Below are 55,618 nucleotides of genomic sequence, written 5' to 3'. Positions count from 1 at the left end.
TGGACGCCGACACCGGCAAGCAGCTGTGGAAGAACGCCATCAACGCCCAGTCCAAGGTCTGGCAGCGTTGCCGTGGCATGGCCTACTTCGACGCCACCACGCCGATCGCCCAACCGAGCCGGCCGAACAGTTCACCGATCACTCTGGCCAGCGTGCCGGCCGGCGCCAACTGCCAGCGCCGCCTGCTGACCAACACCATCGATGGCCGCCTGATCGCCGTCGACGCCGACACCGGCGCGTTCTGCCAGGGCTTCGGCGAAAACGGCCAGGTCGACCTCAAGGCCGGCCTGGGCGATGTCCCGGATTCCTACTACCAGCTGTCCTCGGCACCGCTGATGGCCGGTACTACCGTGGTGGTCGGCGGGCGCGTGGCCGACAACGTGCAGACCGACATGCCCGGCGGCGTCATCCGTGGCTTCGACGTGATCAGCGGGGCCCAGCGCTGGGCCTTCGACCCCGGCAACCCGCAAGACCGCGCTGCCCCGCAAGGCGACGGCACCTACGTGCGCAGCACTCCCAACAGCTGGGCGCCGATGTCGTACGATCCGGCGATGAACACCGTGTTCTTGCCGATGGGCTCCTCGTCCACCGATATCTACGGCGTGGAGCGCAGCAGGCTTGACCACACCTACGGCGCCTCGGTGCTGGCCCTGGACGCCACCACCGGCAACCAGAAGTGGGTCTACCAGACCGTGCACAACGACCTCTGGGACTTCGACCTGCCGATGCAGCCAAGCCTGATCGACTTCACCAAGGATGACGGCAGCAGCGTGCCGGCCGTGGTGATCGGCACCAAGGCCGGGCAGATCTACGTGCTCGATCGCGCCACCGGCAAGCCGCTCACGCAAGTCGATGAAGTGCCGGTCAAGCCAAGCAACATCCCCAACGAGCCATACTCGCCAACCCAGCCGAAATCGGTAGGCATGCCGCAGATCGGCGCGCAGACCCTGACCGAGTCGGACATGTGGGGCGCCACGCCCTATGACCAGCTGCTGTGCCGCATCGACTTCAAGAAGATGCGCTACGACGGCCTCTACACCGCGCCCGGCACCGACCTGTCGCTGAGCTTCCCGGGCTCGCTGGGCGGGATGAACTGGGGCAGCATTTCCACCGACCCGGTGCATGGTTTCATCTTCGTCAACGACATGCGCCTGGGCCTGTGGATCCAGATGATCCCGTCGCAGAACAAGGGTGATGCCGCCGCCGGTGGCGAGGCGTTGAATACCGGCATGGGCGCGGTGCCGCTCAAGGGCACCCCGTATGCGGTGAACAAGAACCGCTTCCTGTCGGTGGCTGGCATCCCGTGCCAGGCACCGCCGTTCGGTACCCTGACCGCCATCGACATGAAGACCCGCCAGGTCGCCTGGCAGGTGCCGGTGGGCACCGTCGAGGACACCGGCCCCCTGGGCATCCGCATGCACCTGCCGATCAAGATCGGCCTGCCGACGCTCGGCGGCACCCTGTCCACCCAGGGAGGCCTGGTGTTCATCGCCGGCACCCAGGATTTCTACCTGCGCGCCTACGACAGCAGCAACGGCAGCGAGATCTGGAAAGCCCGCCTGCCGGTCGGCAGCCAGGGCGGCCCGATGACCTATGTGTCGCCCAGGACCGGCAAGCAGTACGTGGTGGTCACTGCCGGCGGTGCGCGCCAGTCGACCGACCGCGGCGACTATGTGATGGCGTACGCATTGCCATAAATCGCGTCGCCTGTATCGCCGGCAAGCCGGCTCCCACAGGGTGCGCGCACTCACTGTGGGAGCCGGCTTGCCGGCGATGAGGCCCTTTCAGACCACCCGAGACTTCGCAATGTCATCCGTTTCACGCCTCACCCCCACCCTGCTCCTTGCCCTCGCCAGCACCACTGCATTCGCCGCCGACAACACCCTGACCGGCGACTGGGGCGGCCTGCGCCACCAGCTCGCGGCAGACGGCATCACCTTCACCGGCGACTACAGCGGCGAGACCGCCTACAACGCCCACGGCGGCCTGCACCGTTCGGCCCGCTACTCGCAGAACCTCAAGCTGGGCGCGCAGTTCGACCTGTCGAAACTGTACGGCCTCGACAACGGCGGCAAGGTCCAGCTGACCATCAACGACCGCCGCGGCAACAGCGCCTCGGAGGACCTGGTGGGCAACCGCCTGCCGATCCAGGAAAACTACGGTGGCCTCTACACCCGCCTCACCGAACTGAGCTACGAGCGCAACCTGTCGCCTTCGCTCAACCTCAAGCTCGGCTACATGGCCATGGGCAACGACCTCGGCGGGCTGGACAGCGGCATCCTGTGCAACTTCATGAACGCCGGCTTCTGCGGCCACCCGCTGAACATGTCCGGCGGCAGCGGCTGGACCAACTACCCCAACGCTCACCTCGGCGCGCGGCTCAAGTACGACCTGGCGCCGGACTGGCAACTGCGCGTTGCGGCGTTCAACGTCGACCCCGAGAGCAACGGCAATTCCAGCCGTGCCTGGCACCTGGGGCCCAAGCACAGCACCGGCACCGTGCTCCCGCTGGAACTGGTGTACAAGCTGCGTGGCGAGCTGCCGGGCGAATACAAGGTCGGCTACTACTACGACAGCTCGAACGTGAAACGCATCGGCAGCAGCGAGGAAGTCGCCGGTCGCGGTGGCCATTACCTGCTGGTCGACCAGGCCGTGTGGAACGACCCGGCATTACCAGGGCGCAGCCTGCACGCCTTCGGCCAGTACTCGGCGTCGAGCAAGGCCGCCTCGCCATTCACCAAGTGGTACGGTGCCGGCGTGGTGCTGTACCAGCCGTTCGTGGGCCGGCCTCGGGATACCGTGGCGCTGGGTTACGGGCGCGCAGTGCCGAACCCGCGCAGCCGCGACGTGCTCGAGGATGCCGCATTCAATGCCGGCCAGCCATTCCCCGACATCGACAGCGCCGAGCAACTGATTGAGCTGAGCTACGGCTACCAGGCCACGCCGTGGCTGAACCTGCGCCCGGACGTGCAGTACATCGTCGAGCCGGGGGCGTTTTCCGGGAAGGACATCGACAACGCGCTGGTGCTCGGCTTGCAGGTCAAGGCGACATTCTGAGCACCAGGGCCGCCCTGCGGCCCTTTCGCCGGCAAGCCGGCTCCCACACCGACCGCGCAAACCTCAAGCCTTGCGCTGTCCCTGCGGGAGCCAGCTTGTCGTGGCGACGAACCACGGCGAAAGGAATGCGCAACAACCCCCGGCCAACCCAGCTTTTTCCTCTGCACCAACCACATATTTACTAATTTCCCCGCCTGCCACCCTGTCCCAGTATCTGCGCACTAAAACAACAAAGAGCGGGGAACTGTCATGAGTGCAAGTGCGTCCGTGCCTGCCAGCGTGCAGCACGATCAAGCCGGCTTTCGCCGGGTCCTGGGGCTGGGCTCGCTGCTGGCGGTAGCCGTCGGCCTGGTGGTGTCGCAAGGGGTGATGGTGATGATGCTGCAGGGGGTCGGCGCCGCCGGCCTGGGCTTCATCGTGCCGTTGGGGCTGGCCTACCTGCTGGCCCTGAGCTATGCGTTCTCCTTCTCCGAGTTGGCCCTGCTGGTGCCGCGCGCCGGCAGCCTGTCGAGCTACACCGAGGTGGCGCTGGGGCACTTCCCGGCAATCCTCGCGACCTTCTCCGGCTACGTGGTGGTGGCCATGTTCGCCCTGTCGGCCGAGTTGCTGCTGCTCGACCTGATCGTCGGCAAGGTCTACCCCGGGGTGTTCCCGCAGTATTCGGTGGCCTTCGGCGTACTTGCCCTGTTCACCGCCCTCAACCTCATGGGCATCGACATCTTCGCCAAGCTGCAGAGCGCCATGGCCGTGGTCATGGTGATCGTGCTGCTGATCCTCGGCGTTGCCGCGATCAGCGAAGGGCATGCCGACGGTGTCACCACCACCCTGCTGCAGGGCGACTGGAACCCCATGGGCGCCGGGGTGCTGGCCCTGACCGCCATGGCCGTGTGGGGCTTCGTCGGCGCCGAGTTCGTCTGCTCGCTGGTGGAGGAAACCCGCAAGCCCGAGCGCAACATCCCGCGCGCGATGATCATCGGCCTGACCGTGATCTTCGCCACCATCGGTCTGTACGGCCTCGGCGCGCTGTTCCTGGTGCCACGCGAGGCGCTGGGCAGCGATGCCCTGCCCCACTACCTGTTCGCCACCACGGTGTTCGGCAAGACCGGCGAAGTGTTCCTGGTGATCGCCGCAGTCACCGCCACCTGCAGCACCCTCAACACCTCGCTGGCGGCCATCCCGCGCATGCTCTACGGCATGGCCTGCAATGGCCAGGCGTTCCCCCAGTTCAAGCAGCTCAGCCCGCGCGCCCGTACACCTTGGGTCGCCGTGCTGTTCGTGGCGGCGATCACCGGGCTGCCGATCCTGCTGATGGGCCAGGACGCTGCGGCGATCAACCTGTTGCTGCTGGCCGCCGCGCTGGCCTGGCTGCTGGCCTACATCATCGTGCACCTGGACGTGATCGCCCTGCGCCATCGTTACCCGCACCTGGCGCGGCCGTTCCGCACGCCGTTCTATCCGCTGCCGCAACTGTTCGGCATCGGCGGCATGCTGTATGCGATCTGGAACGCATCGCCCAGCCCCGAGATGAGCCTGAAGATCTACGGCACCGCCGGGCTGGTGCTGGCGGTGGTTTCACTGATCGCGGTGGTGTGGATCAAAGCGGTGATGAAGAAACCGTTGTTCAAGCCCGAGCCCTTGCGGCACTGACTGCCATCAAGCCGATGCGGCGCGCCTGGCCCGGTAGCTGCCCGGGCTTTGCCCGGTCCACTTCTTGAACGCCCGGTGAAACGCGCTGGGCTCCTGGAAGCCGGTGTGCTCGGCGATCTCGGCGATGCTCAGATGGCCTTCGCGCAGCAGCTCGAAGGCCATTGCCCGGCGCACCTCGTCCTTGATCTGCTGGTAGGAGCGCCCCTCGCGCTCCAGCTGGCGGCGAAAGCTGCTGGCGCTGAGCTTCTGCCGTGCGGCCATGGCGTCGAGCGTCGGCCACTGTCCGTAATGCAGGGCGCGCAAATGCCGATAGACCTCCGCCACCCGGCCATTCTGGTTGCGAAAGCGGATCACCAGCCCCTGCGGCGCGCTGCGCAGAAAGCCCTTCAACCCCGCCAGATCCTGCACCACCGGCAGGCGCAGCCAAGCGCTGTCGAACTCCACCTCGGTGCGCCCGCTGCCCAGGCGCAGGTCCGGCCCCCAGAGCAATGCGTCATCCTCCTGCGCCGGGCGCGCCAGGGCCAGCTCGGTACGGTCTATGGCGATGCGTCGGCCGGCCAGCCAGCACAGCAGGCCGATCACCAGCACCAGGTAGGTTTCCTCGGCGTAGACCCGGGTCAGCGGATCGGCGATGCTCGACTGCACACTGATCACGGTGCGCGCGCCACGCACTGTGACATTGCCGTTCAGGTCACGCAGGAACAGGGCGAAACTGCCCAGGCACTGGCGCAGCGCCTTGCCCAGGGTCGGTTCCTGGATCAACCCGCGGCAGATCAGGGCGAAGCTGCCCAGGGGCATGCCGTGGCTGTCGAGCTGGAAGAACTCATCGTGCAGCTCGTCGATCAGCGCCAGCCACAGCTGGGCGAAGGCCTTGGCCGGCACCCGCGCCAGCGGCTGGGCCAGTACCTGCGGGTCGATGCCCACCGCCCGCAGATGGGCGTCCCGCGCCTGGGGCCGGTCGCGCAGGGCGTGGACCATGGCATTGAGGAAGTACACCGCGACCGTGTCGCTATCGCGCATGGCAAATGTCCGCTGTCTATGCTGAGTGGCAAAAAATGCCAGGTTGTCTGAACAGATCCGGCATAGGCCGCCCGCGGGCCTTTGCCTAGACTCGATCCACCCCGCAGGGTGTGGGCGCCATTCTCGCAGAGCCTCCCGCGCCCCGCCACGCCTTCGAATACGGAGCCCTCATGAGCAGCACAGAAATCTTCGTCGTCAGCGCGGTACGTTCGGCCATCGGCAGCTTCGGCGGTTCGCTCAAGGACCTGCCCCTGGCCGACCTCGCCACCCAGGTCACCCGCGCCGCCATCGAGCGTTCGGGCGTGTCCGCCGAGCAGATCGGCCACGTGGTGATGGGCAACGTGATCCCCACCGAACCACGCGATGCCTACCTGGGCCGGGTCGCGGCAATGAACGCCGGCATCCCCAAGGAAACCCCGGCCTTCAGCGTCAACCGCCTGTGTGGCTCGGGCCTGCAGGCCATCGTCTCGGCTGCCCAGGGCCTGCTGCTGGGTGACAGCGACATCGCCCTGGCCGCCGGCGCCGAAGCCATGAGCCGCGGCCCCTACCTGCTGCCGCAGGCGCGCTGGGGCGCACGCATGGGCGACCTGCAGGGCATCGACTACATGGTCGGCATTCTTCAGGACCCGTTCGAGCACTTCCACATGGGCATCACCGCCGAGAACGTCGCGGCGGCCCATGGCATCAGCCGCCAGATGCAGGATGAAGTCGCCCTGACCAGCCAGCACCGCGCCGCCCGCGCCATCGCCGAAGGCCGCTTCGACGGCCAGATCGTGCCGATCGAGATCAAGACCCGCAAAGGCAGCGTGCAGTTCGCCGTGGACGAGAACGTGCGCACCGATGCCAGCGCCGAACAACTGGCCGGCATGAAGCCGGTGTTCAAGAAGGACGGCACCGTCACCGCCGGCAACGCCAGCAGCATCAACGACGGCGCCGCCGGCCTGGTCCTGGCCAGCGGCGACGCCGTGCGCCGCCAGGGCCTCAAGCCGCTGGCGCGGATCGTCGCCTACGCCCACGCCGGCGTGGAGCCGGCGCTGATGGGCCTGGGCCCGATCCCGGCGACGCAGAAGGTGCTGGAGAAAGCCGGCCTGAAGGTCAGCGACCTGGACGTGATCGAGTCCAACGAAGCTTTCGCCTCACAGGCCTGCGCCGTGGCTCGCGCCCTGGGCTTCGACCCGGAAAAGGTCAACCCCAACGGCTCCGGCATTTCCCTCGGCCACCCGGTCGGCGCCACCGGCGCGATCATCGCCACCAAGGCCATCCATGAACTGCACCGCGTGCAGGGCCGCTACGCCCTGGCCACCATGTGCATCGGTGGCGGTCAAGGCATCGCCATCGTCTTCGAACGCGTTTGACAGGAGTCAGCAGCATGAACATCGAACACATCGCCGTGATCGGCGCAGGCACCATGGGCAACGGCATCGCCCAGGTGTGCGCGCTGGCCGGCTACCAGGTCCTGCTGGTGGACGTTTCCGACGCCGCGCTGGAGCGTGGCGTGGCGACCCTGGGCAAGAACCTCGAGCGCCAGGTCGGCAAGGGTACCATCGACGCCGACAAGGCCAGCGCGGCCAAGGCGCGCATCCGCACCAGCACCGACTACGCCCAGCTGGCCAACGCGCAACTGGTGATTGAGGCGGCCACCGAGAACCTCGCCCTCAAACAGCGCATCCTGCAGCAGGTGGCGGCCAATGTCGGCGCCGAGTGCCTGATCGCCACCAACACCTCGTCGCTGTCGGTGACCCAGCTGGCGGCCAGCATCGAGCAGCCGCAACGCTTCATCGGCGTGCACTTCTTCAACCCGGTGCCGATGATGGCGCTGGTCGAGATCATCCGTGGCCTGCAGACCAGCGACGCGACCTATGCCCAGGCATTGCTGGTCACCGAGCGGCTCGGCAAGACCCCGATCACCGCCGGCAACCGCCCGGGCTTCGTGGTCAACCGCATCCTGGTGCCGATGATCAACGAAGCGATCTTCGTGTTCCAGGAAGGCCTGGCCAGCGCCGAGGACATCGACATCGGCATGCGCCTGGGCTGCAACCAGCCGATCGGCCCGCTGGCGCTGGCCGACCTGGTGGGCCTGGACACGCTGCTGGCGATCATGGAGGCCTTCCACGACGGTTTCAACGACAGCAAGTACCGCCCCGCGCCGCTGCTCAAGGAGATGGTTGCGGCCGGCTACCTGGGGCGCAAGAGCGGCCGTGGCTTCTTCACCTACTAGAGGAACCGCGCCATGGCCCCGGTCACTGCGGCGCTGCGCTGCGCCAACTTCGAGGAGCGGCGTGACCGGGCCATGGCCCTGTTCGCCGAGAAAGGCTTCGGCCAGGTCAGCATGCGTGAGCTGGCGGCACACGTGGGCTTGACTGCGGGCTCGCTGTACCACCATTTCCCCAGCAAGCAGGACCTTTTGTACGACCTTATCGAGGAGTTGTACGAGGAGCTGCAGGCCACCCTCGACCAGGGGCGCCGGGCGCGGGCCCAGGGCAAGCCGGTGCTGGCCTGCCTGATCGCCGCGCATTGGCAGTTGCATGGCGAGCGGCCCTTGCAGTTCCGCCTGGCCGAGCGGGATTTCTGCTGCCTGAGCGAGGATCAACAGGCGCGCCTTGCGGGGTTGCGCGAACGCTACGAAACCGGGCTGCTGCGCCTGATTGCGCCACAGGCGCGGTTGGCCGGGGAAACCCTGGCGGCCACCGGGCATGTGCTGGCGACGCTGTTGAACCAGTTGCCCGGGATGTTGCGCGGCAAGGGCCTGGGTGAAGCCGAGGGCATGAGCTTGATGGAGGGTCTGGTGGTGGGCGCCATGGAAAGGACACTCGGTTAGCGCCTTGATCACGCCCTACAGACTGACCCCCAACGCCCGCCGCAGCTGCTCGCCACGGGCATCGTCCACCGCGCTGACCAGGGCAAAGTTGTAATCGCCATGGGACCAATAACGAGCCTCCAGCTGGCCATCGGTGCGCTGGCCGGTAGGCATGCGCTCGAAATGCTCGCCGGGAGAGCGCAGGAACAGGCTGATGCGCTGCCCCTGGCGATCCTCGAATACCAGCAAGGCCGCCGGCCCCGCCTCGTTGCTCAGCAGGCGCGCGCCCACGGGCTGGAAGCCATAGCCGGCCAGGTCCGGTAAGCGGCCGACACGGTTGAAGTGGGTTCTTAGCCAAGCCTGCAGGCGTGCCGGCTCGCGGGCCTCGATGTCCAGTGTGCTGGCCTCGGCGAACAACCTGTGGGCCTGCACCGCGTCGGCCATGGGCAGCATGCCAGCGAACAGCGTCGCCTCACGCGCCTGCCAGCCGCCCAGCCCGCCCAGGCCTACCGCCAGCATCAGCACCGCCGCTGCTGCCAGGCGGCGCTGCCGGCGTTGACGCAGGCGGCGACGCAGCGGCGCCAGGTCAAGCTCCGGATCGCTCGGCCGCTCGCCAAAGCCGGCCAAGGCCGCACGCAGGCGCCGGGCATCGGCACGCCAGGCCTCGATGCGCACGGCCTCCTGCGGATTGGCGGCCAGCCAGGCCTCCACCACGGCCCGGCGCGCCGGCTCCAGGCGCTCGTCGACATAGGCGTGCAGTTCGTGCTCGGTGGGGATCAGGCGTGTCATTTGAGTCTCCGCAAGGCCGGGGGCTTAGGGCTGCCCTCGGTCAGTTCACGCAGGGCGGCACGGGCACGCGACAGGCGCGACATCACCGTGCCGATGGGGATGCCAAGCGTCTCGGCCGCCTCCTTGTAGCTCAAGCCTTCGACACTGACCAGCAACAGCAATGCCCGCTGCTCGGGCGACAAGCGGGCGAAAGCCTGCAAGTCGGCCTGGGCCAGCACGATGCTCTCGATCTCGCCGCCCGCCGCTTCCTCGGCCTGGCCCCGGCCGAACCAGGCCAGCCAGCGCGCATGCAGGCGCTCGCGGCGCTTGCCGTCGAGGAACAACCGGTAAAGGATGGTGAACAGCCAGGGGCGCAGGCTGTCGGCATCACGCTGCTGGCCGCGACGGCTCAAGGCGCGCTCGACCGTGGCCTGGACCAGGTCGTCGGCGGTACCGGGCTCGCGGGTCAGCCACAGGGCAAAGCGGCGCAGGCGCTGCAGCAGCTCGCGCCATTGTTGGTCGTCCAGATCGTGCATGGTCGGGTTCCGGGGCCCTGCGGGCTGTCAGTGTACAAGGCAGACGCGCGGGCACGGAATCTATTCCCCAGCCGGGAATAAATCGTTTGCCCCTGCGTCGTACCGGTTCATTCCACATGACCGGACCGTTCCCATGACTACTCCCCTGCACGGCCCCGCCAAGGCCCTGCGCCTGGCCGCCATCGCTGCCACGCTGGCCGCCGTGGGCGCAGGCTTCGCCTACGCCGCCGGCTGGATCGACGCGCCAAGGCTGACCCCGCAGCGCATCATCGACACCTTCGAAGCCCAGGCCGGCCACCACCCCGGCTACCGGAAGAACCATGCCAAGGGCCTGTGTGTCAGCGGTTACTTCCAGGCCAGCGGCCAGGCCGCCTCGCTGTCCAGCGCCCGGGTGTTCAGCCAGCAGAAAGTGCCGGTGATCGGCCGCTTCGCCATCGGCGGCGCCAATCCGTTCGCGCCGGACACCGCCATACCGGTGCGCAGCCTGGCGGTGCAGTTGACCAGCGACGACGGCCAGGTCTGGCGCACCGGCATGAACAACCCGCCGGTACTGGCTGTGAGCACGGTCGAAGGTTTCTATGAACAGGTCCTGGCCGGCGCCCCGGACCCGGCCACAGGCAAACCCGACCCGGCCAGGCTGCAAGCCTTCTTCGCCGCCCACCCGGAGAGCGCGGCGTTTCGCCAGTGGGCGGCCAGCTACAAGCCCAGCGACAGCTTCGCCAGCACCGCCTACAACAGCATCAACGCCTTCCGCCTGATCGATGCCAACGGCCAGGCGCACCCGGTGCGCTGGGCACTGGAGCCGCAGGCGCCTTACGCCGCCTTGCCCGCGCAGGTCGACGACAAGCAGTTCCTGCAGCACGACCTGCAGCAACGCCTGGCCCAGGGCCCGCTGCGCTGGACCCTGCGCCTGACCCTGGCCGAGCCCGGCGATCCGGTGGACGACCCTACCCGTCCGTGGCCCGCCGAACGCCGCAGCCTCGATGCTGGCACCCTGGTCCTGGAGCAGGTCGACGGCCCCGAGCAAGGCGCCTGCCGCGACCTGAACTTCGACCCGCTGATCCTGCCCCACGGCATCGAACCTTCCGCCGACCCGATCCTCGCCGCCCGCTCGGCCGCCTATTCGGTGTCGTTCAACCGCCGCAGCCACGAGTCGCTGACCGAAGGAGCCCGCCCATGAGCGCCACTGCCTTTCACCCCCTGGCCCGGCTGCTGCATTGGCTGATGGCCGTGCTGATCCTGGCCATGCTGTTCATCGGCGTGAGCATGGTCGCCGACCTGTCGCCCCGCCACCCTTGGCTGGTCGAGCTGCACAAGGCCACGGGCCTGGCCTTGCTGGTGCTGGTGATCCTGCGCATCGTCCTGCGCCTGAGCCTGGCGCACCCGCCACTGCCTCGCGACCTGCCCGCCCTGCAGCGCCTGGCCGCCGGCGCCTCGCACCTGCTGCTGTATGGGCTGATGCTGGCCATGCCGCTGCTCGGCTGGGCGATGCTCTCCGCAGGCGGTTACCCCCGCCCGCTGCAACTGCCCGCCATCGCCCCCCACGACCTGCAGCTCTACGCCCTGCTACGCCAGGCCCACGGCTGGGCCGGCTACCTGCTGTTCGCCACGGTGCTGGCGCACCTGGGCGCGGCCCTGGTGCATGGCCTGGTGCGTCGCGACGGCGTCTTGCGTAGCATGTGGCCAGGCCCATTGCGTCGCGGTGAGTGAGCACCGCCGGGGCTCGACAAACATAAATAATAATCACTAACATCGGCGCTCATTTCGTCGAACTGCCCTGGACTGCCTTATGAACGCCGCAAAGGACCCTGCCACGCTTGCCCCAGTGAGCAGCCCGCCCAGTACGTTGGACCTGCGCCCGCTGATGCTGGCCAACATGGCCTGCACCATGTCGATGATGGCCTTCGTCGCCCTGATCGGCCCGATCGCCCGCTTGCTGGGCATGGCCACCTGGCAGGCCGGCGCGGCGGTGACCGTGGCCGGCGTGGTCTGGGTGCTGCTGGCCCGGCCCTGGGGCCGCTTGGCCGATCGGCTTGGCCGGCGCCGGGTGCTGCTGCTGGGCAGCGGCGGCTTCACCCTGGCCTACTGGGTGCTGTGCCTGTTTATCGACGGCGCGCTACGCTGGCTGCCGGGCGCGACCCTGGCCTTCTTCGGCCTGATGCTGGCGCGGGGCATGATCGGCGCTTTCTATGCCGCGCTGCCGGTGGGCGGCAACGCGCTGATCGCCGATCACGTCGAGCCGCAACGCCGGGCCCGGGCCATGGCCTCGCTGGGTGCGGCCAATGCGGTCGGCCTGGTGCTGGGCCCGGCCCTGGCCGCGCTGCTGTCACGCTACAGCCTGAGCATGCCGTTCTATGTGCTGTCGCTGCTGCCGGCCACGGCGTTCGTCGTGCTGCTGTTCAAGCTCAAGCCGCAGCCCTTGGCCCAGGCCCATGCGCCCAACCCGGTGCGACTGTCCGACCCACGCCTGCGCAGGCCTTTGCTGGTGGCCTTCAGCGCCATGCTGAGCATCACCGTGTCGCAGATCGCCGTCGGTTTCTTCGCCCTTGACCGCCTGCAGCTCGAGGCCGGCGCCGCCGCCCAGGCCGCGGGCATCGCCTTGACCAGCGTGGGCGTGGCGCTGATGCTGGCCCAGGTGTTCCTGCGCCAGTTGGAATGGCCACCTCTGAAGATGATCAAGGTCGGCGCCTGCGTATCCGGGCTCGGTTTCGCCGCCGCAGCCCTGGCCACCAGCGCGCCGTGGCTTTGGGGTGCGTTCTTCGTCGCCGCGTTCGGCATGGGCTTCGTGTTCCCGGCCTTCTCGGCCCTGGCGGCCAATGCCATGCACGCCAGCGAACAGGGTGCGACGGCCGGCTCGATCGGCGCCGCCCAAGGCATGGGCGCGGTGATCGGGCCACTGGCCGGCGCCCTGGTCTACGCCCTCGATCCACGCCTGCCGTTCCTGGCCGTGGGCGCCCTGCTGTTGCTGGTCGGCCTGTGGCCGGCAGCGTCCGACCAGCGCCACTGACGCGCACAGCGCGCAAGCGTGCAGAGTGTGTTTTAATGCCTCGCCCATTATTTTTGACACCTCTGCAAACAAGGCGGCTATGGACACGGGGACACGACTCAAACTGGTGCGTGAACGCAACAACCTCTCCCAACGGGAGCTGGCCCGCCGCAGCGGCCTGACCAACTCGACCATCTCGCAGATCGAGCAGAACCGGGTCAGCCCTTCGGTCAGCTCCCTGAAGAAACTGCTCGAAGGGATCCCCATGTCCCTGGCCGAGTTCTTCAGTTTCGACGAGCCAGTGCGCGAGGAGCGCTATGTGTTCCGTGGCGGCGAACAGCCCGACCTGGGCCGCAACGGCCTGCGCATGCTGCTGGTCGGCGCCAGCGTCGAAGGTCGGCAGATGCGCATGCTGCGTGAGCTGTACGCACCGGGCGCCGACTCCGGCGAGCCGATCGTGCATGCCGAAGGCGAGGAATGCGGCCTGGTCACCCGTGGCACCCTGGAACTGTGGGTCGATGGCCAGGTGAGCATTCTCAATGCCGGCGACGGCTACTACATCCCCACCACCCTGCCCCACAGCTTCAAGAACATCGGCCCCGACGAGGCCGAGATCATCAGCGCCAACACCCCGGCGAACTTCTGATTCGCCAAAAGGGTTTCAGCGCTTGTGATATCGAGCGCCGCCCGCGCGGCGCATCGCTGGCAAGCCAGCTCCCACATCTGTTTCGGGCCAATCTGTCCTGTGAAGTCGTCGCTGTCCGCCTTGGTGCAGGTCTTGAGACAGGTAGAGCGGCAGTCATGCCCACGCTGAAACCACGTCGTACCGACAAGGCGTACAGCCGCGGCGGCGCAGACATAACTGGCCCGAAATAAATGTGGGAGCTGGCTTGCCAGCGATGCGCCGCGCGGGCGGCGCTCGATCTCACAAGCGCTACAACCCTGACGACATACACCTGACAGCCATGAATCAATAGCACCCAAGGCCTTTAAAAGCGCTGCCTGCAAGAACGTGGTTGTACTTCATACCTGCCTGACCAAGGCCTGCTCGACGAAATCCAGGCGGTCCTGGCCGAAGAACATCTGCCCGTCGACAAAGAACGTCGGCGCCCCGAACAAACCGCGCTCGACCGCCTCCTCGGTGGCTTTGCGCAACGCGTCCTTGACCTCGGGCCGGGCGGCCAGTTCATGGAACATCTCGGCCTCGAAGCCACCGGCGGCCAGGGTTTCATCCAGTACCGCGGGATCTGCCAGATTGCGCCCGTGCACGAACAGCCCTTCGAACAATACCTTCAACAGCGCCTCGAAACGCTCTTCGGCAAACAGCTGGATGCCGATCAGCCCGCGCATCAGGTTCAGGGTGTTGACCGGGAACCCCGGCGGCAGGGTCAGCGGCACGCCATAGCGATCGGCATAGCGCTTGAGGTCGATGCGCATATAGCGCCCCTTGGCCGGCACCATTACCGGCGAGGCATTGCCGGTGGCCTGGAACACCCCACCCAATAGAATCGGCTTGTACACCAACCGCGCCCCATGACGCGCGCACAGGGCGGGTAGCTGGGTGGAAGCCAGGTAGGTGGCCGGGCTGCCCAGGTCCAGGAAGAACTCGACGGTCTTGCTCATGATTCAATCCTTGTATGAGGGTGGGATTTACCAGCGCTCCATCCACGGGCGCAGGTCCAGCTCGAAGGTCCAGGCATCACGCGGTTGCGCATGCAGGAACCAGTAACTGTCAGCGATATGCGCAGGATCGAGGATGCCGTCCTGGTCCTTGAGCGCATAGCGTTCAGGGAAACTGTCGCGGATGAAGGCGGTGTCGATGGCACCATCGACCACCACGTGGCCGACATGGATGTTCCGCGGCCCCAGTTCCCGCGCCATGCTCTGGGCCAGGGCGCGCAGGCCATGCTTGGCGCCGGCGAAGGCGGCGAAACCGGCCGCGCCGCGGGTGCCGGCGGTAGCACCGGTGAAGAGGATGGTGCCTCGCTCTCGGGTGACCATGCGCCGGGCGACCGCCTGGGCGGTGAGAAAGCCGGCGAAGCAGGCCATTTCCCAGATTTTGAAGTACTTGCGCGGGGTCTCCTCGAGGATGCTGCACGGCACATTGGCGCCGATGTTGAAGACGAACGCCTCGATCGGGCCGATATCGCGCTCAATGGTCTCCACCAGCTCGGCGACCTCCTCTTCCTTGCGCGCATCCGAGCCAAAGCCATGGGCCTGGCCGCCCTCGGCGCGAATCTCGGCGAGCAGCGGCTGCAGCTTCTGCGCCTCGCGCCGGGTCACGCAGGCGATGTAGCCCTCGCGGGCGAAACGCTTGGCAATCTCGCCGCCGGTGGCATCACCCGCCCCGATCACCAGCACGACTTTTTGTTGTTCTGCCATGGACCGCTCCATTGATGAATGATCGTTTAGTAAACGAACGCTATGCTACGATCAGCTCATCGTCAAGCTCACACCACGAGGTTGCGCGCATGCGCTATGCCACCGACCACAAGCAACAGACCCGCGAAAAACTGCTGTCCAGCAGCGGCGCCCTGGCCAAGCGCGGCGGTTTCGCCGCCACTGGCGTGGCCGGGCTGATGAAGGCCATCGGCCTGACCGGCGGCGCCTTTTACAACCACTTCCCGTCCAAGGATGACCTGTTCAGCGAGATCGTCCGCCGCGAGCTGGCCAACAGCCCGCTGGCGCGCCTGGTCGAACGTGGCACCGACCGTGCGCGGCTCAAGCGCCTGCTCGACCAGTACCTGAGCCTGGCGCACCTGCACAATGCCGAAGGCGGCTGCCCGTTGCCGCCACTGGGGGTGGAGATCGCCCGCGCCGAACGGCCGGTGCGCGAACAGGCTGAACACTGGCTGCTGGAATTGCATGAGGCCTGGAGCGAAACCCTGGATGACCCCGACCTGGCCTGGGCCTTGCTCAGCCAGTGTGTCGGCGCGCTGGTGGTGGGTCGCATGCTGGCCAGCGAACCGGTGCAGGCACAGGTGCTGGACGCCAGCCGAAAGCTGGTCGAGCGGGTTTTCGATGAAGTTCGCTAGCACGCTACTGGGCCTGCTGCTGGCCTTGCCCGCCTTCGCCCAGGACAACTGCCCGACCGGGCAGTACCAGGTCTGCCTGGTGGTGTGCTTCTGCGCGCCCATCGACCCCAACCAAGGCGGCCAGGTGCTGCAGGATGTCGAGCGCATGGCCACCGGCAGCCTGGTGTTCGCCCTGCGCCAGGCCCGCGACGAAGCCACCGCCAATGGCACGCAGCCGATTCCCCTGCATATTCGCGCCCAGCTCGAACCCTGGTACGACTTCGCCGTGCTCGACGCGGCGCGCTACCGGGTCGGCAACGAACAGCAGATCAGCGCCGCCAACGCACTACTGCAGAACCCGGACGTCAACGCCGTGACCCTGATCGACACGGTCATCTTCCGCCGCCCCGCCGATGCCGAGGACAACGTGGCGTTGTGGGCCCATGAGCTCAAGCACGTGCAGCAGTATCAGGCGCTGGGCGTCGAAGGCTTCGCCCAGCAGTACACCCGTGACTACCAGGCGCTGGAGGGCCCCGCCTACGAGATCGAGGCCAAGGTGGCCAAGGCATTGCGTGAAAAGGCCGCTGGCGGGCCGCGCTGACTGCGCAATCTGATGGGTGCCCATGCGTCATGATTGATGATGGCACCCGACATATCATTGCCCGTGATAATAACCTTCGCTCCATTTGATTCGTGCGTCACGCGCAAGACACTCAAACTCCGCCCACTACTAATATCTCGGCGGAGTTCTCCATGGATCACTCACTCAAACCCTTGCGCTTCCCCCTCGCTGCCCTGGCAGTGGTGGTGCTCAGCGCTTGCGGTCGCACCCCCGACGCCGTGCAGGCTCCCGCCGCGCCCAAAGTCAGCGTAGCCAAGGTGATCGAACAGCCGATCAACGAATGGGACGAGTTCACCGGCCGCCTCGAAGCACCGGAAACCGTCGAGGTACGCCCACGGGTGTCCGGCCAGGTCGACCTGGTGGCCTTCACCGAAGGCGCCCAGGTGAAGAAAGGCGACCTGCTGTTCCAGATCGACCCGCGCCCGTTCCAGGCCGAAGTCCGCCGCCTCGAAGCCCAGCTGCAACAAGCCAAGGCCACCGCCATCCGCAGCGCCAACGAAGCCCGCCGTGGCGAGCGCCTGCGTGACAGCAACGCCATCTCCGCGGAACTGGCCGAGTCGCGCACCAGCGCCGCCGCCGAGGCCCGCGCCGGGGTCGACGCGATCCAGGCCCAGCTCGACCTGGCCCGCCTGAACCTGAGCTTCACCCGCGTCACCGCGCCGATCAGCGGCCGGGTCAGCCGCGCCCAGTTCACCGCCGGCAACATCGTCACGGCCGACGTCACCCCGCTGACCAGCGTGGTCTCCACCGACAAGGTCTACGCCTACTTCGACGCCGACGAGCGCGTGTACCTCAAGTACAGCCAGCTGGCCCGCGACGGCCAGCGCGGCCAGAGCACCCCGGTGTACCTGGGCCTGACCAACGAGACCGGCAACCCGCACCTGGGCCAGATGAACTTCGTCGACAACCAGGTCAACCCGCGCACCGGCACCATCCGTGGCCGCGCCGTGTTCGACAACCGCGACGGCCAGTTCACCCCGGGCCTATACGCGCGCCTGAAGCTGGTCGGCAGCGCCCAGTACGACGCCGTGCTGATCAACGACGAAGCGGTCGGCACCGACCTTGGCAAGAAATTCGTGCTGGTCATGGACAAGGACAACAAGGCCGCCTACCGCGCCGTGGAACTGGGGCCCAAGCTCGAAGGCCTGCGTATCGTGCGCAGCGGCCTGGGCAAGGACGACCGCATCGTGGTCAAAGGCCTGCAGCGCGTGCGCCCTGGCTCGCCGGTCACCCCGGAAGAAACGCCGATGGCCAGCGAGCAGACCCTCGCCGCCCTCGCCCAGCAGCGTCAGGCCCTGGAGGCCAGCAACCCGGCGCCGAAGATTGCCGGCGCCAATGTCAAAGTCGCCAGCGCCCAAGCGCCGCGCGGTTAAGGGACAACACCGATGAACTTTTCGAAATTCTTCATTACCCGGCCGATCTTCGCCGCGGTGCTGTCGCTGGTGCTGCTGATCGCAGGTTCCATCTCGCTGTTCCAGCTGCCGATCAGCGAATACCCCGAAGTGGTACCGCCCACCGTGGTGGTGCGCGCCAACTTCCCCGGCGCCAACCCCAAGGTGATCGGCGAGACCGTCGCCGCGCCGCTTGAGCAAGCCATCACCGGTGTCGAGAACATGCTGTACATGTCCTCGCAATCCACCGCCGACGGCAAGCTGACCCTGACCATCACCTTCGCCCTGGGCACCGACCTGGACAACGCCCAGGTGCAGGTGCAGAACCGCGTCACCCGTACCCAGCCCAAGCTGCCGGAAGAAGTGACCCGTATCGGCATCACCGTCGACAAGGCCTCGCCCGACCTGACCATGGTCGTGCACCTGACCTCGCCGGACAACCGCTATGACATGCTCTACCTGTCCAACTACGCCATCCTCAACATCAAGGATGAGCTGGCGCGCCTGGGCGGCGTGGGCGACGTGCAGCTGTTCGGCATGGGCGACTACTCGCTGCGCGTGTGGCTCGATCCGAACAAGACCGCCTCGCGCAACCTGACCGCCAGCGACGTGGTGGCCGCGATCCGCGAGCAGAACCGCCAGGTCGCCGCCGGCCAGCTCGGCGCCCCGCCCGCCCCCGGTTCGACCAGCTTCCAGCTGTCGATCAACACCCAGGGCCGCCTGGTCAACGAGGAAGAGTTCGAGAACATCATCATCCGTGCCGGTGCCAACGGCGAGATCACCCGCCTGAAGGACATCGCCCGGGTCGAACTCGGCTCCAGCCAGTACGCCCTACGCTCGCTGCTGAACAACCAGCCGGCGGTGGCCATCCCGATCTTCCAGCGTCCGGGCTCCAACGCCATCGAGATCTCCGACGAAGTGCGGGCGAAGATGGCCGAGCTGAAGAAGGACTTCCCCGAAGGCATGGACTACAGCATCGTCTATGACCCGACCGTGTTCGTCCGTGGCTCCATCGAGGCGGTGGTGCACACCTTGTTCGAAGCGCTGGTCCTGGTGGTGCTGGTCGTCATCCTGTTCCTGCAGACCTGGCGCGCCTCGATCATTCCGCTGCTGGCCGTGCCAGTGTCGCTGATCGGTACCTTTGCGGTCATGCACCTGTTCGGCTTCTCGCTCAACGCGCTATCGCTGTTCGGCCTGGTACTGGCCATCGGTATCGTGGTGGACGACGCCATCGTCGTGGTGGAGAACGTCGAACGCAACATCGGGCTGGGCCTGAAACCGCTGGAAGCCACGCAAAAGGCCATGAGCGAAGTGACCGGGCCGATCATCGCCACGGCGCTGGTGCTGTGCGCCGTGTTCGTGCCGGCGGCGTTCATCTCTGGCCTTACCGGGCAGTTCTACAAACAGTTCGCCCTGACCATCGCCATCTCCACCGTGATCTCGGCGTTCAACTCGCTGACCCTGTCGCCGGCCCTGGCCGCCGTGCTGCTCAAGGACCACCACGCGCCCAAGGACCGTTTCTCGCGGTTCCTGGAAAAACTCCTGGGCAGCTGGCTGTTCGCCCCGTTCAACCGCTTCTTCGATCGCGCCAGCCATGGTTATGTCGGTGGCGTGCGCCGGGTCATCCGCTCCAGCGGTATCGCCCTGTTCGTCTATGCCGGCCTGATGGGCCTGACCTACCTGGGCTTTTCGTCCACCCCGACCGGCTTCGTGCCGTCCCAGGACAAGCAGTACCTGGTGGCCTTCGCCCAGTTGCCTGACGCCGCCAGCCTCGACCGCACCGAGGCGGTGATCAAGAAGATGAGCGAGATCGCTCTCAAGCAGCCAGGCGTGGCCGACTCGGTAGCCTTCCCGGGCCTGTCGATCAACGGTTTCACCAACAGCCCGAACAGCGGCATCGTGTTCACCCCGCTCAAGCCGTTCGACGAGCGCAAGGACCCGAGCCAGTCGGCGGCAGCCATCGCGGCCGCACTGAACGCCCAGTTCGCCGATATCCAGGACGCCTACATCGCGATCTTCCCGCCTCCGCCGGTACAAGGCCTGGGCACCATCGGCGGCTTCCGCCTGCAGATTGAGGACCGCGGCAACCTGGGCTATGAAGCGCTGTACAAGGAAACCCAGAACATCATCGCCAAGAGCCACAACGTGCCGGAACTGGCGGGCCTGTTCACCAGCTACCAGGTCAACGTGCCGCAGGTCGATGCCGCCATCGACCGGGAAAAGGCCAAGACCCATGGCGTGGCGATCAACGACATCTTCGACACCCTGCAGGTCTACCTGGGCTCGCTGTACACCAACGACTTCAACCGCTTTGGCCGCACCTACCAGGTCAACGTCCAGGCCGAGCAGCAGTTCCGCCTCGACGCCGAACAGATCGGCCAGTTGAAGGTGCGCAACAACCTGGGCGAGATGATACCGCTGGCGACCTTCCTCAAGGTCAGCGACACCTCGGGGCCTGACCGCGTGATGCACTACAACGGCTTCATCACCGCCGAAATCAACGGCGCTGCGGCCCCCGGCTACAGCTCCGGCCAGGCCGAGGCTGCAATCGAGAAGCTGCTCAAGGAAGAGCTGCCCAACGGCATGACCTTCGAGTGGACCGACCTGACCTACCAGCAGATCCTCTCGGGCAATACCGCACTGTTCGTGTTCCCGTTGTGCGTGCTGCTGGCGTTCCTGGTGCTGGCCGCCCAGTACGAAAGCTGGAGCCTGCCGCTGGCGGTGATCCTGATCGTGCCAATGACCCTGCTGTCGGCCATCACCGGGGTGATCATCTCCGGTGGCGACAACAACATCTTCACCCAGATCGGCCTGATCGTACTGGTGGGCCTGGCGTGCAAGAACGCGATCCTGATCGTCGAGTTCGCCAAGGATGAACAGGCCAAGGGCCTCGACCCGCTGGCTGCGGTACTGGAAGCCTGCCGTCTGCGTCTGCGGCCGATCCTGATGACCTCGATCGCCTTCATCATGGGTGTGGTGCCGCTGGTGTTCTCCTCCGGCGCCGGTGCCGAGATGCGTCACGCCATGGGTGTGGCGGTGTTCTCGGGGATGATCGGGGTGACCGTGTTCGGCCTGTTCCTGACCCCGGTGTTCTTCTTCCTGATCCGCCGTTTCGTCGAGCGTCGCCAGGCCCGCAAGGCCGAGCACGCCGTGGCACTGGAGAACCATGCATGAAGTTGCTCAAACCCCTGACCCCGAGCCTGCTGGCACTGGCCCTGGCGGCCTGCGCGGTGGGCCCGGACTACCAGGCCCCGCTGACCGAACCGGCCAAGCTGGACGCCGGCCTTGAAGCCAAAGCCTATGACCGCAGCCGCTTCGAGAGCGTGTGGTGGAAACAGTTCGACGACCCGGTGCTGAACCAGCTGGTGCAGGCATCGCTGGACGGCAACCGCGACCTGCGCGTGGCCTTCGCCCGCCTGAAAGCGGCGCGGTCGATTCGCGAGGACGTGTCCAACGACCAGATCCCCGTGGTCACCAGCCGCGCCAGCAGCGAGCTGGGCAAGGGCCAGGTCCCTGGCCAGACCGAGCGCCGAGTCAACAGCGAACGCTATGACCTGGGCCTGGACATGGCCTGGGAGCTTGACCTGTTCGGCCGCATCCAGCGCCAGATCGAGGCCAGCGAAGCCCAGGAAGCGGCGGCCGAGGCTGACCTGCAGCAACTGCAGGTCAGCCTGATCGCCGAGCTGGTCGACGCCTACGGTCAATTGCGTGGCGCGCAACTGCGCGAGCAGATCGCCGTGGCCAACCTGAAGACCCAGCAGCAGTCGCGGGACATCACCGTGACCCTGCGCGACACCGGGGTTGGCAACGAGCTCGACGTGGTCCGCGCCGACGCCCGCCTGGCGGGTGTCGAAGCCACCGTGCCGCAATTGCAGGCCGAACAGGTACGGGCGAAGAACCGCATCGCCACCCTGCTCGGCCAGCGCCCGGACGCCATGATTGTCGACCTGTCGCCCAAGGCCCTGCCGGCCATCGCCAAGGCCTTGCCGGTGGGCGACCCCGGCGAGCTGCTGCGCCGCCGCCCGGACATCCGCAGCGCCGAGCGTCAGCTGGCTGCGGCCACGGCCAACGTCGGCGTGGCCACCGCCGACCTGTTCCCGCGGGTCAGCTTGAGTGGCTTCCTCGGCTTCACCGCCGCCCGCGGTTCGCAGATCGGCTCCTCGGCGGCCAACGCCTGGGCGCTGGGCCCGAGCATCACCTGGGCGGCGTTCGACCTGGGCAGCGTGCGCGCCCGCCTGCGCGGCGCCAAGGCCGATGCCGAAGGGGCGTTAGCCAACTACGAACAGCAAGTGCTGCTGGCCCTGGAAGAGTCCTCCAACGCCTTCAGCGACTACGGCAAGCGCCAGCAGCGCCTGCTGGCGCTGATGCGCCAGAGCGACGCCAGCCGCAAGGCGGCGGACCTGGCCTCGGTGCGCTACCGCGAAGGCACGGTGGATTACCTGGTGCTGCTCGACGCCGAGCGCGAGCGCCTGAGCGCCGAAGACGCCCAGGCCCAGGGCGAGGTCGAGCTGTACAGCGGCATCGTCGCGATCTACAAGGCGCTTGGCGGCGGCTGGCAACCCGATGTGGTGGCCAGCTCGCGCTGACCGCCCCCTGATGTGAAGACTCCTTTGGTTGGTTCCTCCCCCAACCGTTTGCCCCGAAGGCCTTGGTCTTCGGGGTTTTTTTATGCGCCGCTGGTGCCTAGGCGTATCCCCTGGATCGGCCTTTCAAGGTGTTCGGCGTTGGAGTTGCAGCGTTCTTGAGATCGAGCGCCGCGCGGGCGGCGCTCGATCTGATAGGCAGAGCAAGGCTTGCGGTGAACACCTGGAGGCCCTTACTCGGTCAATAGTCTCGGGCGCAAAGACCTAGGATCGGCCTCACGCTCTTGACCGCCAGCAACACCTCCCTGTGCCGTCATGGCTTTGCAACTGCCGCGAATAATGGCATATATCGTAATCTGCCCGCCCAACACCCCCAGGAGAATCCCCATGCTCGGCGTGACCGACTACGGCGCTTTCGTGATCGCGTTCCTCATCCTCCTGGCGATCCCCGGGCCCGGCAACTTCGCCCTGATCACCGCCACCGGCAAGGGCGGCATCAAGGGCGGGCTGGCCGCCACCTTCGGGGTGATCCTCGGCGACCAGGTGCTGATGTGGCTGGCGGTGGCCGGCGTGGCCACCTTGCTGGCCACCTACCCCACCGCCTTCCACGTGGTGCAGTGGGCCGGTGCCGCCTACCTGGCCTGGCTCGGCCTGCGCATGGTGCTGAGCAAGCCCGGCGGCGCCCCGCGCGAGAGCCGCATGGCCAGCGGCCGCTACCTGCGCCAGACCATGATGATCACCCTGCTCAACCCCAAGGCGATCATGTTCTACATGGCGTTCTTCCCGTTGTTCATCGACCCGGTGCGCCACCAGGGCGTGGTCACCTTCGCCTTCATGGCGCTGACCGTGGCCGGGCTTACCTTGCTCTACGGCCTGATCGCGGTGTTCCTTACCCACCGTCTGGCCGAGCGCATGCGCGCCAGCCCGCGCATCGCCAACCTGCTCGAACGGCTGGCCGGCGCCTGCCTGGTCGGCTTCGGCATCAAGTTGGCGGCGATGCGCTGAGGCTCAGGCGTCGCGCAGCAGGTCGTGGGCGTCGAGCAGGCGGAAGGCCACTTGCGGGTTGCGCTCGAGGCCACGGCGAATGGCGGCAGGGATCGACTGGCGGGTCTTGCGGCACAGGCCCGGCTGGGGCTCCAGTTCGATGGCGATGCCGCGCATGGTCCGCACTTCATTGAGCCCAGGGCTGATATGTACACGGATACCCAGCTGCTCGAAGAGGCGCTGTTGCAGGTGGCGCAGGTCGTCCAGGTCCTTGAGGTTCTCCAACCGGGCGAGCAGGCGCTTCTCTTCCTCGCGGGTGAGCAGCAGGATGCGCCGCTCGGGGCCGTCAGCCAGGCGTTCGCGTCCGCAGTCGCAAGCGCCAGGCGGACAGGGATGACGTGTCTGGATGGGCGAACTCATCTCGCAAGCATAGTCATGACGCACCTCGCCGGTAGCCGAGGTAGTCGACACGGCCCGCTGCGCGATAACTCAACCGGATCATCTACCAAGCACCAGACTTCTGGATTGACGAGCGCGCCGATAATCGGCCCGCATCAATAGCATCAGAAAAAGACACGCCGTCGCACTGCCGGCGATATCCATCGACAGCTGCAAGGTCTGAAAGGCTCGCCCCGCCTGGGCCTGGCCAAGCTCCCATTGGCAACTCGCAAACACATAGACGGTCGCAATCACTGCGGACCAATGCACGATGTAGATAGGGCGTGTCGCTCTGAATACTTTCGAGCGCAGGGCAACGAACCACCCAGCGCGCAGCCACGCTTTCGGCCATGCTTGCCGGGTGGACATTCTCGCGTGGAGCACCACCAGGAAAATACTCAGCAACACGACACCCAGGCCGCTGAGAAAGTGCTCCACCAGGCTCGCCTCTCCACCGCCTAGCCAGTCAAACAACGTGTTCAATTGCGCAACACTGCGCTGACGGCTGAACAACGCCAAGGCGCAACCTGCAAGGCCGATACTCGCACTGAGTATCAAGGTTTTCATGGGGTAAGCTGCTTTATTCATTCGCCTGTACCGTCAGTGTCAGTGCACTGGGTTGAGCATCGGACAGCCCATAGTGAACCGCTTGAATCGTTTTCACTTTCACATCGGCCTCCGATAGCACCACAGCAAATTCCGGCGTCCAGTCAGGGGACTTTCGGCGGCTCTCGTCACCACTATCGAAAAGCACATAATTGATCCCTTTCTTATTCTGGACCGATCGAAAGGCAACGCCATCGAAATCTACGCCCTTGTGGTACCTGATGAATTCGGTCAGGGCCTGAGTCATCACATAATCGGTATCCTCAGCACGCAGTGGCCGCCCAAGCTCTTCATGCAAGAGCCGCAGCATATGACGGTGCCGTGCTCGCTGTTGCTGCCCTCGCTCGAAAAGACTCAAGGCCTCAAGATGAAACTCGCCTTCCAATGCAGTGAAATCAAAGATCGTCATATCCCGTGTCGGCGAAAACGTTCCCACTACAACCGTGTCGCCGATGGAGGGTCGAACTTCGGCCACGCAGGTCTCCAGCGTTTGCGAGACATACAACAACGGCATGCCAGCAGCGCTCATGCGGTTGTTCGCCGCAGACAGCTTGGGTGGAGCGCTTAGCTGGGCACCTGGGTTCTCCAGAATCTCTTGCAGCTCTTTCTTAGAGCTGGCAATGCGCGCCCGGAATAGCTCACTGCCTGCCGCTAGCGTCTTTACAACCAAGGGAATTTCAGCGCCCTCATGAGGCTTGGCCCGCAAGGCCTCACATACCAGAGAACCAAAGAAATTCTGCACATCCTGATTGAAGTATCGACGCCCGTGGATGAGCTCATGAGCAAAGCCTTGCCATTCGCTTATAACCTCATCACGCAGAACGGCGAAGGTTCCTGCCGGCGTCTGCCGATAACGCTGGCCGGCCCGATAGAAGCCCTCGGTACTGGCTTCAGGATTGACCAACAAAGTGGCTATCAGCGCATTGGCCTTTTCGCTGTCACAGTGGATCGAGAGACCGACGACCTGGGCCAATTCAAAGCCAACGGCCTCTTCTGCGCTGGGCACGACTTCAAAATACTTTGGCAAATCCCCTTGGATACGATCGGCAATCATCTGGATGTCACGCGCTTTTTCCACTTCACGCTCGCACGCGCAACAGGTCCTGCGTTCACGCAACGTCATGGCCTGGGAGGCAATAATCCAATCGCCCAGGCAATCTCGACAAATCCATGCCTGAACCTTGTCCTCAGCATCAGCAAAAAGATCATTCAGTAGTCTGTAGCTCATACGAATCTCCCCCTGACACCCTTGCTCAACATCTGCCGATTACGCACCCCGGTAGCCTCCTTACCCGGCAGCCAAAAGGCTACGGTCGAACATGAACACCCCAGCCCCTTGCGGCGTATGCCGGTACAGTTGTTGTGGCCGTCCCAGCCTGGGCTGGTTCTTCTCGCCGGTATCCACCACCCAGCCCGCTGCCTTCATCCGCTCCAGGCGCTTGCGCAGCGAGGTGCCGTTGACCGCCTGCCCTAGGCACGCTTGTACCGCGGCCAAGGCATCCAGCACGGTAAAGCGCTCCGGCACCAGGTACAGCGGCAGGTTGCTGTACACAGTTTTGGCCGCCAGCCGTTCGCAAGCGCGCTCGACCAGCAGGCGATGGTCGAACGGCAGTAGCCGCTTGCGCGCCAACACCTCGTCGACGTCGACAAACATCGGTTGCGCGGCGTCGACCTCGCCATCTGGATCGAGCAGCGCCAGGTAGTAGGTGCTCAACGACCACCCTCGTGGATCACGAAAGGCATTGCCTTCGGTGCCGACCTGCTCCAGGTGGCGCGGCACTACCTGGGCCTTCTCCACCAACGCACGTTCCGCGGCGGCGTCCAGACTGTTGTCCGGAGTCCGGCCATTGACGATCACACCCGGCAAGGCCCACTGCCCGGCATGGGGTTCGCGATCACGCAGGTGCAGCAGCACTTGCAGACGCTGGGTTTGCGGCGACAGGCGCAGCGCTACGATATCCACGCTGGCCAAGACTTCAGGGCTACTCACAGGCTCACTCCATTTCTTCCGCCTATATTCCATCAGGGCAATTAAATAGATCAAGCGATAAATTCATCATAAAAGCACCCTTGACAGATTTAATTCACCAGATGGATTATATTGACCGTCCAGCCAGGGAGTGACCCCAAATGAAGACCGCCAGTTTCGACGTCGACGCGCAAAACGGCTTCACCAGCAACGCGCCCCAGGAGCTACCGGTCCCCGGTGGCGAGCAGATCGCCCCCGCGCTCAACGCCATGGCCCAACGCGCGTCCCTGCGCCTGGGCAGCAAGGACGCGCACCCGGCCAATGCCGCCTGGATGGTCGCCGACGCCGGGCAGATGCTGCAACCGCTGCCCCTGGCCAACGCCGACCTGACCTGGGTCAGCCACTGCGTCCCCGGCACGCCCGGCTTCGAACTGCTCCCCGGCCTGCCCGCCCCCATCGACTACGACTACTTCGTCTGGAAAGGCGTCGAACCCGACCTGCACCCCTACGGCGCCTGCTACCACGACCTGGCGGAACGCCGCTCCACCGGTGTCATCGAGTTCCTCAAGGTGCAACAGGTACAGGCGATCATCGTTGGTGGCCTGGCGCTGGACTACTGCGTGCGCACCACCGCCCTGCAACTGCGCCGCGCCGGTTTCGAGGTGTTGTTGTACCTGCCGGCCTGCCGCGCACTGAGCGCCGAGGGCGCGCAGCAGGCGTGCACAGAGATGGCCACCGCCGGCATCCACCTGTGCCCCGATGAACAGGACCTCGACCGCCAACTGGCGCAACTCAAGGAGGATCGCCCATGAGCGACAGCGTTTTCGGCCCACGGATCATCCAGAACCTGCTGGACACCGACTTCTACAAGATCACCATGATGCAGGCGGTGCTGCACAACTACCCCAACGCCGAGGTGGAATGGGAATTCCGCTGCCGCAACAACGAAGACCTGGCGCCCTACCTGGCCGAGATCCGCTACCAGATCGAACAACTGGCCGATGTCTCGGTAACCCACGACCAGCTGGCCTACCTTGAGAAGATCCCGTTCATCAAGGCGGATTTCATCCGTTTTCTCAGCCTGTTCCGCTTCAACCTGCGCTACGTGCAGGTAGGCCTGGACGCTACCGGACAGCTGGCGATCCACGTGCACGGCCCGTGGCTGCACGTGATCCTGTTCGAGATCCCGCTGCTGGCGATCATCAGCGAGGTGCGCAACCGCTACCGCTATCGCGAGGTAGTGATCGAGCAGGTCGGCGAGCGTCTGTACCAGAAGCTCGACTGGCTCAGGGCCGAGGCCAGCGACGACGAGCTTGCCGGCCTACAACTGGCCGACTTCGGCACCCGCCGGCGCTTCTCGTACCGGGTACAGGAAGAGGTGGTGCACATCCTCAAGCGCGACTTCCCGGGCAAGTTCGTCGGCACCAGCAACGTGCACCTGGCCCGCGAGTACCAGATCAAGCCGATCGGCACCATGGCCCACGAGTGGTTCATGGCCCACCAGCAGCTCGGTCCACGGCTGCTCGACAGCCAGGCCGCCGCACTGGAGTGCTGGGTGCGTGAGTATCGTGGTCAGTTGGGCATCGCCCTGACCGACTGCATCGGCATGGATGCCTTCATGCGCGACTTCGACCTGTATTTCACCAAGCTGTTCGACGGCCTGCGCCACGACTCGGGCGAGCCGCTGGCCTGGGCCGAGAAAGCCATCGCGCACTACCAGCGGCTGGGCATCGACCCCAGGAGCAAGACCCTGATCTTCTCCGATGGCCTGGACTTCCAGAAGATGCTCGAGCTGTACCGTGCGCTTAATGGCCGTATCCAGGTCAGCTTTGGCATCGGCACCAACCTCACCTGCGACATTCCCGGTGTCACGCCGATGAACATCGTGATCAAGATGACCGCGTGCAATGGCGCGCCGGTGGCAAAGATCTCCGACAGCCCAGGCAAGACCCAGTGCCGGGACGAGAACTTCGTGGCGTACCTGCGGCATGTGTTCAAGGTCGATTGACCGCGAAGCCGGCCTGCCCCTTGCGGACAAGCACGCCGCTCAGCCAGCTGATCCAGGAGCCCTGGCGCGCTTGCCACGCGCCAGGCCCGCGTCAATCGTTACCACTGGCCACTTGCGAGGCAGCCAACGATTTCCCAACCGCTGTATTCCCACCAGGAATAGCGCTCATCGGCGCAGTTTCTGGCAAGGCTTGCCACCTGGATGCTCTTGGCTGGTTGAGCGCTAGCGAAGGGCGTCCCAAGCGAGGAGGTTCCCTGGTTGACGGCTTGCGGCGCAGCGATGGAGGCCGGGTGCACGGAAGCGTTCGCAACAGTGATGCCGAAGGTGAGCGCTACGGATACGGCCAGGGCAGTCATTGGCTTTTTCATGTTGGAAATCCTTTCAGTGATCTGACAGGCGCACAGGCATTGGCCCGACCTGCCAACATCGTGACAGGCCAGGCTATCGGCAAACCTATCACCGCCGGGCCAACGGCACAGTCGCTCAACTGTGCTATTGACAGAACGCTGTGCAAAGCGCGCATTCGTGGCGCCTCTGGCCACCAAGGTTTTTCACCCTCCCCCTCGTTGCCACGCACATTTGCTTGTATGGTGTTGTCCAAGAAGGATGTTTTACCCGCACAGGAAAGACCAGATGCCCCAACGCAATGTCATCAACGCCTCCGTCAGCCCCAAGGGCAGCCTGGAGACGCTGTCGCAACGTGAAGTCCAGCAACTGAGCGAAGTCGGTACCGGCAGCCTCTACACCCTGTTCCGCCAGTGCGCCCTGGCCATCCTCAACACCGGCGCCCATGTCGACAATGCCAAGACCATCCTCGAGGCCTACAAGGACTTCGAGGTGCGCATCCACCAGCAGGACCGCGGCGTGCGCCTGGAACTGCTCAACGCCCCGGCCGACGCCTTCGTCGATGGCGAGATGATTGCCAGTACCCGCGAGATGCTGTTCAGCGCCCTGCGCGACATCGTCTACACCGAGAGCGAACTGGCCAGCCAGCGCATCGACCTGGAAAGCTCGCAAGGCATCACCGACTACGTCTTCCACCTGCTGCGCAACGCCCGCACCCTGCGCCCCGGTGTCGAGCCGAAGATGGTGGTGTGCTGGGGCGGCCACTCGATCAGCACCGAGGAATACCAGTACACCAAGAAGGTCGGCCACGAGCTGGGCCTGCGCAAGCTGGATGTCTGCACCGGCTGCGGCCCGGGCGTGATGAAAGGGCCGATGAAGGGCGCCACCATCGCCCATGCCAAGCAGCGCATGCACGGCAGCCGCTACCTGGGCCTGACCGAGCCGGGCATCATCGCCGCCGAGGCGCCCAACCCGATCGTCAACGAGCTGGTGATCCTGCCGGACATCGAGAAGCGTCTTGAAGCCTTCGTGCGTGTCGGCCACGGCATCATCATCTTCCCCGGCGGCGCCGGTACCGCCGAGGAGTTCCTCTACCTGCTCGGCATCCTCATGCACCCGGACAACCAGGGCCTGCCGTTCCCGGTGGTGCTCACCGGGCCGCGCAGCGCCGAGCCGTTCCTGCTGCAGTTGCATGCCTTCGTCGGCGCCACCCTCGGCGAGGCGGCGCAACGCCACTACCAGATCATCATCGACGACCCGGCCGAAGTGGCCCGGCAGATGGTCGAGGGGCTGAAGGCAGTCAAGCAGTTCCGCCGCGAGCGCAACGACGCCTTCCACTTCAACTGGCTGCTGAAGATCGACGAAGGCTTCCAGCGCCCGTTCGACCCGACCCACGAGAACATGGCCAACCTGGCCCTGCGCCGCGACCTGCCGCCACACGAGCTGGCGGCCAACCTGCGCCGGGCGTTCTCGGGCGTCGTTGCCGGCAACGTCAAGGACAAGGGCATCCGCCTGATCGAGGAGCACGGGCCTTACCAGATCCGCGGCGATGCGGCGATCCTCGACCCGCTCGGGCGCCTGCTGCAGGCGTTCGTCGACCAGCACCGCATGAAGTTGCCCGGTGGGGCGGCGTATGTGCCGTGCTATGAAGTAGTGGCCTGAGGGCACTGGGGGCCGCTTTGCGGCCCTTTCGCCGGCGAACTGGCGCCCACAGCAGCCAATAACTCCTGATTTTTCGCAATATTTTGCAGATATTTCCTGCGCCAGGTGGTGAACCTGCCCACAAAAAAACGGTCTTTCGCTGACGGTCAATCCACCCGACCGGATCGCCGGCCCAGTCATCGGGCCTTCATTCGTCCTGTTTCAGCGAAGACCAGCATGCCAGACATCCAGCCCGCTTCCCCTGCCCTCACCGCCCTGCGCGGTGGCCTGATCGCCGCCCTGATCGCCCTCGCCGCCCCGGCCCACGCCGAAGAGCCGGCCACTGATGCGCGTTGGGTCAGTGACAGCCTGAACACTTACGTACGCAGCGGCCCTACCGATGGCCACCGCATCGTCGGCACGCTCAAGTCCGGGCAGAAGGTCACCCTGGTCACCAGCCAAGGCAACTACAGCCAGGTACGCGGGCAAAGCGGCGACCTGGTGTGGATCCTCACCAGCGACCTGCAGGCGGTGCCCGGTCAGAGCGAGCGCCTGCCGCAGCTCGACGCCCAGGTGGCCGAACTGTCCGGCCAGCTCAAGACCATCGACGACAGCTGGAAGAACCGCGTGCAGGGCATGCAGGAGACCCTCGACTCGCGCAAGGCGCTGATCGACGAGCTGGAAACCCGCAACAAGGCACTCAACGAGCAGCTCGAGCAGAGCCAGTCGAGCCTGCGCGACACCCAGGCGCGCCTGGGTGACGAGAACAAGCAGGTGATGATGCGCTACATGGTGTATGGCGGCAGCATCGCCGGCGCCGGGCTGCTGGCGGGGCTGATCCTGCCGGCGCTGACCCGTGGGCGCAAACGCAACGATCGCTGGTTCTGACCAGCATGGCCGCTACATTTTCAAGAAAATGCTGAAACTGTTCCCGTGATTGCGATGTTTTTGCGATAAATCTTGCAGGCTAAGGTTGCCCTACCTACCACTCAGGGACCCTGATGCCATGAAAGCCATCGTCTTCACCCAACACGGCCTGCCGCTTACCGACCCGGCCTCGCTCTATGACAGCGACCTGCCCGCCCCTGCCCCCGGCCCACGCGATTTGCTGGTGGAGGTCCGCGCCATCGCGGTCAACCCGGTCGATACCAAGGTCCGCGCCGGCAGCGGCAGCACCAGCCAACCCAAGGTGCTGGGCTGGGATGCGGTCGGTGTGGTGCGCGCCATCGGTGAACAGGTGACCCTGTTCCAGCCCGGCGACGAGGTTTTCTATGCCGGTGCCATCGACCGCCCCGGCAGCTACAGCGAACTGCATCTGGTCGATGAGCGCATCGTCGGCCACAAGCCGCGTAGCCTGGACAATGCCAGCGCCGCCGCCCTGCCGTTGACCTCGATCACCGCCTGGGAGCTGCTGTTCGACCGCCTGGGCGTGCGCGAAGGCGGCGGCGAAGGGCAAAGCCTGCTGATCGTCGGCGCCGGCGGTGGCGTGGGCTCGATCCTCACCCAGCTGGCGCGCCAGCTCACCAGCCTCACCGTGATCGGCACCGCCTCGCGCCCTGAAACCCAGGCCTGGGTACGCCAACTCGGCGCCCACCAGGTGATCGATCACAACCAGCCGCTGGCACCCCAGCTGGAGGCCGTGGGCATAGGCCAGGTGGACCTGGTGATCAGCCTGACCCACACCGACCGCCACTTCGCCCAGTTGGTCGAGGTGCTGCGCCCACAAGGCCGCCTGGCACTGATCGACGACCCGACCAGCCTCGACGTGGTGCCGCTCAAGCGCAAGTCGCTGTCGTTGCACTGGGAGCTGATGTTCACCCGTTCGCTGTACCAGACCACCGACATGATCAAGCAGCACGCACTGCTGGAGCGAATCGCTGGGCTGGTCGATGAAGGCGTGATCAAGACCACGCTGGGCGAGCATTTCGGCGCGATCAACGCGGCCAACCTGCGCCGCGCCCACGAGTTGATCGAAAGCGGCAAGGCAAAGGGCAAGGTTGTACTGGAAGGTTTCTAGTCCGATAGGGGCCCTGTAGGCGCGATGACGTACCTGCAGGCGCCTTGCTAGCCAAGCTCGGCAAACTTCTCCCCCAGGTAGCTGCGCAACCGCTGGATCGCCGGCGACACCGCCTGGCGGTGCACGCACACCAGTTGCAGCGGCGCCGCCTGGCAGCATTCTGGTGGGAACAGCTCCACGAGCCGCCCGGCCCGCACGTCGGCCAGCACATCCAACCGCGACTTGTAGACGATCCCCAGCCCCGCCACCGCCCAACGGCGGACGACATCGGCGTCGTCACTGGTGCGATCGCCCGAAACACTCACCGTCCTGACCCCGTCCGGCAGGTGGAAGCCCCAGCGTTCGTGGGTCTGCTCGCCCATCACATAGCGCAGGCAGTTGTGCCCGACCAGTTCCTCCGGCGTGCGCGGCGCGCCATGGCGGGCGATGTAGGCCGGCGCGGCGCACAGCGTGCGGCGGTTGTCCGCAGCCAGGGGCAGCGCCACCAGGCCCGAATCGGCCAACTGGCCATAGCGGATACTGGCATCCAGGCGATCCCCCACCATGTCCGCCACCTGGTCGCTCAGACGCAGTTGCAGGCTGATGCCCGGGTGCTGCAACTGGAACTCGTCGAGCCAGGGCAGCAGCACATTGCGCCCCAGGTCCGAGGGCATGGACAGGCGCAACATCCCGCCGATCTCCTCACGCCCCTGCTCCAGGGCCATTTCGCCCTCCACCAGTGCCTCGAGCACCTGGCGCGCATGGGGCAGGTAGCGTTGGCCTTCATCCGACAGGCGCAGGCGCCGGGTCGAACGCACCAGCAGGCGGAACCCCAGGCTGCGTTCCAGGCGCTGCACGGCGCCGCTGGCCAGGGCCGGCGAGATGTCCAGCTGGCGCGCCGCCGCGGAGAAACTGCCGGTTGCCACGGTACTGACGAACACCTGCAGGTCGTCCATGCGCACGAGTTTCTTCATGCCGGCACCTCGCTGTCCAGGCGCCGCGCATCGCGGCGCACGGCCTGCGGCGGAATGCCGAAGCCGCGCAGGAACGCCTCGCGCAGATGCCGACGATCGCGAAAACCGGTCTCGCGAGCTACCACATCAAGGCTGTGGCGGCTCTGTTCGATCAGCAGCCGCGCCGCCTCCAGGCGCAGGCGCTCGATGGCCTTGGCCGGCGATTCACCGGTCTCGGCGCTGAACACGCGACTGAACTGACGCGGGCTCAGGTGCGCCACCTCGGCCAGTGTCTCGACGGTCAGGGGCTGCCCCAGGTGCCCGCGCACATGCTCCAGCGCCGCCTGGATACGGTCCGAGCGTGGCGCCATGGCCAACAGCTGTGAATGTTGCGATTGCCCGCCCGAACGGCGCTGGTGCATCACCAGGCGATGGGCCACGCCCCGGGCGATCTCGGCGCCCAGGTCCTGCTCGACCATGCCCAGGGCCATGTCGATGCAGGCGGTCATGCCGGCCGAGGTCCACAGGTTGCCATCGGCGATGAAGATGCGGTCTTCCTCCAGCTGGATGCGCGGAAACATCTCGCGGAACTCACGGGCAAAGGCCCAGTGGGTGGTGGCGCGGCGCCCGTCGAGCAGGCCGGCCTGCGCCAGTATGAAAGCCCCGGTGCAGATGCCCGCCGTGCGCCGGGCCTGGCCGCCGAGGCGCCGCACCAGCGCAACCGACTCGGGTGTAGGCGGTAAGTCGACCGGCGACAAGGTGCCCGCCACCAGCCAGGTATCGGCATGGCTCGGCGACCCTACCGCCTGGGTGTCGAGCACCAGGCCCAGCGACGAACGCAGCGGGCCGCCTGCGACACTGAAGTTGCCCAAGGCGTAGACCGGCCGCCCGGCCAGCAGGTTGGCGAACTCGAACACCGACTGCGAGGCCAGCGCCATCACCTGGAACCCTTCGCACAACAGATAACCGACCCGATGCATGGGTACACTCCGGAGCATGTCTCGAATACGTGCTATATGCGTCATTTGCGCCAACGGCAAAGCCTAGCATCATGGCCTCACCCCAACCCACGGAGTCACAACCATGAGCTCGAAAGGCACCGCACTCATCACTGGCGCATCCACCGGCATCGGTGCTGTGTACGCCGAACAACTGGCCCGCCGTGGCCACGACCTGATCCTGGTGGCGCGCAACCGCGAACGCCTCAACGCGCAGGCTGAGCGCCTCACCACCCTGACCGGCCGCAGCGTCGAGGTACTGCCGGCGGACCTGGCCGATGCCCGGGACCTGGCATCCATCGAAGCGCGCCTGCGCGAGGACGCCAGCATCGACCTGCTGGTCAACAATGCAGGGGTCGGCACCCACACTTCGCTGCTGGACAGCGACGTGGAGCAGATGAGCCGGATGATCGCCCTCAACGTCACTGCCCTCACCCGCCTGACCTACGCGGCGGTACCCGGTTTCGTCACCCGCGGGCGCGGCGCGGTGATCAACATCTCGTCGGTGGTGAGCCTGGCGCCCGAACTGCTGAATGGCGTGTATGGCGCGAGCAAGGCCTATGTCACCGCCTTCAGCCAGTCGCTGCACAAGGAACTGGCCGGCAGCGGCGTGCAGGTCCAGGCCGTGCTGCCCGGCGCCACCGCCACGGACTTCTGGGCCATCGGCGGGCTGCCGGTGGAAAACCTCGACCCGGCTATCGTGATGACGGCGCAGGACCTGGTCGAGGCGGCGTTGCAGGACTTCGATGCGCAGCGGTTGATCTCGATCCCGTCACTGCATGAGTTCGAGCGCTACGAAGCCTTTGAAGGTGCCCGCCTGGGCCTGGCCGGGCAGTTGTCAAACCAGCGTCTGGCGCATCGTTACGGCCTGTAGACACGACGGCTCGGGCAGCCATTCATCGGGTAGGGTCTACGCTGAAGGGTTCATGACAACGAGACCCTGCCCATGCATCTGCGACTTTGCACTTTGGCCCTCGCCCTCGCCTGCGCTACCGCCCAGGCCGCCGAGCCCACGCCCCAGGAGCTGTACAGCCAGGCCCAGGCAGAACAGCCTCATTACCTGGAAACCCTCAAGTCCCTGGTTTCGGTGGACACCGGCACCGGTACCGAGGCGGGCCTGAAACAGGTCGGCGCCGAGCTGGTGAAACGCCTTGAGGCCCTCGGCGCCAAGGTCACCACCCAGCCGGCCACGCCGTCGGTGGGCGACAACATCGTCGGCACATTCAAGGGCACCGGCAACAAGGACTTCCTGCTGATGGTCCACTACGACACGGTGTTCGGCCCCGGTACCGTGGCCAAGCGCCCGTTCCGTATCGAAGGCGAACGCGCCTATGGCCCTGGCGTGGCCGATGCCAAGGGCGGCGTGGCGATGATCCTGCATGCGCTGAAGCTGCTGCAGGACCAGCAGTACAAGGGCTATCGCACCCTCACCGTGCTGTTCAACCCGGACGAGGAAATGGGCTCGGCAGGCTCCAGGCAGCTAATCGCCGAGCTGGCGCGCCAGCACGACGTCGTCTTTTCCTACGAGCCACCGGACAAGGACGCGGTGACCGTCGCCACCAACGGCATCAACCGCCTGAAACTCACGGTGAACGGCCGTGCCTCCCACGCCGGCTCCGCGCCCGAGGCCGGGCGCAACGCGCTGATCGAACTGGCGCACCAGTTGCTGCAATTGAACGCTCTCGGCGACAAGGACAAGGGCACCACTGTCAACTGGACCCTGGCCAAGGCCGGGGAAAAGGCCAACATCATCCCTGCCCAGGCCAGCGCCGAGGCCGACATGCGTTATTCCGACCTGAGCGAAACCGAGCGGGTGCAGGAGGATGCCCTGCGGATCATCAAGAAGCAGTTGGTCGCCGATACCCAGGTCGAGCTGGTCATGGAGAAAGGCCGGCCGCCGCTGGCGAAGAACGACGCCTCCACGCAGCTTGCACAAACTGCGCGGCAGCTCTACAGCAAGATCGACCGGCAACTGCAGCCCATCGCCATGCGCTTCGGCACCGACGCCGGCTACGCCTACGTGCCCGACAGCGACAAGCCCGCAGTGCTGGAGACCCTGGGCGTGGTCGGCGCCGGCCTGCATGGCGACGACGAGTACATGGAGATCGCCAGCGTGGCGCCGCGCCTGTACCTGACGGTGGCAATGATCAGGCAACTGGCGCAATAGGCCACTGCGCAGGAGCGCCGATGAACATCCTCTACGACGAACGTGTAGACGGCCCGTTGCCCAGCGTGGACAAGCCGGCGCTGCTGGCCGCACTGCGCGAGGCCCTGCCCGACCTGGACATCCTGCACCGCAGCGAAGACCTCAAGCCCTATGAGTGCGACGGCCTCTCGGCCTACCGCACGCTGCCCCTGCTGGTGGCACTGCCCGAGCGCCTGGAACAGGTGCAGGCGCTACTGCGGCTCTGCCACCAGCGCGGCGTGCCGGTGGTCGCGCGCGGTGCCGGCACCGGTCTGTCGGGCGGCGCGTTGCCGCTGAGCCAGGGCATCCTGCTGGTGATGGCACGGTTCAACCGCATCCTCGAAGTCAACCCGCAAGGCCGCTTCGCCAGGGTCCAGCCCGGCGTGCGCAACCTGGCGATTTCCCAGGCGGCGGCACCCTACGGCTTGTACTACGCGCCGGATCCCTCCTCGCAGATCGCCTGCTCGATCGGCGGCAATGTCGCCGAGAACGCCGGCGGCGTGCACTGCCTGAAGTACGGTCTGACCGTGCACAACCTGCTCAAGGTGGACATTCTCACCGTCGAGGGCGAGCGCCTGACCCTCGGCAGCGACGCCCTGGACAGCCCCGGCTTCGACCTGCTGGCGCTGTTCACCGGCTCCGAGGGCCTGCTCGGCATCGTCACCGAGGTCACCGTCAAGCTGCTGCCCAGGCAACAAGTGGCGCGGGTGCTGCTGGCCAGCTTCGCCAGCGTCGAGGACGCCGGGCGCGCGGTGGCCGATATCATCGCCGCCGGGATCATCCCGGCAGGCCTTGAGATGATGGACAACCTGGCGATCCGCGCTGCCGAGGCCTTCATCCACGCCGGCTACCCGGTGGACGCGGCGGCGATCCTGCTGTGCGAGCTGGACGGGGTCGAGGCCGATGTGCACGACGACTGCGCCCGCGTCGATGCCGTGCTGCGCCAGGCCGGTGCCCGCGAGGTGCGCCTGGCCTGCGACGAAGCCGAGCGCGAGCGCTTCTGGGCCGGGCGCAAGAACGCCTTCCCGGCAGTGGGGCGCATTTCGCCGGACTACTACTGCATGGACGGCACCATCCCGCGGCGCGAGCTGCCGCGAGTGCTCGCTGGCATCAGCCAACTGTCCGAGACATACGGCCTGCGGGTCGCCAACGTGTTCCATGCCGGCGACGGCAACATGCACCCGCTGATCCTGTTCGACGCCAACCTGCCCGGCGAGCTGGAACGCGCCGAAGCCCTCGGTGGCCGGATCCTCGAGCTGTGTGTGGCGGTGGGCGGCAGCATCACCGGCGAGCACGGCGTGGGCCGGGAGAAGATCAACCAGATGTGCGCCCAGTTCAACAGCGACGAGATCACCCTGTTCCATGCGGTCAAGGCCGCCTTCGACCCACGGGGCCTGCTCAACCCGGGCAAGAACATCCCCACCCTGCAGCGCTGCGCCGAGTTCGGCGCGCTGCATGTGCACCATGGGCAGTTGCCCTTCCCCGACCTGGAGCGCTTCTGATGGGCACGGATCTCAGCCAGCAGTGGCTGGAGCAGGTCAACCAGGCGTTGCGCCAGGGTACCGCGCTGCGCATCCAGGGCGGCAACAGCAAGGCCATGCTTGGCCGCCCGGTGACCGGCGAGCTGGTCGATACCCGTGGGCACAGCGGTATCGTCAGCTATGACCCTACCGAACTGGTGCTCACCGCCCGCGCCGGCACGCCGCTGCGCGAGATCGAGGCGACGCTCCGCGAGGCCGGGCAGATGCTGCCTTGCGAGCCGCCGCACCTGGGGCCCGAGGCGACGCTGGGCGGCATGGTCGCCGCCGGGCTTTCGGGACCGCGCCGGCCCTGGGCAGGCGCGGTGCGCGACTATGTGCTGGGCACCCGGCTGATCACCGGCCACGGCAAGCACCTGCGCTTTGGCGGCGAGGTGATGAAGAATGTCGCCGGCTACGACGTATCGCGGCTGATGGCGGGCAGCTTCGGTTGCCTGGGGCTGCTTACCGAGGTTTCGTTGAAGGTGCTGCCCAGGCCGCGCCAGTGCCTGGGCCTGCGCCTGGAAATGGATGCCCGCCAGGCGCTGGCCAGGTTGGCCGAATGGGGCCAGCAGCCATTGCCGATCAGCGCCGCCAGCCACGACGGCGAGGCGCTGCACCTGCGCCTGGAGGGCGGCGAAGGCTCGGTGCGCTCGGCACGCGAGCGCCTGGGCGGCGAGGTACTCGACCCGCAGTACTGGGGCGACCTGCGCGAGCAACGCCTGGCGTTCTTCACCGCGCCGGCCGCGTTGTGGCGGCTGTCCCTGCCCATCACCTGCGGCGTGCTAGATCTGCCCGGGCAGCAGTTGATCGACTGGGGCGGCGCCCAGCGCTGGCTCAAGTCCGAGGCGCCGGCGGCCACCCTGCGTGCCCTGCTGGCCGAGGTCGGCGGCCATGCCACCGCCTACGCGCCCGGCGACGACAGCAGCGCGCCTCTGGACCCGATGACGCTGCGCTACCACCAGGCGCTGAAGCGCCAACTCGACCCCCAGGGCATCTTCAACCCTGGCCGCCTGTATGCACACTTGTGAGGCCACGGCATGCAAACCCGACTGAGTGACTCCGCCCGCTGCCTGGCCCGCGCCGACGAGGCCGAGCGCATCCTGCGCTCTTGCGTGCACTGCGGCTTCTGCACCGCCACCTGCCCCACCTACCAGTTGCTCGGCGACGAGCTGGACGGCCCACGCGGGCGCATCTACCTGATCAAGCAGGTGCTCGAAGGCGAACCGGTCAGCGCCAGCACCCAGACGCACCTGGACCGTTGCCTGAGCTGTCGCAATTGCGAGACGAGCTGCCCGTCAGGGGTGCAGTACCACAACCTGCTGGATATCGGCCGTGCGGTGGTCGACCGTCAGGTGCCGCGACCACTGGGCCAGCGCCTGCTGCGCGGCGGCTTGCGTGCGGTAGTGCCGCGGCCGGCGCTGTTCAAGGCCTTGCTCCACACCGGCCTAGCCCTGCGCCCCCTGCTCCCTGCCAACCTCAAGGCCAAGCTGCCGCCACGGATCGCCGCCGCCGGCCAGCGCCCGCCAACGGGTCACGCCCGCCGCGTATTGCTGCTTGAGGGTTGCGTGCAGCAAGCGCTCTCACCCAATACCAACGCTGCCACCGCACGCCTGCTCGACCGCCTCGGTATCAGTGTCGAACCGATAGCCGAGGCCGCTTGCTGCGGCGCCGTGGACTATCACCTGGATGCCCAGGCACGCGGCCTGGAGCGTGCCCGACGCAACATCGACGCCTGGTGGCCGGCCATCGAGGCCGGCGCCGAGGCCATCGTGCAGACCGCCAGCGGCTGCGGCGCATTCGTGCGCGACTATGGTCACTTGCTCGAAGGCGACCCACGCTATGCCGACAAGGCCGCCAAGGTCAGCGCGCTGTCCCGTGACCTGGTGCAGGTGCTGCAGGCCGAGCCACTGGAGCAACTGGGGGTGTGCGCCGAGCAACGCCTGGCCTTTCACTGCCCGTGTACCTTGCAGCACGCGCTCAAGCTCGGCGGCGCGGTGGAAAGCCTGCTGACGCGCCTGGGCTTTCACCTCACCCCGGTGCCCGATGGCCACCTGTGCTGCGGCTCGGCCGGCACCTATTCGCTGACCCAGCCGACGCTGGCGCGGCAATTGCGCGATGATCGCCTGCATGCCCTGGAGAGCGGCAGCCCACAGGTCATTGCCACTGCCAACATCGGTTGCCAGGTGCACCTTGGAAGCGCTGGGCGAACACCGGTGCGGCACTGGGTCGAGATCGTCGAGGCGGCGCTCGATCCCAAGCCTTCTGACGGGGCATGAACGGACTCGGCAACAGGCGCTGGAGCTGACGCGGATCAAGGCGATGTTCAACCTCCTGCCTATATTTTCGGAACCCTCCTACCAAAAGCAAGGACGCTTCTTGATTGTTGCCACACCCTTGGCAAAACATCATCCGACCTGGAGACGTTACGGTCGCCCCGACGCGGCCAACCCCATCCAGACGAGGCCATGCCATGCCCACACACGACCGCCCCACCCGCGAACTGCGCCATACCCTGCGCCAGTTGCTGGCCCATGAAGTCAGCAACCCCGACGACAACCCGAACCTGTCGGGCGTGCGCTTCTTCTGCGCCACCGACGAGCACACCCGCCAACTGATCGAGCGCGTCGAGCTGCTCGCCAGCGAGGCCTTTTTCGACGCCAAGGGCCGCGCCATCCCCGCCCGCATGCGCGAGGCCACGGTGGATGGCGTATGCATCAGGCAGAAACGCAAGGCCTGCGACGACCAAACGGTGATCCGCATCGCGCTGCCCGAAAAAGGCTACATCACCATCAGCACCGCCCGACTTTGATCGCCTGTATGCGCCTCATCGCTGGCAAGCCAGCTCCCACAAGGAAGGCACCGGGCTCGAAGTCGGCGCGGTCGGTGTGGGAGCCGGCTTGCCGGCGATGGGCCGCAAAGCGGCCCTACTTGCAGCCACCGCAATAAACCCCGAAGCTTCTACATCCCTGCGCTTCGGACCCTTCCCACGATGGAACTGCACATCCGCCTCGAGGGCCGCAAAGGCCTTGCCGAGCAGCTCTACCGGCAACTGCGCGCCGGCATCGACAGCGGCCACCTCGCCGCCGGCACGCAACTGCCGCCCACCCGCCTGCTGGCCGAACAGCTGGGGGTCTCGCGCAAGACCGTGGCCGAAGCCTATTCACGCCTGACCTACGACAACCTGCTCAGCGGCGTGGTTGGCCGCGGCACCTTCATTACCCCACGCCGCACCTTGCGCCAGAGCGACAACGAGCACATTCCGCTGGCCGCCGCCGACACCCTCGAAGGCTGGCGCCAGCGCGCCACGGTACTGGCCCAGCGGGCGCTGGACGCGCCTTCGCGCTATGACTTCATCGGCGGCGCCTCGAGCAAGTCGCAGTTCCCCTACGATCAGTGGCGCAGTTGCATGAACTACGCCCTGCGCCGCAGCCAGCGGCACCCCGAGCGGCAGTTTTCCGCCCAGGGCCTGCCCGAACTGCGCGAGGCCATCACCCATCACATTGCCTTCACCCGCGGCATCCAGTGCGCGCCCAGTGATGTGCTGGTGTGCAACGGCGCCCAGCAGGCCCTGGACCTGATTGCCCGGGTACTGGTCGAGCCCGGCTGCAAGGTGGCCATGGAAGACCCGGGCTACCCACCGGCCCGGCAGTTGTTCCAGGCCTTGGGCGCACGCCTGCAGTCAGTGCCGGTGGACGACCAGGGATTGTGCGTGGAGCAGATCGAGGATGGCACCCGGCTGATCTACGTGACCCCCTCGCACCAGTTCCCGCTGGGCATGCCCATGGCCGTGCCACGGCGCGAGGCGCTGCTGGCGCGAGCTGCCGCGCTTGGCGCGCTGATCATCGAGGATGACTACGACTGCGAGTTCCGCTACCAGGGGCCTGCCGCCGAGGCCCTGCAACGCATGGACCGGCATGGCCTGGTGGCGTATGTCGGGACGTTCTCCAAGACCCTGCTGTCCGAGCTGCGCCTGGGCTATGCGGTGCTGCCGCCCGCCGTGCTACAGGCCGCCTGCGTGGCCAAGCACCTGAGCGACTGGCACAGCCCGACCCTGCAGCAATGGGCGCTGGCGCGGTTCCTTGGCGAAGGCCACCTGAACAAGCACATCCGCCGTTGCCACGAGGTGTACAGCGCCCGCCGCGAGCGGATCCTGGCGCGGCTTGGCGGCGACCTGGCGCCGTGGTTCGACGCGGTGCCGACCAGCGCCGGTTTTCACCTGAGCGCACTGGCCAAGCCTGGAGTGGATGTCGAGTTGCTGATCAGCCTGGCGCGCAAGGTGGAGGTGGGCCTCTACTCCCTGGCCCCGTTCTTCAGCGAAGCCCCGGTGCGGCCGGGGCTGCTGCTGGGCTTCGGCGCCATCGAGCTGCTGGATATCGACCCAGCGCTGGACCGGGTCGCCGACACCCTGCAGCGCCTCAGTTGACCAGCGCTTCACCGGGCCGCTGGCCACGGGCAATCGCCCTGGCGTAGCCCTGCGGCGCAAAGGACGCGGTCACCAGCAACATCGCCAGCACGGTGCAGGCCAGCAGGGTCCAGGAGGCCTGGAAGTCGCCGCTGACATCGCGCAGCCAGCCGGTGATGTACGGCACGATGCCGGTGACGATGAAGCCCACGCCCTGGACGAACGCCGCCAGGCTGCCGGCCTCGCCGGGGCTGCGCAGGTGCTCCAGGGTCAGCGTCAGGCTGAGGCTGAAGCAGGCTCCCAGGCCCAGGCCGATCATCGCCACCCACAGGCCCATGGCGCTGGCCGGCGCCAGCAGCAGGCCGAGGAAGCCACCGAGCTGGATCAGCAAGGCCAACCACAGGCCGGGCCGGCGATCGACCAGGCGCCGCAGCAGCAATGGCAGACCCAGGGCTCCGCAGACCTGGAAGAGGGTCATCAGGCCGACCAGCTCGCCGCCCCCCTGGGCCGTGCCGCCGTGTTCCAGGTGATAGGCCGGCAGCCACGCCACCATGCTGGTATAGCCGCCATTGATCAGCCCGAAGTACAACGCCAGCAGCCAGGCCCTGCGGTTGCCGAACCAGTGCCCGCCACTGCCGGCGGCCAGGCTTGGCGTGAGCTGGCGCGGACGCAGCAGCACCCAGGCGGCCATTGCCAGCAGCGCCGGCAGCGCCCAGAGGCCCAGGCCGAATTGCCAATGGCCAAAGTGTGCGGCAATCGCAGGGCCGAGCACCGCGGCCAAACCACCGCCGCTCATCAACGCCGCCGAATACAGCCCCATGCTCGCCGCCAGGCGGCTGGGGAACCAGCGGTTGACCAGCCCCGGCATCATGCCCTGCACCACGGCAACGCCCAAGCCGGCGACCACGGCGCTGGCGATCAACGCCCAGGCGCTGTCCAGCTGCAGGCGCCACAGGCAGGCCAGGGCAATGGCCGCAAGCCCTGCGAGCATGCCGCCATGCTCGCTCAGCCAGCGCCGCAGCCAGGGTTGCAACAACGGGATCAGGCCCATGCACAGCACCGGCAACGCAGTCAGCAACGCCGCCTGCTGGTAACCCAGGCCGGTGCCCTGGCGCATGGGTTCGAGCAAAGGGCCGATGCTGGTGAGGATCGGCCGCAGGTTCAGGGCCAGCAGCACCACCAGCAACAGGTTCAGCGCGCCCCTCATCCTTGGCTGGCCTGCTGCCATTCACGGTACAGGCCGCCCTCACCCACGGGTTTCATCGGGCGCAGGGGCAGGCTCTGCTGCTGCGGCGGGCGGGCCATCTGCGCATACACCGCGGCGGTGGACAACCCATAGGGCTCGCCCTCATCGTTGTCGTAAGCGAACCAGGCACGCTCGATGCCACACAGGTGCATGGCTGCCAGGCACATCGGGCACGGGTGGCCGCTGGCATAGATCTCGGCGCCCTCCAGGCGCGGCCGGCCGAGCACCTGGGCGGCCTGGCGGATGGCCTGCATCTCGGCGTGGCTGGTCGGGTCCTGGGTGCTGTGGATCTCGTTGACGGCGCGGGCGATCACCTGCCCCTGGTAGACCAGCACGGCGCCGAACGGGCGGCCGCCGGCCTGGATATTGGCGCGGGCCAGCTCGAGGGCCTCGCGCATGTAGCGATCTGCGGACATGAAACGGTTCTCCGGTATTGACCCGGCCATTATCCCGGCTGCGACGCGCCGACAGAAATGAAGAGATTGGATGCCTGTCAGTGGCCATCCAAATGCGCGATTGGCCTCCTGGCAAAGCGCGGGATTGGCTATTCGGCACGGCGCGACGCGGCGCTAAGGTAGTGCCACTTGCCACCTGAACACCTTTGGAGCCTCACCATGCATGACCGTATCGAATGGGCCAAGCACTCGCCGGAAGCCTACAAGGCCATGATCGGCCTCGAACAGGCGCTGGTCGCCTCCGGCCTGGAACACTCGCTGCTGGAGCTGATCCGCCTGCGCGCCTCGCAGGTCAATGGCTGCGCCTACTGCGTCAACATGCACGCCAACGATGCGCGCAAGGCCGGTGAAACCGAGGCGCGCCTGCAGACCCTGAGCGTCTGGCGCGAGACCCGCTACTTCACTCCCCGCGAACGTGCCGCCCTGGCCTGGGTCGAGAGCCTGACCCGCCTCCCAGAGCGCGGCGCGCCGCAAGACGAGTACCAGGCGTTGCTCGAGCACTTCAGCGCCAAGGAAATCGCCAACCTGACCTTGGCCATCGCCACCATCAATGCCTGGAACCGCTTCGGCGTGGGCTTTGCGATGGTGCCGGCTTAAGTCAACCGGGTCCCCGCCCCTGCCGGGGCGGGTTTGCATCGCCATCGATCATGCCTGCGTCAGGTACTCGACCAAGCGCCGCAGCATCGCATCGCAGCCACGCAACTGCTCGACGCTGACGAACTCATCGGGCTTGTGCCCCTGCTCCATGCTCCCCGGCCCGCAAACCACGGTGGGAATCCCCGCCTGGTCGAACAACCCGCCCTCGGTGCCGAACGCCACCGTGCCGAAGTCATCCGAGCCACTGAGCAACGCCACCAGTTGCGCGGCCTCGCTGGCGGCAGGCGTGGCCAGCCCCGGGTAGGCGCTCAATGGCCGCAAGCGAATCGCACTGGCCGCATTCACCGCACGCATGCGCGGCAGCAGCTCGGCCTCGGCGTAGGTTTGCAGGCGGTCGGCCACCGCCTGGGCTTCAAAGCCTGGCAAGGCGCGTACTTCGAAGTCGAATTCGCATTCCTCGGGAACGATGTTCAACGCCCGTCCACCCTTGATCACCCCGGTCTGCACTGTGGAGAACGGCGGGTCGAAACGCCCGTCGTGATGCTCGGGATGCGCCAGCTCATCACCGATCTCGCCCAGTTTGCCGATCAACCGCGCCGCGTACTCGATGGCGTTGACCCCATAGGGGGCATAGGCCGAATGGCAGGCGGCACCGTGCACCTCGCAGCGCATGGCCAGCTTGCCCTTGTGGCCGAGCACCGGCTTGAGCTCGGTGGGCTCGCCAATCAGGCACAGCCGCGGCTTGTGCGGGCGCTGCGCCACGGCCGCCAACATCGAACGCACGCCCAGGCAGCCGACTTCCTCGTCATAGGAAAACGCCAGGTGCACCGGCATCTTCAGGGGCTGGGCGAGAAACGCCGGCACCGCCGTCAGCACCGAGGCGATGAAGCCCTTCATGTCGGCCGTGCCGCGGCCATACAGGCGCCCGTCGCGCTCGCTCAGGCGAAACGGCTCGACGCTCCAGGCCTGTCCGTCGACCGGCACCACATCGGTGTGCCCGGACAGCACCACGCCGCCCCGGTCAAGCGGGCCTATCGTGGCGAACAGGTTGGCCTTGGTGCCTTCATCGTTGTGGAACAGTTCGCTGTGAACGCCAAACCCGGCCAGGTAGTCGCGAATGAAGGCGATCAGCTCCAGGTTGGAATCACGGCTGACCGTGGCGAAGCCGACCAGCCGCTCCAGCAGCGTGCGACTGCTCGCTTCACTCATCGCCGGGCACTCCGTAGCTGGGCGCGGCGGTCGGGTTCAGCGCGCGGGTCACATAGTCCTGCATCTGCGGGCGATAGGCTTGCCACAGGGAGTCCAGTTCGGCGATCGGGTCCTGCTCGGTCCAGTCCACCCGCAGGTCCACCAGCGGCCAGGTCAGCTCGCCGGCGATTTTCAAGGCCGCCGAGTGCACCGGCCCCGCCTCGCCCCCGGCCGCCATGGCCGCGTGCATGGCCGCCAGCAGACGATCAGCCAGATGGCCACCAGCCTGCTCGAACGCCGCGACCATGGCGGCGATCACCGTCTGCGACGACAGCAGGTTGCCGGCCGCCGCGCATTGCTCACCGGCTACCGCATTGTGCGTGCCCAGCGCCTCCTTGCCGGTGAACAGCGCCACCTGCCCCTGGCTGTCGATCACCGTGACCTGGCGGTATTCGCTCCAGCCATTGGCACTCAGCACCCGGTCCAGCGCCGCGGCAGGCGGCAGCTGGCCTTGTTCCAGGGCATCAAGGATCTGCGGGCCGAGGGCCGGCAAGGTGATGTTCTGCGTGGCCACGGCACCGACCCCGGCGCGCACCCACGGGCAACGGGCGCCGACGGCGATGCTCGAAGAACTGATGGCGATGCCGACCTGGCCGGTTTCCTGGCAGCGGCCGATGATGGAGAAGGTCATGGTGCAGCTCCTGTGTTGAGTTACCGGCATTCTCGGCGGGCCAAGGCAGCGGCGAAACCAACATTTTCCTCGGCACAGGGCAGGAAAAAACTATGGCGATGCGGCGCGCAGCGGTGCCCATCCACCCTTCGCCAATTTATCGGCAAGCCCCAGCTAAATACTATTTTCGCGATTGCCCCCCCATCCCTAGTCTGGCCCCAGGCAAAGGCGGTCCCCACCGACCTGAACAAGAACGCCGCTGAAGAAGGGCTGGGACATGACACTGAACAACATCGAAATCGACACCCTCGTAGTCGGCGCCGGCCAAGCCGGCGTGGCCATGAGCGAACACCTGAGCAAGCTTGGCGTGCCGCACCTGGTGCTGGAGCGCAAGCGCATCGCCGAGGCCTGGCGCACCGGGCGCTGGGATTCGCTGGTGGCCAACGGGCCGGCCTGGCACGACCGCTTCCCGGGCCTTGAATTCGACCTCGACGCCGACGCCTTCGCCGGCAAGGACCAGGTCGCCGACTACTTCGAGCAGTACGTGCGCAAATACAACCTGCCGGTGCGCACCGGCGTCGAGGTCAGGCAGGTGGTGCGCAACGCCGACCGCCCGGGCTTCACCATCGAAACCAACCAGGGCGTGATCCACGCCAACCGCGTGGTGGCCGCCACCGGCCCGTTCCAGCGCCCGGTGATCCCGGCCATCGCGCCAAAGGACGACGGCCTGCACCAGATCCACTCCGCCGCCTACTACAACCCCGAGCAACTGCCTGAAGGCGCGGTGCTGGTGGTGGGCGCCGGCTCCTCCGGCGTGCAGATCGCCGAGGAGCTGATGCGCGCCGGGCGCCAGGTGTACCTGTCGGTGGGTGCCCACGACCGCCCGCCACGCAGCTACCGCAACCGTGATTTCTGCTGGTGGCTGGGCGTGCTCGGCGAATGGGATGCCGAGATCGCCAAGCCCGGCCGCGAGCATGTGACCATCGCCGTGTCCGGCGCCCGTGGTGGCCACACCGTGGACTTCCGCGCCCTCGCCCACCAGGGCATGACCCTGGTCGGCCTGACCCAGTCGTTCGAGGGCGGCGTGGCGCGCTTCCAGGACAACCTGGCCGAGAACATCAACCGCGGCGACGAGAACTACCTGGCCCTGCTGGACGCCGCCGACGCCTATGTCGAACGCAACGGCCTGGACCTGCCGCAAGAGCCCGAAGCGCGCAAGCGCCTGCCCGACCCTGCCTGCGTCAGCAACCCGCTGCGCGAGCTGGACCTGGCCCAGGCCAACGTCAACACCATCATCTGGGCCACCGGCTACGGCGTGGACTTCAGCTGGCTGCAGGTGGACGCCTTCGACGCCAATGGCAAGCCGCAGCACCAGCGTGGCGTGTCGAAAGAACCAGGCGTGTACTTCCTCGGCCTGCCCTGGCTGTCGCGCCGTGGCTCTTCGTTCATCTGGGGCGTGTGGCACGACGCCAAGCACGTCGCCGGTCACATCGCCACCCAGCGTACCTACCTGGCTTACCGCGACCGCGAGCAGCGCGCGGCAGATGAGCAGCAACCCTTGATCAGCAACATCAGCACTTTCGGAGCCCACTGATGCCTACTCACACTCGCATCCGCATGTTCAACACCAAGGCCACCTACCCCAACCAGACCCTGGACAATGACCTGTGCCAGGCGGTGCGCGCCGGCAACACCATCTACGTGCGCGGGCAGGTCGGCACCGATTTCGAAGGCCGCCTGGTCGGCCTGGGCAACCCGCAGGCGCAGACCGAACAGGCGATGAAGAACGTCAAGCAGTTGCTTGAAGAGGCAGGCTCGGACCTGTCGCATATCGTCAAGACCACCACCTACATCACCGACCCACGCTTCCGCGAGCCGGTGTACAAGGAAGTGGGCAAGTGGCTCAAGGGCGTGTTCCCGATTTCCACCGGGTTGGTGGTGGCGGGGTTGGCGCAGGCCGAGTGGCTGATGGAGATCGATGTGATCGCGGTGGTGCCGGATCAGCTGTGATCGTCTGAAAAAGCAATCGCCGGCAAGCCGGCTCCCACAGGGACAGCATAGATCCTGTGGGAGCCGGCTTGCCGGCGATTGGAGTCAACGCCTTGTCATTGTCGGACGCCGCGCTCGGTACCTCCCATCTGCCCAAACCGCCCGGCCTGGAAATCATCGAACGATTCGGCGATCTCGGCCTGACTGTTCATCACGAACGGGCCATACCCGACGATGGGCTCATCGATCGGCTCGCCGCTGAGCAGCAGTACGCTGACGTCCGCCAGTGCCTCGAGGCGCACGCCGTCACCGTCGCGCTCCAGCAATACCAGGCTGGCCGCACCGGCTTCGCGCTCATCGTTGACCCGCAGCGTGCCGCGCAGCACCACCAGCGCGGCATTGCGCCCGGCGGCCACCGGCAGTTGCAGCGTGGCACCCGCCTTCAAGCGCAGGTCCCAGACGTCCATCTCGGTAAAGGTGCGCGCCGGCCCCTGCTGGTCAAGGTAACGCCCGGCGATCACCCGCAGGCTGCCCGCCTCGCCTTCCAGTGTCACCACGGGAATGTCGTTGGCCAACAGCGTCTGGTAGCCCGCTGCGGCGCGCTTGTCCCTGGCTGGCAGGTTGACCCACAGCTGCACCATCTCCAGCGTGCCGCCGCGCTGGGCGAATGCCGGGGAATGGAACTCCTCGTGGATGATGCCGCCCGCGGCGGTCATCCATTGCACGTCGCCCGGCCCGATCAGACCGCCCGCGCCAGTGGAGTCGCGGTGCTCCAGCTCGCCCTGGTAGACGATGGTGACGGTCTCGAAACCGCGGTGCGGGTGCTGGCCGACACCACGCCGTGCAGTGGTCGGGGCGAAGTCATGCGGCCCGGCATAATCGAGCAGCAGGAACGGGCTGATATGCCGCGCCAGGTGGTCGTAGGTGAACAGGCTGCGCACCGGGAAACCGTCGCCCACCCAGTGGGCGTTGGGGCTGCGGTGGATACCCTGGATCTTTTTCATGAGAAGCCTCCTGTTGATGGGTTACACCTTACAGATGAGGCCAATACTGCGGTAGATAGCTGAAATGGCATGGATCGTTCCATCAGTGGAACAACCAAACGACTCTCGGGGCAAGCCCGCTACCACGCCTGAACGAAGCAGACAGTGGGAGCAGGCTTGCCCCGCGATGCGTATCAGCGTCGATCAGGCGATCGCCGCGTCCACCAGCACTTGGGCTTCGGCCACCAGGCGCTTGAGGTGCGCCTCGTCGATGAAGCTTTCGGCGTAGATCTTGTAGATATCCTCGGTACCGGACGGCCGCGCGGCGAACCAGCCGTTCTCGGTCATCACCTTCAGGCCGCCAATGGCCTGGTTGTTACCCGGCGCATGGCTGAGAATCTGCTGGATCGGCTCGCCGGCAAGCTCGGTGGACTTGACCTGCTCCGGCGCCAGTTTGCTCAGCAACGCCTTCTGCCGAGCGTCGGCCTTGGCCTCGACACGGGTGGCGTACGGCTTGCCCAGCCTGGCGGTCAGGTCGGCGTAGATCTGGCTCGGGTTGCGCCCGGTGCGGGCGGTCATCTCGGCCGCCAGCAGCGCCGGAATCAGGCCGTCCTTGTCGGTGGCCCAGACAGAGCCGTCCTTGCGCAGGAACGAGGCGCCCGCGCTCTCTTCGCCACCAAAGCCCAGCGAGCCGTCGAACAGGCCCTGGGCGAAGAACTTGAAGCCCACCGGCACTTCGTAAAGCTCACGGCCCAGGCCAGCGGTGACGCGGTCGATCAGGCCGCTGGAGACCACGGTCTTGCCCACGGCGGCATCGCTGCGCCATTGCGGGCGGTTGCGGTACAGGTAGTCGATTGCCACGGCCAGGTAGTTGTTCGGCTGCAGCAGGCCATCGGCGGTGACGATGCCGTGGCGGTCGTGGTCCGGGTCACAGGCGAAGGCCACGTCGAACCGCTCGCGCAGGCCGATCAGGCCTTGCATGGCGTAAGGCGAGGACGGGTCCATGCGGATCTGCCCGTCCCAGTCGACGGTCATGAAGCGGAAGGTCGGATCGACCTCGGTGTTCACCACTTCCAGGTTCAGCTGGTAATGCTCGGCGATGGCCGACCAGTAGCGCACGCCGGCACCGCCCAATGGATCGACGCCCAGGCGCAGGTTGGCGCTGCGGATCACGTCGAAGTCGATGACGTTTTCCAGGTCGGCGACATAGCTGCTCACGTAGTCGTGGCGCTGGGTGGTCGGCGCCACCAGCGCCTGCTGGTAGTCCATGCGCTTGACGCCGGCCAGGTTCGCCGCCAGCAGCTCGTTGGCCTTGGCCTCGATCCACTTGGTCACATCGCTGTCGGCCGGGCCGCCGTTGGGCGGGTTGTACTTGAAGCCGCCGCTCTGCGGCGGATTGTGCGACGGGGTGATGACGATGCCGTCGGCCAGGCCCTGCTGGCGGCCACGGTTATAACAAAGGATGGCATGGGACACTGCCGGGGTCGGCGTGTACTCGTCGTCCTTGCTCAACATCACCTGCACGCCGTTGGCGGCCAGCACCTCCAGGGCGCTGGCGGCGGCCGGGGCGGACAACGCGTGGGTATCGGCACCGATGAACAACGGGCCGTCGATGCCTTGCGCCTGGCGATACAGGCAGATGGCCTGGGTGATCGCCAGCACATGGTATTCGTTGAAGCTCAGTTCGAACGAAGTGCCGCGGTGGCCCGAGGTGCCGAAGGCCACGCGCTGGGCCGCCACCGCGGCGTCGGGACGGCCGGTGTAGTAAGCGGTCAACAGGCGGGGGATATCGACCAGCACGCTGGCCGGAGCCGGCTTGCCTGCCAAAGGACTGAGCGTCATGCGGAACCTCGAAATCAACGGATGTTGGTGTTGGAACGCGCAGTGTACTGGGAGTTTCAGCGCCAGGCGATGGCGGCGTTCACGCCAGTTGCCACCAGCCGGGGAACATCTGCCGCACCCGTGGTTCGGCAAAGCGCTCGTCGATCAGCACCAGCACACCCCGGTCGTGGTCGCCGCGAATCACCCGGCCTGCGGCCTGGATCACCTTGCGCACCCCAGGATAGAGATACGCATAGTCGAAACCGGCGCCGAACTGGCGGCCCAGGCGCTGCTTGAACTGTTCGTTGACCGGATTGACCTGGGGCAGGCCGAGGGTGGCGACGAAAGCGCCGATCAAGCGGCTGCCCGGCAGGTCGACACCCTCGCCGAAGGCGCCACCGAGCACGGCGAAACCCACCCCCTGCCCGTGCTCCACGAAGCGCGCCAGGAAGGCCTCGCGGCTGGCCTCGTCCATGCCGGGAGACTGGCGCCAGATGGGCAGCGCCGGGTAGCGTTCGGCCAGCAGTCGCGCCACCTGTTCGAGGTACTCGAAGCTGCTGAAGAAGGCCAGGTAGTTGCCCGGCTGGCCGGCAAACTGAGCGGCGATCAGCTCGACGATCGGCGCCAGTGAGGCATGGCGCTGCTGATAGCGGGTAGACACCTCGCTGACGATGCGCACCTGCAACTGCTCGGCGCGAAACGGCGCGGCGACTTCCAGCCAGGCAGTGTCGGCCGGCATGCCCAGCAGGTCGGTGTAGAAGTGCCGGGGATTCAGGGTCGCGGAAAACAGCGTGACGCTGCGCGCCGCGCTCATGCGGGGGCCCAGCAGCCGGGCAGGCACCACGTTGCGCAGGCACAACGTGGCCAGGCGCCGCCCACGGGGGCCGTTGCGCGGACTGATATCGAACAGGAAGTGCTCATCGAACAGCTCGGCGATACGGCTGAACTGCAAGGCCTGGAAGTAGAACTCCAGCACCTTGGGCTCGACCTCGGCAGGCGCCTGGTTCATGCGCTCCTGGATCAGCCCGATGCACTGCTGCAGGGCGCGCAGGAAGGCGTCGGGCAGCTGTTCGCTCGCCTGGTAGGGCGCGACCTGCGCCTTGTACAACGCGTTCCATTGCCGATTCAGCCGGTCCAGGGCGCTGCCCAGCCCGGCCGGCTTGGCCTGGCGCAGTGCCAGCAACTGGCCCTGGTCGAGGCTGGCGCTGTACATCTGCCGCCCGCGCTCGACCAGGTTGTGCGCCTCGTCCACCAGCACCGCCGTGCGCCACTGGTTGGCCTGGGCCAGGCCGAACAGCAATGCATGGGCGTCGAAGTAGTAGTTGTAGTCGGCCACCAGCAGGTCGACCCAGCGCGCCATCTCCTGCCCCAGGTAATAGGGGCAGACCTGGTTTGCCAGGGCCACCTCGCGCAGGCTGGCGCGGTCGAGCAGCGGCACCTGCGCGGCCGCTTCACGGGCGGCGGGCAGGCGGTCGTAGAAGCCCCGCGCCAAGGGGCAGGACTCACCATGGCAGGCGTTTTGCGGATACTCGCAGGCCTTGTCGCGGGCGATCAGCTCCAGGCTGCGCAGGGCCGGCTGCGGCGACGCCTGGGTAATCTGGCGCAATGCATCGAGGGCCAGGGCCCGCCCTGGGGTCTTGGCCGTGAGGAAGTAAAGCTTGTCCAACTGCTGAGGCACCACGGCCTTGAGCAGCGGAAACAGGGTGCCGAGGGTCTTGCCGATGCCGGTGCTGGCCTGGGCCATCAAGCAACGGCCGGTGCTCACCGCCTTGTACAGGGTTTCGGCCAGTTGCCGCTGGCCTTGACGCAACGCAGCGTAAGGAAAGGTCAGGGCCAGCAGACCCCGGTCGCGTTCGGCCAGGCGTCGTTCCTGCGCCTGTGCCCAGGCCAGGAAGCGCTGGCACTGAGCTTCGAAAAAACGCCTGAGGTCGTCGGCGCCGCAATGCTCGCTGATCACGGTCTGGCCGTCGCTGTCGACGTCCAGGTACACCAGCGCCACGTCGATCGCCGGCAACTGCCGCGCCTGGCACAGCAGCCAGGCGTAGACCTTGGCCTGGGCCCAGTGCAGTTGGCGGTGATTGTCGGGCTGGCGGGCGAGGTCGCCGCGATGGGTCTTGATCTCTTCCAGCCGGTTGCGTGCCGGGTCGTAGCCATCGGCCCGGCCGCGCACCCTCAGGCCTTGGTATTCGCCCTCCAGCGCCACCTCCGACTCATAGCCGGCGCCGCGCTTGGCCACCACCCGGCGGTGCCCGGCGATACCTTCCTGGGCACTGGGCGACGGCGTGAAACGCAGGTCGAGATCGCCGACCTTGGCGCTGAATTCGCACAGGGCGCGCACGGCCACGGTGTAGCTCATGCCGGCGTACCCTGCCAGCGCACATGGCAGACCGCCACCGGCAACCCGTGGGCGTGGCAGAACTCGAGCCAGCGCAGCTGGTTGTCCTGCAGGCGGTCGCCCGGCCCCTTGACCTCGACCATGCGATAGCCGCCCTGCCCCGGCCAGAACTGGATAAGGTCGGGCATGCCGGCGCGGTTGGCGCGGATGTCCTGCAGCAAACGCAGGAAGCAGGCTTTCAAATGCTCGGGCGGCAGGTGCTCGAGTGCCTGTTCGAGCAGTGGCTCATCGAGCATCTGCCAGAACACAAACGGCGACTGCAGGCCTTGCTTGGCCGCATGGCAGGCCCGAATGGCCTCACGGTGACTGCCATCGTCGAGCCGGCCCAGGCAGGTTGCGAACAGCTCGGCGCGGCGCAGTTGGAAGTCCGTGTCATGCAGGTCCTGGGGCCCGGCCTGGAATGGGTTGAAGAAAGCGCCTGGTACCGGTGCGAAGATCGCCTCCCAGCACAGCAGGCCGAACAGGCTGTTGAACAGGGTGTTCTCGACGTAGTGGACAGCCCCGCCCTGCTGCTCCAGATACAGACGCACCGCCTCTTCCACCCCCAGTGCCGCCATCGCGGCCGGCAGTTCCAGCTCAATGAGCGTGACCGCGCTCGTGCGCCGACGCGGTTGTGGCGGGCCGCCGAGCTTGCGCGCCAACCGTGGCAACATGCGCTCCAGCGCCTGGCATTCCAACGCGTTGGCAGGCGCCTGGGCCATGGCCTGGGCCAATGCGAGTGCCGGCTGCCACTGCTCGCTGCGCTCGTATACCCGGACCTGGCGGATGCGCGCCTCGGGGTGGGCGCAGTCGGCATAGACCTGCAACGCCAGGTCCCAGTCGCCAGCACGCTCGCATTGCTGGCCGATGCTGAACAGCAGCCGCGCCCGACGACGGACCAACCAGGGGTTGCTGTGGTCAAGGCCCGCGAGTGCCGCGAGCAGTTCGGCGGGCGCGGCGCCCTGCTCGAGGCGCTCGGCGCACTGGTGCAGGGCCATGGCCAGGTCGACCTCGCTACGCTGGCGCAAGGCCCGCGAGTCGGCGCTGAATGCCACTTGTTCGTAACGGAACACGCCCAGGTCGGCCAGCACGAAATCGGACCAGCTCTGGTACAGGTTGCCAAAAAACAACAGCCGCAGCCGATCGCATAATGGCTGCCGGCTCCAGTGCAGGAGCAGCGTCGGGAAATCGGGGCACCACTGTGCCAGGGGCCTGGGCGCCAGCTCGAGTGCCTGCAACTGTTCCAGCAATTCGGCCTTGCTGGCCCGAGGCCGAGGAATTTTCCCGGTGAAAAGCCCGACCAGTTCGTCCTTGCGCAGCAAAGCCCACAATTGCTCGACGGCCAGCGGTGCGTCGGCTGCTACCCAGTCCAAAGCCAGCAACGGTACCAGGGCCGCGTCGGTATCACCGATCTCGGCGTAGTCGAGCTTGTCCCTGCGAAACCACTCGCCCTTGCGCATGACCATCCGTACCAGCAGCGCCTGCGCTGACACAGGCAACTCGCCGAACACCTGGATGAAACGGTGCTCATCGCGGTCCAGCAGGTCGGCGTAGCGTTGCCCGACCCAGCTCAGGACCTGACGGAAGTTATACAGGTAGTACAAGGGATCATCGACAGAATGGGCGATCACGGTGCAAGTCGGGCGCGGGGGAACAAGCACTGGTTATACATACAGACCGCCTACTGGGGCAAGTGCGCTGGATCAACGGTCACGCGCTGCTCCACGAACCGGCCGGCAGCGGCCGCAGCCACAGGTCGCGCCGCCCCAGCAACTGATACAGGCGCCGTGCCTGGCTGCCGAGCGTGCCGGCGTACAGCGCCCGCAACT

General features: G+C 66.6%; 52 protein-coding genes (2 of these 52 only partly in view). 31 read left to right on the top strand and 21 right to left on the bottom strand.

The window, feature by feature from the left end; genetic code table 11:
• The 3 genes from ACZ9C1_RS04330 to ACZ9C1_RS04320 all read left to right on the top strand — a co-directional run.
• A protein-coding gene (locus tag ACZ9C1_RS04330) for a glucose/quinate/shikimate family membrane-bound PQQ-dependent dehydrogenase (RefSeq protein WP_476253649.1) crosses the window boundary here: on the top strand, positions 1-1,697 show its 3' portion. It extends 709 nt beyond the left edge of the window; the window shows 1,697 of its 2,406 coding nt (coding positions 710-2,406); its start codon lies off the left edge, out of view; it ends in the stop codon at positions 1,695-1,697.
• Between the two features lie 109 nt (positions 1,698-1,806).
• The gene (locus tag ACZ9C1_RS04325; protein ID WP_102684623.1) at positions 1,807-3,057 is read left to right on the top strand and encodes a carbohydrate porin; all 1,251 of its coding nucleotides are present in this window, start codon (positions 1,807-1,809) and stop codon (positions 3,055-3,057) included.
• 249 nt (positions 3,058-3,306) lie between these two features.
• A complete protein-coding gene (locus ACZ9C1_RS04320; protein WP_139670860.1) occupies positions 3,307-4,704 on the top strand; it encodes an APC family permease in 1,398 nt (465 codons plus the stop codon).
• A gap of 6 nt (positions 4,705-4,710) precedes the next feature.
• On the opposite strand, the gene ACZ9C1_RS04315 is transcribed toward ACZ9C1_RS04320, so the two are convergent.
• Positions 4,711-5,724, bottom strand: coding sequence for an AraC family transcriptional regulator (locus ACZ9C1_RS04315; RefSeq protein ID WP_139670858.1), 1,014 nt, complete (start codon positions 5,722-5,724; stop codon positions 4,711-4,713).
• A gap of 170 nt (positions 5,725-5,894) precedes the next feature.
• On the opposite strand from ACZ9C1_RS04315, the gene ACZ9C1_RS04310 reads away from it, so the two are divergent.
• The 3 genes from ACZ9C1_RS04310 to ACZ9C1_RS04300 are packed head-to-tail and all read left to right on the top strand — an operon-like array spanning position 5,895 to position 8,542.
• Complete coding sequence (locus tag ACZ9C1_RS04310; protein WP_139670856.1) at positions 5,895-7,079, top strand: acetyl-CoA C-acyltransferase family protein; 1,185 nt, start codon at positions 5,895-5,897, stop codon at positions 7,077-7,079.
• Between the two features lie 14 nt (positions 7,080-7,093).
• Positions 7,094-7,942: a 3-hydroxybutyryl-CoA dehydrogenase gene (locus ACZ9C1_RS04305; RefSeq protein ID WP_476253648.1), complete on the top strand. Its 849-nt coding sequence runs from the start codon at positions 7,094-7,096 to the stop codon at positions 7,940-7,942.
• A 12-nt stretch (positions 7,943-7,954) separates the two neighbouring features.
• Positions 7,955-8,542, top strand: coding sequence for a TetR/AcrR family transcriptional regulator (locus tag ACZ9C1_RS04300; RefSeq protein ID WP_277503742.1), 588 nt, complete (start codon positions 7,955-7,957; stop codon positions 8,540-8,542).
• A gap of 15 nt (positions 8,543-8,557) precedes the next feature.
• On the opposite strand, the gene ACZ9C1_RS04295 is transcribed toward ACZ9C1_RS04300, so the two are convergent.
• The gene (locus tag ACZ9C1_RS04295; protein ID WP_476253647.1) at positions 8,558-9,310 is read right to left on the bottom strand and encodes an anti-sigma factor family protein; all 753 of its coding nucleotides are present in this window, start codon (positions 9,308-9,310) and stop codon (positions 8,558-8,560) included.
• Positions 9,307-9,825, bottom strand: coding sequence for a sigma-70 family RNA polymerase sigma factor (locus ACZ9C1_RS04290; RefSeq protein ID WP_476253646.1), 519 nt, complete (start codon positions 9,823-9,825; stop codon positions 9,307-9,309). The genes ACZ9C1_RS04295 and ACZ9C1_RS04290 overlap by 4 nt, the downstream gene beginning before the upstream one ends.
• Before the next feature lie 133 nt (positions 9,826-9,958).
• On the opposite strand from ACZ9C1_RS04290, the gene ACZ9C1_RS04285 reads away from it, so the two are divergent.
• The 4 genes from ACZ9C1_RS04285 (at position 9,959) to ACZ9C1_RS04270 (ending at position 13,457) form a co-directional block, all read left to right on the top strand.
• Complete coding sequence (locus ACZ9C1_RS04285) at positions 9,959-11,005, top strand: catalase family peroxidase (RefSeq protein ID WP_476253645.1); 1,047 nt, start codon at positions 9,959-9,961, stop codon at positions 11,003-11,005.
• Entirely contained in the window at positions 11,002-11,535 is a 534-nt protein-coding gene (locus ACZ9C1_RS04280; RefSeq protein WP_277503737.1) for a cytochrome b, read from the top strand. The genes ACZ9C1_RS04285 and ACZ9C1_RS04280 overlap by 4 nt, the downstream gene beginning before the upstream one ends.
• A 79-nt stretch (positions 11,536-11,614) precedes the next feature.
• Positions 11,615-12,832 (top strand): MFS transporter, encoded by a 1,218-nt coding sequence (locus tag ACZ9C1_RS04275; RefSeq protein WP_476253644.1) that lies wholly within the window; start codon positions 11,615-11,617, stop codon positions 12,830-12,832.
• 79 nt (positions 12,833-12,911) lie between these two features.
• A complete protein-coding gene (locus ACZ9C1_RS04270; protein WP_023631327.1) occupies positions 12,912-13,457 on the top strand; it encodes a cupin domain-containing protein in 546 nt (181 codons plus the stop codon).
• 377 nt (positions 13,458-13,834) lie between these two features.
• Here the strand turns inward: ACZ9C1_RS04270 and ACZ9C1_RS04265 are convergent, their stop codons facing one another.
• Both ACZ9C1_RS04265 and ACZ9C1_RS04260 read right to left on the bottom strand, forming a co-directional pair.
• Entirely contained in the window at positions 13,835-14,434 is a 600-nt protein-coding gene (locus ACZ9C1_RS04265; protein ID WP_476253643.1) for a DsbA family protein, read from the bottom strand.
• 27 nt (positions 14,435-14,461) lie between these two features.
• Entirely contained in the window at positions 14,462-15,193 is a 732-nt protein-coding gene (locus tag ACZ9C1_RS04260; RefSeq protein WP_046855892.1) for an SDR family oxidoreductase, read from the bottom strand.
• 89 nt (positions 15,194-15,282) lie between these two features.
• On the opposite strand from ACZ9C1_RS04260, the gene ACZ9C1_RS04255 reads away from it, so the two are divergent.
• The 6 genes from ACZ9C1_RS04255 to ACZ9C1_RS04230 all read left to right on the top strand — a co-directional run bounded on the left by ACZ9C1_RS04255 (position 15,283) and on the right by ACZ9C1_RS04230 (position 23,426).
• The gene (locus ACZ9C1_RS04255) at positions 15,283-15,846 is read left to right on the top strand and encodes a TetR/AcrR family transcriptional regulator (RefSeq protein WP_476253642.1); all 564 of its coding nucleotides are present in this window, start codon (positions 15,283-15,285) and stop codon (positions 15,844-15,846) included.
• Positions 15,833-16,426, top strand: coding sequence for an eCIS core domain-containing protein (locus ACZ9C1_RS04250; RefSeq protein WP_476253641.1), 594 nt, complete (start codon positions 15,833-15,835; stop codon positions 16,424-16,426). Before ACZ9C1_RS04255 ends, ACZ9C1_RS04250 begins: the two co-directional genes overlap by 14 nt.
• A 152-nt stretch (positions 16,427-16,578) precedes the next feature.
• Positions 16,579-17,820 carry a multidrug efflux RND transporter periplasmic adaptor subunit MexE gene (mexE, locus tag ACZ9C1_RS04245; RefSeq protein WP_476253640.1) on the top strand — a complete coding sequence of 414 codons (1,242 nt, stop codon included), beginning with the start codon at positions 16,579-16,581 and terminating at the stop codon, positions 17,818-17,820.
• 12 nt (positions 17,821-17,832) lie between these two features.
• Complete coding sequence (locus tag ACZ9C1_RS04240; protein ID WP_038705948.1) at positions 17,833-21,012, top strand: efflux RND transporter permease subunit; 3,180 nt, start codon at positions 17,833-17,835, stop codon at positions 21,010-21,012.
• Complete coding sequence (locus ACZ9C1_RS04235) at positions 21,009-22,424, top strand: efflux transporter outer membrane subunit (RefSeq protein ID WP_457378088.1); 1,416 nt, start codon at positions 21,009-21,011, stop codon at positions 22,422-22,424. The genes ACZ9C1_RS04240 and ACZ9C1_RS04235 overlap by 4 nt, the downstream gene beginning before the upstream one ends.
• A gap of 384 nt (positions 22,425-22,808) precedes the next feature.
• On the top strand, positions 22,809-23,426 hold the full coding sequence (locus ACZ9C1_RS04230; RefSeq protein WP_038705946.1) for a LysE family transporter: 618 nt from the start codon (positions 22,809-22,811) through the stop codon (positions 23,424-23,426).
• Positions 23,427-23,429: 3 nt separating this feature from the next.
• Here the strand turns inward: ACZ9C1_RS04230 and ACZ9C1_RS04225 are convergent, their stop codons facing one another.
• From ACZ9C1_RS04225 to ACZ9C1_RS04210, 4 genes are all read right to left on the bottom strand, one after another.
• Positions 23,430-23,825, bottom strand: coding sequence for a hypothetical protein (locus tag ACZ9C1_RS04225; protein ID WP_277503725.1), 396 nt, complete (start codon positions 23,823-23,825; stop codon positions 23,430-23,432).
• A gap of 78 nt (positions 23,826-23,903) precedes the next feature.
• Positions 23,904-24,410 carry a hypothetical protein gene (locus ACZ9C1_RS04220; protein WP_277503724.1) on the bottom strand — a complete coding sequence of 169 codons (507 nt, stop codon included), beginning with the start codon at positions 24,408-24,410 and terminating at the stop codon, positions 23,904-23,906.
• A 13-nt stretch (positions 24,411-24,423) separates the two neighbouring features.
• The gene (locus tag ACZ9C1_RS04215; RefSeq protein WP_476253639.1) at positions 24,424-25,677 is read right to left on the bottom strand and encodes an RES family NAD+ phosphorylase; all 1,254 of its coding nucleotides are present in this window, start codon (positions 25,675-25,677) and stop codon (positions 24,424-24,426) included.
• Positions 25,678-25,737: 60 nt separating this feature from the next.
• Complete coding sequence (locus ACZ9C1_RS04210; RefSeq protein ID WP_214501558.1) at positions 25,738-26,439, bottom strand: NUDIX hydrolase; 702 nt, start codon at positions 26,437-26,439, stop codon at positions 25,738-25,740.
• A 140-nt stretch (positions 26,440-26,579) separates the two neighbouring features.
• On the opposite strand from ACZ9C1_RS04210, the gene ACZ9C1_RS04205 reads away from it, so the two are divergent.
• On the top strand, positions 26,580-27,230 hold the full coding sequence (locus ACZ9C1_RS04205) for a nicotinamidase (RefSeq protein WP_277503722.1): 651 nt from the start codon (positions 26,580-26,582) through the stop codon (positions 27,228-27,230).
• Positions 27,227-28,426 (top strand): nicotinate phosphoribosyltransferase, encoded by a 1,200-nt coding sequence (pncB, locus tag ACZ9C1_RS04200; protein ID WP_277503720.1) that lies wholly within the window; start codon positions 27,227-27,229, stop codon positions 28,424-28,426. Before ACZ9C1_RS04205 ends, pncB begins: the two co-directional genes overlap by 4 nt.
• Before the next feature lie 98 nt (positions 28,427-28,524).
• Here pncB and ACZ9C1_RS04195 read toward each other — a convergent pair whose 3' ends face one another.
• The gene (locus ACZ9C1_RS04195) at positions 28,525-28,794 is read right to left on the bottom strand and encodes a hypothetical protein (protein WP_277503718.1); all 270 of its coding nucleotides are present in this window, start codon (positions 28,792-28,794) and stop codon (positions 28,525-28,527) included.
• A gap of 265 nt (positions 28,795-29,059) precedes the next feature.
• Between ACZ9C1_RS04195 and ppnN the strand changes: the two genes are divergently transcribed.
• From ppnN to ACZ9C1_RS04180, 3 genes are all read left to right on the top strand, one after another.
• Positions 29,060-30,433 carry a nucleotide 5'-monophosphate nucleosidase PpnN gene (gene ppnN, locus ACZ9C1_RS04190; RefSeq protein WP_046855903.1) on the top strand — a complete coding sequence of 458 codons (1,374 nt, stop codon included), beginning with the start codon at positions 29,060-29,062 and terminating at the stop codon, positions 30,431-30,433.
• Positions 30,434-30,649: 216 nt separating this feature from the next.
• Positions 30,650-31,300 (top strand): TIGR04211 family SH3 domain-containing protein, encoded by a 651-nt coding sequence (locus ACZ9C1_RS04185; RefSeq protein ID WP_094011156.1) that lies wholly within the window; start codon positions 30,650-30,652, stop codon positions 31,298-31,300.
• A 118-nt stretch (positions 31,301-31,418) separates the two neighbouring features.
• Complete coding sequence (locus ACZ9C1_RS04180) at positions 31,419-32,429, top strand: zinc-binding alcohol dehydrogenase family protein (protein ID WP_457378084.1); 1,011 nt, start codon at positions 31,419-31,421, stop codon at positions 32,427-32,429.
• Positions 32,430-32,476: 47 nt separating this feature from the next.
• Here ACZ9C1_RS04180 and ACZ9C1_RS04175 read toward each other — a convergent pair whose 3' ends face one another.
• Both ACZ9C1_RS04175 and ACZ9C1_RS04170 read right to left on the bottom strand, forming a co-directional pair.
• Positions 32,477-33,382: a LysR family transcriptional regulator gene (locus ACZ9C1_RS04175; RefSeq protein WP_198754498.1), complete on the bottom strand. Its 906-nt coding sequence runs from the start codon at positions 33,380-33,382 to the stop codon at positions 32,477-32,479.
• Positions 33,379-34,341 carry a GlxA family transcriptional regulator gene (locus ACZ9C1_RS04170; protein ID WP_139670826.1) on the bottom strand — a complete coding sequence of 321 codons (963 nt, stop codon included), beginning with the start codon at positions 34,339-34,341 and terminating at the stop codon, positions 33,379-33,381. Before ACZ9C1_RS04170 ends, ACZ9C1_RS04175 begins: the two co-directional genes overlap by 4 nt.
• Positions 34,342-34,444: 103 nt before the next feature.
• On the opposite strand from ACZ9C1_RS04170, the gene ACZ9C1_RS04165 reads away from it, so the two are divergent.
• The 7 genes from ACZ9C1_RS04165 (at position 34,445) to pdxR (ending at position 42,487) form a co-directional block, all read left to right on the top strand.
• Positions 34,445-35,233 (top strand): SDR family NAD(P)-dependent oxidoreductase, encoded by a 789-nt coding sequence (locus ACZ9C1_RS04165; RefSeq protein ID WP_457378083.1) that lies wholly within the window; start codon positions 34,445-34,447, stop codon positions 35,231-35,233.
• Positions 35,234-35,305: 72 nt separating this feature from the next.
• On the top strand, positions 35,306-36,526 hold the full coding sequence (locus ACZ9C1_RS04160) for a M20/M25/M40 family metallo-hydrolase (RefSeq protein ID WP_476253638.1): 1,221 nt from the start codon (positions 35,306-35,308) through the stop codon (positions 36,524-36,526).
• A 20-nt stretch (positions 36,527-36,546) separates the two neighbouring features.
• Entirely contained in the window at positions 36,547-38,046 is a 1,500-nt protein-coding gene (gene glcD, locus ACZ9C1_RS04155) for a glycolate oxidase subunit GlcD (RefSeq protein ID WP_476253637.1), read from the top strand.
• Positions 38,046-39,092, top strand: a complete 1,047-nt coding sequence (gene glcE, locus ACZ9C1_RS04150) for a glycolate oxidase subunit GlcE (protein ID WP_476253636.1) — start codon at positions 38,046-38,048, stop codon at positions 39,090-39,092. The genes glcD and glcE overlap by 1 nt, the downstream gene beginning before the upstream one ends.
• 9 nt (positions 39,093-39,101) lie before the next feature.
• Positions 39,102-40,340: a glycolate oxidase subunit GlcF gene (glcF, locus tag ACZ9C1_RS04145; RefSeq protein ID WP_476253635.1), complete on the top strand. Its 1,239-nt coding sequence runs from the start codon at positions 39,102-39,104 to the stop codon at positions 40,338-40,340.
• Between the two features lie 194 nt (positions 40,341-40,534).
• On the top strand, positions 40,535-40,873 hold the full coding sequence (locus ACZ9C1_RS04140; protein WP_102684941.1) for a hypothetical protein: 339 nt from the start codon (positions 40,535-40,537) through the stop codon (positions 40,871-40,873).
• Between the two features lie 180 nt (positions 40,874-41,053).
• The gene (pdxR, locus tag ACZ9C1_RS04135; protein WP_258700898.1) at positions 41,054-42,487 is read left to right on the top strand and encodes a MocR-like pyridoxine biosynthesis transcription factor PdxR; all 1,434 of its coding nucleotides are present in this window, start codon (positions 41,054-41,056) and stop codon (positions 42,485-42,487) included.
• Here pdxR and ACZ9C1_RS04130 read toward each other — a convergent pair.
• Positions 42,480-43,673 carry a cyanate transporter gene (locus tag ACZ9C1_RS04130; protein WP_198754505.1) on the bottom strand — a complete coding sequence of 398 codons (1,194 nt, stop codon included), beginning with the start codon at positions 43,671-43,673 and terminating at the stop codon, positions 42,480-42,482. The two genes, pdxR and ACZ9C1_RS04130, sit on opposite strands and share 8 nt — an antisense overlap.
• Positions 43,670-44,128 carry a nucleoside deaminase gene (locus ACZ9C1_RS04125; protein ID WP_102684944.1) on the bottom strand — a complete coding sequence of 153 codons (459 nt, stop codon included), beginning with the start codon at positions 44,126-44,128 and terminating at the stop codon, positions 43,670-43,672. Before ACZ9C1_RS04125 ends, ACZ9C1_RS04130 begins: the two co-directional genes overlap by 4 nt.
• A 198-nt stretch (positions 44,129-44,326) precedes the next feature.
• Here ACZ9C1_RS04125 and ACZ9C1_RS04120 point away from each other — a divergent pair, with 198 nt between their 5' ends.
• Positions 44,327-44,764, top strand: coding sequence for a carboxymuconolactone decarboxylase family protein (locus ACZ9C1_RS04120; protein ID WP_038705936.1), 438 nt, complete (start codon positions 44,327-44,329; stop codon positions 44,762-44,764).
• A gap of 48 nt (positions 44,765-44,812) precedes the next feature.
• Here ACZ9C1_RS04120 and argE read toward each other — a convergent pair whose 3' ends face one another.
• Positions 44,813-45,973 (bottom strand): acetylornithine deacetylase, encoded by a 1,161-nt coding sequence (gene argE / locus ACZ9C1_RS04115; RefSeq protein ID WP_476253634.1) that lies wholly within the window; start codon positions 45,971-45,973, stop codon positions 44,813-44,815.
• Positions 45,966-46,643: a DUF1028 domain-containing protein gene (locus ACZ9C1_RS04110; protein ID WP_139670804.1), complete on the bottom strand. Its 678-nt coding sequence runs from the start codon at positions 46,641-46,643 to the stop codon at positions 45,966-45,968. Before ACZ9C1_RS04110 ends, argE begins: the two co-directional genes overlap by 8 nt.
• 256 nt (positions 46,644-46,899) lie before the next feature.
• On the opposite strand from ACZ9C1_RS04110, the gene ACZ9C1_RS04105 reads away from it, so the two are divergent.
• The gene (locus ACZ9C1_RS04105; protein ID WP_476253633.1) at positions 46,900-48,216 is read left to right on the top strand and encodes a flavin-containing monooxygenase; all 1,317 of its coding nucleotides are present in this window, start codon (positions 46,900-46,902) and stop codon (positions 48,214-48,216) included.
• Complete coding sequence (locus ACZ9C1_RS04100; RefSeq protein WP_111532421.1) at positions 48,216-48,632, top strand: RidA family protein; 417 nt, start codon at positions 48,216-48,218, stop codon at positions 48,630-48,632. The genes ACZ9C1_RS04105 and ACZ9C1_RS04100 overlap by 1 nt, the downstream gene beginning before the upstream one ends.
• A gap of 95 nt (positions 48,633-48,727) precedes the next feature.
• Here the strand turns inward: ACZ9C1_RS04100 and ACZ9C1_RS04095 are convergent, their stop codons facing one another.
• The 5 genes from ACZ9C1_RS04095 to ACZ9C1_RS04075 form a co-directional block, all read right to left on the bottom strand.
• Complete coding sequence (locus ACZ9C1_RS04095; protein ID WP_102684948.1) at positions 48,728-49,615, bottom strand: pirin family protein; 888 nt, start codon at positions 49,613-49,615, stop codon at positions 48,728-48,730.
• A 183-nt stretch (positions 49,616-49,798) separates the two neighbouring features.
• Positions 49,799-51,436, bottom strand: coding sequence for a phosphoglucomutase (alpha-D-glucose-1,6-bisphosphate-dependent) (gene pgm, locus ACZ9C1_RS04090; RefSeq protein WP_102684949.1), 1,638 nt, complete (start codon positions 51,434-51,436; stop codon positions 49,799-49,801).
• Positions 51,437-51,515: 79 nt separating this feature from the next.
• Positions 51,516-53,771: a helicase C-terminal domain-containing protein gene (locus tag ACZ9C1_RS04085; RefSeq protein ID WP_476253632.1), complete on the bottom strand. Its 2,256-nt coding sequence runs from the start codon at positions 53,769-53,771 to the stop codon at positions 51,516-51,518.
• Positions 53,768-55,420 carry a VRR-NUC domain-containing protein gene (locus ACZ9C1_RS04080; protein ID WP_476253631.1) on the bottom strand — a complete coding sequence of 551 codons (1,653 nt, stop codon included), beginning with the start codon at positions 55,418-55,420 and terminating at the stop codon, positions 53,768-53,770. The genes ACZ9C1_RS04085 and ACZ9C1_RS04080 overlap by 4 nt, the downstream gene beginning before the upstream one ends.
• Positions 55,421-55,499: 79 nt before the next feature.
• A protein-coding gene (locus ACZ9C1_RS04075) for a hypothetical protein (protein ID WP_476253630.1) crosses the window boundary here: on the bottom strand, positions 55,500-55,618 show its 3' end. 1,168 nt of this gene lie beyond the right edge of the window; the window shows 119 of its 1,287 coding nt (coding positions 1,169-1,287); the start codon falls outside the window, past its right edge; its stop codon occupies positions 55,500-55,502.

The sequence above is a fragment of the Pseudomonas sp. TE21435 genome, assembly GCF_056279265.1.
The sequence above is the reverse complement of the archived record's forward strand: the minus strand, read 5'-3'. Positions and strand labels throughout refer to the sequence as shown.

Bases quoted from the DNA above. Each gene is read 5' to 3' on its own strand.
- ACZ9C1_RS04140 (WP_102684941.1), top strand. From the start codon at position 40,535: ATGCCCACACACGACCGCCCCACCCGCGAACTGCGCCATACCCTGCGC.
- ACZ9C1_RS04325 (WP_102684623.1), top strand. From the start codon at position 1,807: ATGTCATCCGTTTCACGCCTCACCCCCACCCTGCTCCTTGCCCTCGCC.
- argE (WP_476253634.1), bottom strand. From the start codon at position 45,973: ATGAGTGAAGCGAGCAGTCGCACGCTGCTGGAGCGGCTGGTCGGCTTC.
- mexE (WP_476253640.1), top strand. From the start codon at position 16,579: ATGGATCACTCACTCAAACCCTTGCGCTTCCCCCTCGCTGCCCTGGCA.
- ACZ9C1_RS04290 (WP_476253646.1), bottom strand. From the start codon at position 9,825: ATGCACGATCTGGACGACCAACAATGGCGCGAGCTGCTGCAGCGCCTG.
- ACZ9C1_RS04240 (WP_038705948.1), top strand. From the start codon at position 17,833: ATGAACTTTTCGAAATTCTTCATTACCCGGCCGATCTTCGCCGCGGTG.
- ACZ9C1_RS04260 (WP_046855892.1), bottom strand. From the start codon at position 15,193: ATGGCAGAACAACAAAAAGTCGTGCTGGTGATCGGGGCGGGTGATGCC.
- glcD (WP_476253637.1), top strand. From the start codon at position 36,547: ATGAACATCCTCTACGACGAACGTGTAGACGGCCCGTTGCCCAGCGTG.
- ACZ9C1_RS04280 (WP_277503737.1), top strand. From the start codon at position 11,002: ATGAGCGCCACTGCCTTTCACCCCCTGGCCCGGCTGCTGCATTGGCTG.
- ACZ9C1_RS04255 (WP_476253642.1), top strand. From the start codon at position 15,283: ATGCGCTATGCCACCGACCACAAGCAACAGACCCGCGAAAAACTGCTG.
- ACZ9C1_RS04085 (WP_476253632.1), bottom strand. From the start codon at position 53,771: ATGAGCTACACCGTGGCCGTGCGCGCCCTGTGCGAATTCAGCGCCAAG.
- pncB (WP_277503720.1), top strand. From the start codon at position 27,227: ATGAGCGACAGCGTTTTCGGCCCACGGATCATCCAGAACCTGCTGGAC.
- ACZ9C1_RS04295 (WP_476253647.1), bottom strand. From the start codon at position 9,310: ATGACACGCCTGATCCCCACCGAGCACGAACTGCACGCCTATGTCGAC.
- pdxR (WP_258700898.1), top strand. From the start codon at position 41,054: ATGGAACTGCACATCCGCCTCGAGGGCCGCAAAGGCCTTGCCGAGCAG.
- ACZ9C1_RS04125 (WP_102684944.1), bottom strand. From the start codon at position 44,128: ATGTCCGCAGATCGCTACATGCGCGAGGCCCTCGAGCTGGCCCGCGCC.
- ACZ9C1_RS04215 (WP_476253639.1), bottom strand. From the start codon at position 25,677: ATGAGCTACAGACTACTGAATGATCTTTTTGCTGATGCTGAGGACAAG.
- glcE (WP_476253636.1), top strand. From the start codon at position 38,046: ATGGGCACGGATCTCAGCCAGCAGTGGCTGGAGCAGGTCAACCAGGCG.
- ACZ9C1_RS04100 (WP_111532421.1), top strand. From the start codon at position 48,216: ATGCCTACTCACACTCGCATCCGCATGTTCAACACCAAGGCCACCTAC.
- ACZ9C1_RS04205 (WP_277503722.1), top strand. From the start codon at position 26,580: ATGAAGACCGCCAGTTTCGACGTCGACGCGCAAAACGGCTTCACCAGC.
- ACZ9C1_RS04235 (WP_457378088.1), top strand. From the start codon at position 21,009: ATGAAGTTGCTCAAACCCCTGACCCCGAGCCTGCTGGCACTGGCCCTG.
- ACZ9C1_RS04130 (WP_198754505.1), bottom strand. From the start codon at position 43,673: ATGAGGGGCGCGCTGAACCTGTTGCTGGTGGTGCTGCTGGCCCTGAAC.
- ACZ9C1_RS04315 (WP_139670858.1), bottom strand. From the start codon at position 5,724: ATGCGCGATAGCGACACGGTCGCGGTGTACTTCCTCAATGCCATGGTC.
- ACZ9C1_RS04160 (WP_476253638.1), top strand. From the start codon at position 35,306: ATGCATCTGCGACTTTGCACTTTGGCCCTCGCCCTCGCCTGCGCTACC.
- ACZ9C1_RS04230 (WP_038705946.1), top strand. From the start codon at position 22,809: ATGCTCGGCGTGACCGACTACGGCGCTTTCGTGATCGCGTTCCTCATC.
- ACZ9C1_RS04095 (WP_102684948.1), bottom strand. From the start codon at position 49,615: ATGAAAAAGATCCAGGGTATCCACCGCAGCCCCAACGCCCACTGGGTG.
- ACZ9C1_RS04105 (WP_476253633.1), top strand. From the start codon at position 46,900: ATGACACTGAACAACATCGAAATCGACACCCTCGTAGTCGGCGCCGGC.
- ACZ9C1_RS04300 (WP_277503742.1), top strand. From the start codon at position 7,955: ATGGCCCCGGTCACTGCGGCGCTGCGCTGCGCCAACTTCGAGGAGCGG.
- ACZ9C1_RS04310 (WP_139670856.1), top strand. From the start codon at position 5,895: ATGAGCAGCACAGAAATCTTCGTCGTCAGCGCGGTACGTTCGGCCATC.
- ppnN (WP_046855903.1), top strand. From the start codon at position 29,060: ATGCCCCAACGCAATGTCATCAACGCCTCCGTCAGCCCCAAGGGCAGC.
- ACZ9C1_RS04195 (WP_277503718.1), bottom strand. From the start codon at position 28,794: ATGAAAAAGCCAATGACTGCCCTGGCCGTATCCGTAGCGCTCACCTTC.
- ACZ9C1_RS04250 (WP_476253641.1), top strand. From the start codon at position 15,833: ATGAAGTTCGCTAGCACGCTACTGGGCCTGCTGCTGGCCTTGCCCGCC.
- ACZ9C1_RS04225 (WP_277503725.1), bottom strand. From the start codon at position 23,825: ATGAGTTCGCCCATCCAGACACGTCATCCCTGTCCGCCTGGCGCTTGC.
- ACZ9C1_RS04175 (WP_198754498.1), bottom strand. From the start codon at position 33,382: ATGAAGAAACTCGTGCGCATGGACGACCTGCAGGTGTTCGTCAGTACC.
- ACZ9C1_RS04220 (WP_277503724.1), bottom strand. From the start codon at position 24,410: ATGAAAACCTTGATACTCAGTGCGAGTATCGGCCTTGCAGGTTGCGCC.
- ACZ9C1_RS04185 (WP_094011156.1), top strand. From the start codon at position 30,650: ATGCCAGACATCCAGCCCGCTTCCCCTGCCCTCACCGCCCTGCGCGGT.
- ACZ9C1_RS04305 (WP_476253648.1), top strand. From the start codon at position 7,094: ATGAACATCGAACACATCGCCGTGATCGGCGCAGGCACCATGGGCAAC.
- ACZ9C1_RS04165 (WP_457378083.1), top strand. From the start codon at position 34,445: ATGAGCTCGAAAGGCACCGCACTCATCACTGGCGCATCCACCGGCATC.
- ACZ9C1_RS04270 (WP_023631327.1), top strand. From the start codon at position 12,912: ATGGACACGGGGACACGACTCAAACTGGTGCGTGAACGCAACAACCTC.
- ACZ9C1_RS04285 (WP_476253645.1), top strand. From the start codon at position 9,959: ATGACTACTCCCCTGCACGGCCCCGCCAAGGCCCTGCGCCTGGCCGCC.
- ACZ9C1_RS04320 (WP_139670860.1), top strand. From the start codon at position 3,307: ATGAGTGCAAGTGCGTCCGTGCCTGCCAGCGTGCAGCACGATCAAGCC.
- ACZ9C1_RS04170 (WP_139670826.1), bottom strand. From the start codon at position 34,341: ATGCATCGGGTCGGTTATCTGTTGTGCGAAGGGTTCCAGGTGATGGCG.
- ACZ9C1_RS04275 (WP_476253644.1), top strand. From the start codon at position 11,615: ATGAACGCCGCAAAGGACCCTGCCACGCTTGCCCCAGTGAGCAGCCCG.
- glcF (WP_476253635.1), top strand. From the start codon at position 39,102: ATGCAAACCCGACTGAGTGACTCCGCCCGCTGCCTGGCCCGCGCCGAC.
- ACZ9C1_RS04110 (WP_139670804.1), bottom strand. From the start codon at position 46,643: ATGACCTTCTCCATCATCGGCCGCTGCCAGGAAACCGGCCAGGTCGGC.
- ACZ9C1_RS04265 (WP_476253643.1), bottom strand. From the start codon at position 14,434: ATGAGCAAGACCGTCGAGTTCTTCCTGGACCTGGGCAGCCCGGCCACC.
- ACZ9C1_RS04180 (WP_457378084.1), top strand. From the start codon at position 31,419: ATGAAAGCCATCGTCTTCACCCAACACGGCCTGCCGCTTACCGACCCG.
- ACZ9C1_RS04120 (WP_038705936.1), top strand. From the start codon at position 44,327: ATGCATGACCGTATCGAATGGGCCAAGCACTCGCCGGAAGCCTACAAG.
- pgm (WP_102684949.1), bottom strand. From the start codon at position 51,436: ATGACGCTCAGTCCTTTGGCAGGCAAGCCGGCTCCGGCCAGCGTGCTG.